46 protein-coding genes (1 of these 46 running past the window's edge) are annotated in these 57,671 nt (G+C 53.7%); 32 read left to right on the top strand and 14 right to left on the bottom strand.

Annotated elements, in window-relative coordinates; translation table 11 throughout:
- The 4 genes in view from rnd to J7J49_RS21400 are tightly spaced (at most 35 nt apart) and all read left to right on the top strand, a layout consistent with a single transcriptional unit that may run on beyond the window.
- Positions 1-437, top strand: partial view of a ribonuclease D gene (rnd, locus tag J7J49_RS21415; protein ID WP_215095547.1) — the 3' portion only. Its footprint begins 700 nt before the window's first position; the window shows 437 of its 1,137 coding nt (coding positions 701-1,137); the start codon falls outside the window, past its left edge; the stop codon is at positions 435-437.
- A complete protein-coding gene (locus tag J7J49_RS21410) occupies positions 434-742 on the top strand; it encodes a YcgL domain-containing protein (RefSeq protein ID WP_215095545.1) in 309 nt (102 codons plus the stop codon). The genes rnd and J7J49_RS21410 overlap by 4 nt, the downstream gene beginning before the upstream one ends.
- A gap of 6 nt (positions 743-748) precedes the next feature.
- Entirely contained in the window at positions 749-1,324 is a 576-nt protein-coding gene (locus tag J7J49_RS21405; RefSeq protein WP_215095543.1) for an acyl carrier protein phosphodiesterase, read from the top strand.
- A gap of 35 nt (positions 1,325-1,359) precedes the next feature.
- Positions 1,360-1,815 (top strand): YcgN family cysteine cluster protein, encoded by a 456-nt coding sequence (locus J7J49_RS21400; RefSeq protein WP_064233658.1) that lies wholly within the window; start codon positions 1,360-1,362, stop codon positions 1,813-1,815.
- Here J7J49_RS21400 and J7J49_RS21395 read toward each other — a convergent pair.
- A complete protein-coding gene (locus J7J49_RS21395; RefSeq protein WP_215095541.1) occupies positions 1,793-5,284 on the bottom strand; it encodes an EAL domain-containing protein in 3,492 nt (1,163 codons plus the stop codon). The two genes, J7J49_RS21400 and J7J49_RS21395, sit on opposite strands and share 23 nt — an antisense overlap.
- Positions 5,285-5,810: 526 nt before the next feature.
- On the opposite strand from J7J49_RS21395, the gene J7J49_RS21390 reads away from it, so the two are divergent.
- Genes J7J49_RS21390 through J7J49_RS21380 form a run of 3 tightly spaced genes read left to right on the top strand, consistent with a single transcriptional unit; the run spans position 5,811 to position 12,439 of the window.
- The gene (locus J7J49_RS21390) at positions 5,811-10,373 is read left to right on the top strand and encodes an EAL domain-containing protein (protein ID WP_215095539.1); all 4,563 of its coding nucleotides are present in this window, start codon (positions 5,811-5,813) and stop codon (positions 10,371-10,373) included.
- 1 nt (position 10,374) lies between these two features.
- Positions 10,375-11,862: a GAF domain-containing protein gene (locus J7J49_RS21385; protein WP_215095537.1), complete on the top strand. Its 1,488-nt coding sequence runs from the start codon at positions 10,375-10,377 to the stop codon at positions 11,860-11,862.
- Positions 11,855-12,439, top strand: a complete 585-nt coding sequence (locus J7J49_RS21380) for a biliverdin-producing heme oxygenase (protein WP_215095536.1) — start codon at positions 11,855-11,857, stop codon at positions 12,437-12,439. Before J7J49_RS21385 ends, J7J49_RS21380 begins: the two co-directional genes overlap by 8 nt.
- Here the strand turns inward: J7J49_RS21380 and J7J49_RS21375 are convergent.
- Positions 12,387-14,489, bottom strand: coding sequence for a S9 family peptidase (locus J7J49_RS21375; protein ID WP_215095534.1), 2,103 nt, complete (start codon positions 14,487-14,489; stop codon positions 12,387-12,389). The genes J7J49_RS21380 and J7J49_RS21375 overlap by 53 nt on opposite strands.
- Before the next feature lie 62 nt (positions 14,490-14,551).
- Here J7J49_RS21375 and J7J49_RS21370 point away from each other — a divergent pair, with 62 nt between their 5' ends.
- The 17 genes from J7J49_RS21370 (at position 14,552) to J7J49_RS21290 (ending at position 36,186) form a co-directional block, all read left to right on the top strand.
- Entirely contained in the window at positions 14,552-14,977 is a 426-nt protein-coding gene (locus tag J7J49_RS21370; RefSeq protein WP_215095532.1) for a hypothetical protein, read from the top strand.
- 69 nt (positions 14,978-15,046) lie between these two features.
- Positions 15,047-15,826: a class II glutamine amidotransferase gene (locus J7J49_RS21365; RefSeq protein ID WP_215095530.1), complete on the top strand. Its 780-nt coding sequence runs from the start codon at positions 15,047-15,049 to the stop codon at positions 15,824-15,826.
- Between the two features lie 212 nt (positions 15,827-16,038).
- Complete coding sequence (locus J7J49_RS21360; RefSeq protein WP_064233665.1) at positions 16,039-17,709, top strand: AMP-binding protein; 1,671 nt, start codon at positions 16,039-16,041, stop codon at positions 17,707-17,709.
- Between the two features lie 160 nt (positions 17,710-17,869).
- Complete coding sequence (gene hrpA, locus J7J49_RS21355; protein WP_215095528.1) at positions 17,870-21,889, top strand: ATP-dependent RNA helicase HrpA; 4,020 nt, start codon at positions 17,870-17,872, stop codon at positions 21,887-21,889.
- A 126-nt stretch (positions 21,890-22,015) separates the two neighbouring features.
- On the top strand, positions 22,016-23,137 hold the full coding sequence (locus J7J49_RS21350) for a beta-ketoacyl-ACP synthase III (RefSeq protein ID WP_215095526.1): 1,122 nt from the start codon (positions 22,016-22,018) through the stop codon (positions 23,135-23,137).
- Positions 23,138-23,176: 39 nt separating this feature from the next.
- Complete coding sequence (locus J7J49_RS21345) at positions 23,177-23,971, top strand: MlaA family lipoprotein (RefSeq protein WP_064233668.1); 795 nt, start codon at positions 23,177-23,179, stop codon at positions 23,969-23,971.
- Between the two features lie 233 nt (positions 23,972-24,204).
- Positions 24,205-25,398, top strand: a complete 1,194-nt coding sequence (locus J7J49_RS21340) for a PP2C family protein-serine/threonine phosphatase (protein WP_064233669.1) — start codon at positions 24,205-24,207, stop codon at positions 25,396-25,398.
- Complete coding sequence (locus tag J7J49_RS21335) at positions 25,388-25,906, top strand: STAS domain-containing protein (RefSeq protein ID WP_215095524.1); 519 nt, start codon at positions 25,388-25,390, stop codon at positions 25,904-25,906. Before J7J49_RS21340 ends, J7J49_RS21335 begins: the two co-directional genes overlap by 11 nt.
- Before the next feature lie 137 nt (positions 25,907-26,043).
- Entirely contained in the window at positions 26,044-27,240 is a 1,197-nt protein-coding gene (locus tag J7J49_RS21330; RefSeq protein WP_064233671.1) for a multidrug effflux MFS transporter, read from the top strand.
- 48 nt (positions 27,241-27,288) lie between these two features.
- Complete coding sequence (locus tag J7J49_RS21325; RefSeq protein ID WP_082906611.1) at positions 27,289-28,020, top strand: sulfite exporter TauE/SafE family protein; 732 nt, start codon at positions 27,289-27,291, stop codon at positions 28,018-28,020.
- Positions 28,021-28,139: 119 nt separating this feature from the next.
- Positions 28,140-29,150 (top strand): substrate-binding domain-containing protein, encoded by a 1,011-nt coding sequence (locus J7J49_RS21320; protein WP_215095522.1) that lies wholly within the window; start codon positions 28,140-28,142, stop codon positions 29,148-29,150.
- A 168-nt stretch (positions 29,151-29,318) separates the two neighbouring features.
- Positions 29,319-30,575 carry a phosphate ABC transporter permease subunit PstC gene (gene pstC, locus J7J49_RS21315; RefSeq protein WP_064233673.1) on the top strand — a complete coding sequence of 419 codons (1,257 nt, stop codon included), beginning with the start codon at positions 29,319-29,321 and terminating at the stop codon, positions 30,573-30,575.
- Positions 30,576-30,590: 15 nt separating this feature from the next.
- Positions 30,591-31,757, top strand: a complete 1,167-nt coding sequence (pstA, locus tag J7J49_RS21310) for a phosphate ABC transporter permease PstA (protein ID WP_064233674.1) — start codon at positions 30,591-30,593, stop codon at positions 31,755-31,757.
- Positions 31,758-31,782: 25 nt separating this feature from the next.
- The gene (gene pstB / locus J7J49_RS21305) at positions 31,783-32,622 is read left to right on the top strand and encodes a phosphate ABC transporter ATP-binding protein PstB (RefSeq protein ID WP_064233675.1); all 840 of its coding nucleotides are present in this window, start codon (positions 31,783-31,785) and stop codon (positions 32,620-32,622) included.
- A gap of 132 nt (positions 32,623-32,754) precedes the next feature.
- The gene (locus J7J49_RS21300) at positions 32,755-33,801 is read left to right on the top strand and encodes an ArsJ-associated glyceraldehyde-3-phosphate dehydrogenase (protein ID WP_215095520.1); all 1,047 of its coding nucleotides are present in this window, start codon (positions 32,755-32,757) and stop codon (positions 33,799-33,801) included.
- Between the two features lie 16 nt (positions 33,802-33,817).
- Positions 33,818-35,029, top strand: a complete 1,212-nt coding sequence (gene arsJ, locus J7J49_RS21295) for an organoarsenical effux MFS transporter ArsJ (RefSeq protein WP_215095647.1) — start codon at positions 33,818-33,820, stop codon at positions 35,027-35,029.
- Positions 35,026-36,186 carry an MFS transporter gene (locus J7J49_RS21290; protein ID WP_215095518.1) on the top strand — a complete coding sequence of 387 codons (1,161 nt, stop codon included), beginning with the start codon at positions 35,026-35,028 and terminating at the stop codon, positions 36,184-36,186. The genes arsJ and J7J49_RS21290 overlap by 4 nt, the downstream gene beginning before the upstream one ends.
- Before the next feature lie 58 nt (positions 36,187-36,244).
- On the opposite strand, the gene J7J49_RS21285 is transcribed toward J7J49_RS21290, so the two are convergent.
- Positions 36,245-36,559, bottom strand: a complete 315-nt coding sequence (locus J7J49_RS21285; RefSeq protein ID WP_064233678.1) for an ArsR/SmtB family transcription factor — start codon at positions 36,557-36,559, stop codon at positions 36,245-36,247.
- Positions 36,560-36,748: 189 nt separating this feature from the next.
- On the opposite strand from J7J49_RS21285, the gene J7J49_RS21280 reads away from it, so the two are divergent.
- Positions 36,749-37,780 (top strand): permease, encoded by a 1,032-nt coding sequence (locus tag J7J49_RS21280; RefSeq protein WP_215095516.1) that lies wholly within the window; start codon positions 36,749-36,751, stop codon positions 37,778-37,780.
- 147 nt (positions 37,781-37,927) lie between these two features.
- Here J7J49_RS21280 and J7J49_RS21275 read toward each other — a convergent pair whose 3' ends face one another.
- The 10 genes from J7J49_RS21275 to arsH form a co-directional block, all read right to left on the bottom strand.
- Positions 37,928-40,405, bottom strand: a complete 2,478-nt coding sequence (locus J7J49_RS21275) for an arsenate reductase (azurin) large subunit (protein WP_215095515.1) — start codon at positions 40,403-40,405, stop codon at positions 37,928-37,930.
- A 15-nt stretch (positions 40,406-40,420) separates the two neighbouring features.
- Entirely contained in the window at positions 40,421-40,942 is a 522-nt protein-coding gene (locus tag J7J49_RS21270; protein ID WP_215095513.1) for an arsenate reductase (azurin) small subunit, read from the bottom strand.
- Between the two features lie 785 nt (positions 40,943-41,727).
- Entirely contained in the window at positions 41,728-42,012 is a 285-nt protein-coding gene (locus tag J7J49_RS21265; RefSeq protein ID WP_064233682.1) for a CC/Se motif family (seleno)protein, read from the bottom strand.
- Positions 42,013-42,091: 79 nt separating this feature from the next.
- Positions 42,092-42,328, bottom strand: coding sequence for a thioredoxin family protein (locus tag J7J49_RS21260; RefSeq protein WP_215095511.1), 237 nt, complete (start codon positions 42,326-42,328; stop codon positions 42,092-42,094).
- Between the two features lie 17 nt (positions 42,329-42,345).
- On the bottom strand, positions 42,346-43,353 hold the full coding sequence (locus J7J49_RS21255) for a permease (RefSeq protein WP_215095509.1): 1,008 nt from the start codon (positions 43,351-43,353) through the stop codon (positions 42,346-42,348).
- A 94-nt stretch (positions 43,354-43,447) separates the two neighbouring features.
- Positions 43,448-44,044 (bottom strand): RNA polymerase sigma factor, encoded by a 597-nt coding sequence (locus tag J7J49_RS21250; RefSeq protein WP_215095507.1) that lies wholly within the window; start codon positions 44,042-44,044, stop codon positions 43,448-43,450.
- A complete protein-coding gene (arsC, locus tag J7J49_RS21245; protein WP_215095505.1) occupies positions 44,041-44,442 on the bottom strand; it encodes an arsenate reductase (glutaredoxin) in 402 nt (133 codons plus the stop codon). The genes J7J49_RS21250 and arsC overlap by 4 nt, the downstream gene beginning before the upstream one ends.
- 18 nt (positions 44,443-44,460) lie before the next feature.
- Positions 44,461-45,129, bottom strand: coding sequence for an NADPH-dependent FMN reductase (locus J7J49_RS21240; RefSeq protein WP_215095504.1), 669 nt, complete (start codon positions 45,127-45,129; stop codon positions 44,461-44,463).
- 12 nt (positions 45,130-45,141) lie between these two features.
- Complete coding sequence (gene arsB / locus J7J49_RS21235) at positions 45,142-46,218, bottom strand: ACR3 family arsenite efflux transporter (protein WP_215095502.1); 1,077 nt, start codon at positions 46,216-46,218, stop codon at positions 45,142-45,144.
- Between the two features lie 13 nt (positions 46,219-46,231).
- On the bottom strand, positions 46,232-46,951 hold the full coding sequence (gene arsH / locus J7J49_RS21230) for an arsenical resistance protein ArsH (protein WP_215095479.1): 720 nt from the start codon (positions 46,949-46,951) through the stop codon (positions 46,232-46,234).
- 150 nt (positions 46,952-47,101) lie between these two features.
- On the opposite strand from arsH, the gene J7J49_RS21225 reads away from it, so the two are divergent.
- The 3 genes from J7J49_RS21225 to J7J49_RS21215 all read left to right on the top strand — a co-directional run bounded on the left by J7J49_RS21225 (position 47,102) and on the right by J7J49_RS21215 (position 50,444).
- Positions 47,102-47,515 (top strand): arsenate reductase ArsC, encoded by a 414-nt coding sequence (locus tag J7J49_RS21225; protein ID WP_215095477.1) that lies wholly within the window; start codon positions 47,102-47,104, stop codon positions 47,513-47,515.
- 24 nt (positions 47,516-47,539) lie between these two features.
- Positions 47,540-49,234 carry a methyl-accepting chemotaxis protein gene (locus J7J49_RS21220; RefSeq protein ID WP_215095475.1) on the top strand — a complete coding sequence of 565 codons (1,695 nt, stop codon included), beginning with the start codon at positions 47,540-47,542 and terminating at the stop codon, positions 49,232-49,234.
- 76 nt (positions 49,235-49,310) lie between these two features.
- Positions 49,311-50,444: an SLC13 family permease gene (locus J7J49_RS21215; RefSeq protein ID WP_215095472.1), complete on the top strand. Its 1,134-nt coding sequence runs from the start codon at positions 49,311-49,313 to the stop codon at positions 50,442-50,444.
- 64 nt (positions 50,445-50,508) lie between these two features.
- Here the strand turns inward: J7J49_RS21215 and J7J49_RS21210 are convergent, their stop codons facing one another.
- Entirely contained in the window at positions 50,509-51,696 is a 1,188-nt protein-coding gene (locus J7J49_RS21210; protein ID WP_215095471.1) for an acetyl-CoA C-acyltransferase, read from the bottom strand.
- A 126-nt stretch (positions 51,697-51,822) separates the two neighbouring features.
- Here J7J49_RS21210 and J7J49_RS21205 point away from each other — a divergent pair, with 126 nt between their 5' ends.
- The 4 genes from J7J49_RS21205 (at position 51,823) to J7J49_RS21190 (ending at position 57,105) form a co-directional block, all read left to right on the top strand.
- Positions 51,823-52,392, top strand: a complete 570-nt coding sequence (locus tag J7J49_RS21205) for a TetR/AcrR family transcriptional regulator (protein ID WP_215095470.1) — start codon at positions 51,823-51,825, stop codon at positions 52,390-52,392.
- 189 nt (positions 52,393-52,581) lie between these two features.
- Entirely contained in the window at positions 52,582-54,252 is a 1,671-nt protein-coding gene (locus J7J49_RS21200; RefSeq protein ID WP_215095468.1) for an AMP-binding protein, read from the top strand.
- A gap of 38 nt (positions 54,253-54,290) precedes the next feature.
- Positions 54,291-55,058: an SDR family NAD(P)-dependent oxidoreductase gene (locus tag J7J49_RS21195; protein WP_215095466.1), complete on the top strand. Its 768-nt coding sequence runs from the start codon at positions 54,291-54,293 to the stop codon at positions 55,056-55,058.
- A 241-nt stretch (positions 55,059-55,299) separates the two neighbouring features.
- Positions 55,300-57,105 carry an acyl-CoA dehydrogenase C-terminal domain-containing protein gene (locus J7J49_RS21190; protein ID WP_215095464.1) on the top strand — a complete coding sequence of 602 codons (1,806 nt, stop codon included), beginning with the start codon at positions 55,300-55,302 and terminating at the stop codon, positions 57,103-57,105.
- Positions 57,106-57,671 lie beyond the last annotated feature (566 nt).

The following is a 57,671-nucleotide window of genomic DNA, read 5'->3' as shown; positions in this document are numbered from 1 at the left end:
AAACTCGCCGTCGCAACTTGCCGCGTAATTGGTTGATTAGTGACAAACTGCTGTTTGCGATCGCCGAAAAGATGCCCAGTAATCGCTTCGAACTCGCAGAGGTGGAAGGCGTTAAACCGATGCTAATCAAAAAAGAGGGCGATGCACTGCTGGCGATGGTTAAACAAGCCCTGCACTGCGATGAAGCGGGACTACCCAAGCGTTGGCCAGACCCCATGCACCCGACATTCAAGTCGCGTTTTAAAGCGCTCAAGAAGGCGGTAACCGACAAAGCCAATGACTTAGGGGTGGCGCCAGAAATGCTCATGCGCCGCCGCGATATTGAAACACTGGTGATGCAGGACTTGGCGGGGGAACCTTACAGCTGGCCGAGCGGTTGGCGGGGCGAGTATTTGAATACCGCGTTAGCCAAGGCTCTTGAGGAGCGAACAGCATGAGCGACAAACTGATTTGCGAGGTTTTTAAAAGCTCGCGTAAAGATGAAATGTATTTATACGTCGATAAGCGTCAAGGGTTGGCCGATGTCCCAGAGCAACTGCTGGAAACCTTCGGCAAGCCGGTGCCGGTGTTTACTATGCTGTTGACCGCTGACAAGAAATTGTCGCGGGTGAATGCAGTAGACGTAGTGGAAGGCATTAAAGATAAAGGGTTCTATTTGCAAATGCCACCGCCTAAAGAGGCCTATTTGCTCGACGTGCATCGCGCCCACGTTGCTTCACGCGCTAATAAAGCGTCACCATAGCCGGCTATGAACTTTCTTGCCCATGCCTGGTTGGTGAGTGCTGGTAGCGATGATTTTCTCTACGGCAATTTAATTGCCGATGGGGTTAAGGGTCGCGATTTAAGCGCCTGGCCTAGCGCCATTGCGCTGGGTATTCGCCATCACCGCCGGGTGGATGCCTGGGTAGATAGCCATCCTAGCGTCATTGATGCACGGCGGCGTGCGCCAGCTGGTCAGCGTCGCTATGCGGGTATAGCGCTGGATATGGTGTGGGATCATTTTCTAGCCCGGGATACTGCAGGGATGGCGGATCAAGAGGCGATTGTTGAGCGTTGTTATCGGCTACTCTCCGCACGGCCCGCGCCGAACCGGCTGGCAGGTATGATGCCGATTCTCGTCGAGCGCGACTGGCTAAGAAGCTATGCGGACTTTTCCTTTACCTGTCGGGCGATCGCAGGAATTGGCCGGCGTTTATCTGGCCCCAATCAGTTGGCTGCTTTAGTGCCTTGGCTGTACGATGATTATCAAGCGTTAGAGAGCGATTTCCGGACACTATGGCCCGCGCTATTAGCCGAGTTAAGCCACCAAGATACATCCCCATAATAAAGAATTTTTCCGTGACAATGAGGCAGGCGAAGATGGAAACCGCGATGCGCGAACGTTTTTGGGAGCGCTTTACCCTTGAAGAGCTAACGCCCCAGGAGTGGGAAGCGCTATGCGACGGCTGTGGGCAGTGCTGCCTGCTGAAGTTGCACGATGAGGATACCCAGGAGTTGGCGGTGTTGAATGTAGCCTGTCGCCTGCTGGATATCCACAGCTGTCAGTGTAGCGATTATGCCAACCGTTTTGACACTGTGCCCGACTGTACTCAGCTGACGCCTGCGTTGGTTAAAGAGTTTACCTGGTTACCACAGAGCTGTGGCTACCGGCGGGTGGCGGAAGGGCGCAAGCTGGCGGGTTGGCATCCGCTGTTAAGCAATGACGCCGAGCGGGTTCACCGCAAAGGGGTCAGTGTGCGCAGCTTTGCGGTGTCCCAGGATGAGGTGCCAGAGCAGCAACTAGAGTCGCATATTATTGCTGTACTGCCGATGTGACTGAGCCCCGCCTTGCCGTTAACCAATTGCATAGCGCCTCGAAGGGCATGGGGCGAGCGAACAGGTAGCCCTGAAAAATATCGCACTTCAAGGCCACCAACTGTTGGTGCTGTTGTGACGTCTCTACTCCCTCGGCTACCACCATCAGTTCTAGATGGTGCGCAAGGGCAACTATGCCTTGCACGATGGCGGCATCCTTGCTGTTGTTGGCAATATTGTTGATAAAGCTGCGGTCAATTTTTACCTTATCAACGGGTAAGTGGCGTAAGTAGCTCAGGCTTGAAAAACCAGTACCGAAATCATCAATCGCAACACTGATCCCCATCTCGCGCAGCGCATGCAGCCTAGCAATCGCAGCGTCGGTATCGTTCATCAATATGCCTTCGGTTAACTCAAGTTCTAGCGACGTTGCGCTGAGCCCAGTGGCTGCAAGCGTGGTGCTGAGCGAGCTTAAAAAACTTGGCCGGTGAAACTGCATCGGCGAAAGGTTGACCGAAATACGGCAGTGGCTGGGAAGCTGCGGCTGAAGAATGAGAAAATCCCGTGCGGCGCGCTCAATCACCCATTGGCTTAAGGCGATAATTTGCCCTGTCTCTTCTGCAATGGGTATAAATAGATCTGGTGAGATCGCGCCTTTGACCGGATGATTCCAACGTACCAGTGCTTCAAAGCCCTGAACGTTTCCATCGATTGCTAACAATGGTTGGTAATGCAGCTCAAACTGTTCATTTAGAATGGCTTCCTGCAAATCGTTTCTTAGCGTCACTCGTTGCGTGAGCTTTTGATTAATATCCTGAGTGAAGGTTTGCAAGGCGTTGCGACCTTGCTGCTTGGCCTTATACATCGCCATATCAGCTTGCTGGAGTAACTCTTCAGGTTGCGTCAGATGTTTGTCATTAAGCGCAATACCAATGCTCGCCGAAAGGTAGAGTTCGTGGCGCTCAATGCGGTAAGGCAGAGCAAGCGCTTCGAGCAGGCGCTCGGCAATTTCTTCTGCTTGCTGGGGGCTTTCAAGATCCGGTAATAGCAATACAAACTCATCGCCCCCGAAACGACACAGGGTATCGGAAGGCCTGATGGCTTGCTCAAGCCGCCTGGCAACGTTGATAAGCACTTGGTCGCCAATGCCATGCCCGAGCGTATCGTTGATCGGTTTGAATTCATCCAGGTCAATAAACAGTACCGCTAGCTGCTGCTTATGACGCCGTGCAAGTTCGACGTCATGGCGCAAATGATCTTCAAACAGAGCGCGATTGCCAAGGCCTGTTAGCACATCGTGGGTAGCATGAAAAGCGAGTGCGTTCTCATGATCCCGGCGCTCAGAGATATCGTTTATGCTGCCGACAAAGTGCGTTACTTGGCCTTCAGGACTTCGCACTGGAGAGAGAAATAAGTTGTTCCAGAATGCTTGACCGTTTTTACGATAGTTGCGGAGGGTCATGGTGATATCGTGTTGCTGCTCAAGGGCATGCTGTATATCAGCAATTTGCTGTGGGTCGGTATCTGGGCCCTGTAAAAAACGCCAGCTGCGACCTTGTGCTTCTTCAAGCGTATAGCCTGTCATGTTCACAAAGGCAGAGTTTACATAAAGAATGGGGTAATCCGTTTGCTGAGCCTCACAAATTAAAATGCCGTTGCTACTGGCTTCCAAACTGCGTTGATAGATACGTAGCTGAGACTCCTTTTGGCGCAGCGCAGTCATCTCTTTGGCAATTCCGTAAACGCCTACGACTTGATCCATTACCACGGTCGGTAAAAACGACACATCTAACTGGTGTGCGTTGCCCTGTTGGTTGATGACCTCTAAGTCAAAGCGCTGGGCAATACCTAATAATGCTTGTTGGAAGGCGGCATCCACGATGGGGTGATGTTCAGGGGCGACAAAGTCTTTCCAATGACGACCAAGAATCTGTGTTTCGTTAGTTTCAAGAAGGGTGAGCATGGATCGATTGACGCTTAAATGATAACCGCTCAAATCTAGCGAAAACACCGCATCAGGGTTTTGTGTAAACAGCGAGCGAAACCGTTGTTCGCTATCCTGCAGGGTCTTTTTTGCTTTCGAAAGTTCACGCGTGCGTTGAGCCCGGGCAGATATCAAGGCAAAGCTGAAAACCAGCTGGTAAGTGAGCAGCAGCCCTGAAAGCCCCACCCCAGCGGCTATAAAGTGAGCTAGTTTTATGGGCGGGTTGGGGAGTTCCGAGAGAGCCAAATTGATGATCGTTCCTCCCGGTAGCACCATTGTATGCTCAGCGAGCATTGGCGGCTGTGGCCCGAGGAAAGAGGCTTGTAATAGGCCATTCCCTTCATGAATGAGGGAGCCGTTGGAATGGGTTATATGCAGCGAATAAGTGCTATTAACCACACTGATTTCCCGCTTGATAAGTAGCGCTAAGTCGATGGCAGCCACGAGCTGATAGGGCTGCTCTGGCTGCTTGACAGAGAGCAGCGCTAGCGTAGGGCGTTCATAGTCGGGAAACGACCACTGGATGACATTTCGCTGCTGATTAAGCCAAGTCAATGTTGCTAATGTGCTCAACTGCTCATCAAGCCAAAGTAGAGCACTGTCATGGCGAGAACGGCGCCATAGATCATTGGCCGTAGGATTAAAGTACGCAATGGCTAATATGCTTGGATAATCTGTCCAGTAGCGCTCAACCTCCCGGTTTCGCGATGTGGGGTCGGCAAAGACCTGGCGCCACCGTTCTGTTAAGCGCTCTAGTACGATTGCCCGCGACGTCAGCATTTGATCAATATTGACCGCAATACCTTCCAGGTTTTGCTGTGCGTTTCGATGCATGTCTTCATGCTGGTTCCAGCTGACTAAAAACCAGCCTCCCATGCTCAGGCTAACCCCAAGGATTCCTGCCAATACAGCGGCACTGCTTAAGGATGTTTTCAAGTGAGGAACATGCAGGCTCACCATCATCATGGCAATGCCAAATAAAAAGCCGATCAGGCCGGGGATCAATGCGCTGGCGCGGGGTAACCAGGCGGGCACGGGCCACCCATGATGGGCCGCTAAAGTAATACAGCCAACCATCCATAAAAATAGCCCACCGAGTTGCCAAATACGGCGCTGCCAACGTCCTTGAGGGCCTACCCAGAGACAAAATGCAGCCATAAGTAATATCGGGGCGGCTTGACTAGGCAGGCGTTGATGACCACTCAGCAAGGAGGCTGCGCGATATGAAGGGTCTAGGGCATTGTGTACCAATGTATAGCAGGCAACCGCGGCGAGTGCGATGGAGGTTGCTTTGCGAAAACGTTCAAAGCCAGCCATCACTGCGCTGAGGCCTAGTCCACACAATAAAATCACCAGCGCGCTATCGGGTAGCAGAGCGAGCGATTGAGGCTGGTGAACGTCAGGAAAAAAGCCCAGCAAAAAGCCACCTGCACCAATCACAATGGTGGACACCAGCAGCATAAGTAAGCCCGCTTGAAGTGCAAGTTCGCGATTATTAACGTCCATTAGCTATTATGTATGCATCCAGTGAAGGGTGTATTGACGGCTGTTTACATAAGGTACCTTTAGAAACCAATAGCTCACCAGGGGATATCATCAACGCAAAGAGGAAATACCCCTTCGTTAGCGCCTATTAATTTATTAAGCCTATGTATTTAATATTTTTTTGTGTTTTGAGATTAAGTTGACAAGCCTTTTCTAGGCATAAAGGAGCATATGGTTTTTTGTAAAATATGCGCTTCAATCGTTATAAACGTCGACTATGCATCGTTCCTTATGGGTGATACGGCAGTTCAACCTTACCCGACACTGCCAGGATGCCATCATCTCATAGGTTAAATGTAGCAAAATTATTAATCAGAACTAGACCATTAGCAGGTTCAGAGGCTTCAGGTAAAGGCAGGTGGTAGCCTATGCCATTGCTGCATTATAAGTCAGGAGTTTATTGACCTATTTCCCTCGCTTGAAAAGTCGCTTTGCCTGGCAAGGCGTGTAGACTGCTAGCGACTATACCGTTTAGTAAAGGACTGCTATGACCGCTGCTACTCCCCCTTTAGCTCCTCCTCTTGTGGTGGGTATCGGCGCTTCTGCTGGCGGATTAGAAGCCATTGCTAAGCTAATTAAACCGCTCGATCCTGATATGTCGCTGGCCTATGTCGTGTTGCAGCACGTATCGCCAACCCATAAAAGCATGCTGGTGGATATCTTAAGTCGTGAGACCCGCCTTCGGGTGCGGCATTTTGAAGATAATCAAATCCCGGAAGCCGGGGTGATTTACGTGGTGCCGGCTAATACCAGCGCCTTGATTGAAGACGGTATTTTTTATGCCACGCCCATTGAGCCGCATGTAGTACCTAAGCCCTGTATCAACGATTTTTTTATCTCTTTGGCGGCGGATGCCCACGAGGCGGCGGTGGGGATCGTGCTATCCGGCACCGGCTATGATGGTACAGCTGGGCTGCGAGCCATTATGGCGGCTGGCGGTATCACCATGGTGCAAACGCCGGCCAGTGCTAAATACAGCGGCATGCCGCAGTCGGCGTTAAACGCCGGTGTGATTGACTATGTATTGGGTGCTGAGGCAATGGCGCCGCGCTTAGCCGAGCTTGTCCAGGTGCATGCAAACCATGAAAGTAGCCAGGCAGCCGTGCCAGAGCGTTTACTGTCACTACTGAGAGAGCATCGCCAACTCGATTTTTCCGGTTACAAAAAAAGCGCGCTGAGTAGGCGAATACGGCGTCGGCTGATAGCCACCAATATGGCTGACATGCAGCAGTATTTAGCGTTAGTGGAGTCAAGTCCGGCTGAGTTAGAGCTGTTGGGCCGTGATATTTTAATTTCGGTAACGGCGTTTGTGCGCGATAAGTCGGCATTTGATGCTCTGGACAGTGCTATTAGCAGCCTGATTGAGGATGCTGAACGTGAGCCGATCCGGATATGGGTAGCAGGCTGCGCGACCGGAGAAGAGGCTTACTCCATTGCCCTGATGATTGCCGAGGCGAAGCGACGCCACGGCGATGCCAGTCGGGTCGTGCAGATATTCGCCACAGATATTGATGACGATGCCTTGGAAGTCGCCCGACGGGGAAACTATATTGGCGCTGCCTTGGAAGCACTGCCCCCTGAGTGGGTCGAACGCTATTTCATTGCGACAGAGCAGACCTTTGAAGTGAGCAAAGAATTGCGCGATATGGTGGTGTTTGCCAAACACAATTTGGTCGATGACCCACCGTTTTTACGTTTGAATCTGGTTTCTTGCCGTAATGTACTTATCTACTTTAATAACGAATTGCAGGCGCGTGTTCTCCAGCGCTTCCATTTTGGGTTAACGGCTAAAGGGTTACTGTTTCTGGGCCGCTCGGAAAGCATCGCCCAAACCGAAAGCCTATTTACCCCGCTTAATCGGCGTGAGCGCCTTTTCAGTAAACAGGGTGAGAGCCGCGAAGTGGCTGTACGAACCACCCAAAGCGCTGGCGAGACGCCTCTGCAGCGTCGACGGGATCGTGATATGCAGCAGCTGTTAGATGCCTTGGTTGCCCATATGGAAGCGACGGTGGCAGTGTGTGATGCGCAAGGGAGCGTGCTGCATGCGGCGGGCGAAGTAGCCAAGTTTCTACCCTTTACTGCTAGTCGCAGCCAGGTGGGTATCGGTGATGTGATTAGCCCTGCTTTCCGTGGCGAGCTGATGGCGATGCTGCGTCAGTTTCAAACACAGCGAGAACCACAATTAGGGCGCCGTCGACGCTTTGAAGATCGCTGGTGGCGGCTCAGTGTGCGGGCGCTCGCAGAGGGCGATGACGACTATCATGTGCTGGTGATGATCACCCCCCAACCGCTTGTTGAGCCTTCGTTTTCTAGCGATGGCTCCTTAGAACGGCTGATGGAGCCACTGCCGCCTGGTCAAGGCAATAGCTTAGAAAATGAGCTGGTGGCTACCCGTGAGCATCTTCAAGCACTGATTGAAGAACTGGCCACGGCTAACGAGGAGATGCAGTCGCTCAATGAAGAGGCCCAAGCATCTAATGAGGAGCTTCAAGCCACTAATGAAGAGATGGAGGCCGCCAACGAAGAGCTTCAGGCGACCAACGAAGAACTTATAAACCTTAATGAAGAGCTGAATATAAAATCCGGCGAGTTGACTAGGCTCAACGCAGAGTACACCTATCTCTATGACGCGCTTGATTTCCCACTGCTGGTGTTTGATACCGACTTCTGTCTAAAGCGCTATAACGCACCCGCGGCGCGCTATTTTAATTTCCGACCGACCGCTCTTCAGCGTCATGTGGCGGGGTTAACGTTACCTACGGCGCTTAGCAACCTTGAAGAGCAGCTAGTCAGTGTCATGGCCAGTGGGATGCCTGAAGAGGACGTGGTCGAGGACAATGGAAGGTTGCTACAGCGCGTATTGACCCCCGGTGTTAGTCGTGAGGGCAATGTAGAGCTGCTGATTGTGACACTGATGGACATTACTGACCTTAGCCACGTGCAGGCCAAGCTACGTCAATCTCAGGCGCAGTTGCATGCGTTGATGGAAAATAGCACGGTGATGATGGCGCTCAAGGATCTCAATGGTCGCTACACCTTTGCCAATCCCCAGTTTTTAAACACCTTCGATCTCTCTCAAGACGCGCTGGTGGGCCGTAACCCGTTTGAGGTATTTCCTGAACCCTACGCTAGCTCCGTATGGGCAAGCGATCTTGAGGCGCTGCGCTATCAGCGTATGGTAAAAGCGGAACACGTGCTCACTAGTTCAGCAGGAGGCGTGCGCATTTTTTCGTCGGTTCATCAGGTACTACGCGATGAACAAGGCCATCCCAATCTGATTCTGACCGAAGCCGAAGATATAACCGCTCGCAAACAGGCTGAGAGGGAAATGCAGGTGGCCGCCAAAGTCTATGAGCAGGCGGGAGAGGCGATTGTTGTCATCAATGCCTTGGGCAATGTGCAGTCGGTTAATGCTGCCTTTACGCGGATTACCGGGTTTACCACCCAGCAGGTGCTCAACACGCCTGCGCTCCCGCTGCTCTATAGTGACCAGGAGAATGGACAGGAATTAGAGCCGCCGGGCACCTGCCATATTGTCTGGGAACTGGTTCAACAGAATGGTTTTTGGCAGGGAGAGGTGTGGAACCATCGTCAAGATGGCACGCTATTTTCCCAGTGGCTAACGCTTAACAGCATCGAGCCGGACAGCCATGAAGAGATGCTCTATGTAGCGGTATTTTCAGATATTACCCACATTAAAGAGTCACAGCAGCACGCAGAGTACCTCGCCACCCATGATGCCTTGACGGGGTTACCCAACCGCACACTGTTTCAAGATCGCCTTCAGGTGGCCATTGCCCACGCGCGGCGCAATAATCAAATCAGTGCGCTGATGTTTTTGGATCTGGATAACTTTAAAAGTATCAATGATACTTTGGGTCACGATGTGGGCGATGAGTTACTGATCCAAGTGGCTGGCAGGCTGCGTGAGCTAGTGAGGGAGTTGGACACCGTGGCTCGCCTTGGGGGCGATGAATTTACCATTATTATATCCGATACCACGATTGAAGGCGCCGAGCAGGTAGCCAAGCGAATTGTAGAGGCGCTGGCAAAGCCCTTTGATGTTCGTCGTCACTCGCTATTTGTGACCTCGAGTGTTGGCTTGGCCTTCTGCCCTGATGATGGCGACGATGTGGCTGGCCTAACCAAAGCAGCGGATACCGCGATGTACCGTGCTAAAGAGAACGGTCGCGATCGGTTTGAGCTGTTCAAACCCGAGCTACAAGAGCGCTTGATGCGCGATGTGGCCATTGAGCACGCGCTGCGCGAAGGGATGGAGCAGGGCCGCTTAAGGCTAATGTATCAGCCTAAATTTACCAGCGCGTCTCCCCATAGCTTAGTCGGCGCCGAGGCGCTGCTGCGTTGGAGTGACCCCGTGCTGGGGGAGGTCAGTCCGGCTGATTTTATCCCCGTTGCCGAAGCCACTGGATTGATTTTAGAGCTTGACCGGCATGTTGCGTTGTTGTTGATTACTCAATTAGCTCAGTGGCTGGCCGATGGGGTCTGCCCACCTCCGGTGGCGATGAATGTATCTGCCCGCAGTTTCCAGGAAGAGCGTTTCATCTCTCATTTGTTCGCTTGTTTGAAACAGTACCGGGTTGCCCATGAGTTGATTCAAGTGGAGATTACCGAAAGCACCCTGGTCGATCGTTCAAGTGCGGCATTGGGCAATATTGAAAAACTGCGTGAAGCGGGGATTAAACTAGCGGTGGATGATTTCGGCACTGGCTACTCATCGCTCGCCTATTTAAAACGGCTGCCGTTGGCCGAGCTTAAGATAGACAAAAGCTTTGTAGACGGGCTTGACAGTGCAGACGAGAGCGACCAGGCGATTGCACTGGCGATTTTAGGAATGGCCAAAGCACTTAATATCCGCACCGTCGGAGAGGGCGTGGAAACCCACTCCCAGTTGAGTTGGTTGACCGCCAACGGCTGTGATTACGTCCAAGGGTATTTGTTATCCCGACCACTACCACTGGCTGAGTTTACCGTGCTAGCCGCGGGCTATGCTCCCCCTTTTAGCAACGATGATACGGGAAGGAACGCCTGACATGACGATGCAAAGCGGGTTTATTGAGCAGTGTGAGCAAGAGCAACTGCATCTTTCCGGTGCTATTCAGCCCCACGGCGTGCTCGTGGTGAGTGACCTTCAAGGCACTATCAGCCATGTGTCTGAAAATATCCTGCATTGGCTCGGTGTGGAGGCAGGGCTTGAATCGCTACTGGATCAACCGCTGCCCGCCTTTCTTGAGGAGGTGCATAGCCGGGCACCAACCCTTTCAGAAGGCGAGCGTTATACAGGCCAGAGCAATATCGGATCCCAAGAGTTCGATGTAGTAATAAGCCATAACGGTGAACAACTGATATTTGAGCTTTACCCGGTTGATGCTCATGCCGACCCCATGCCGAAGCAAGGAGAAGCTTATCCTGTGCCTGAAAATCGCCAGGCGCTTGAAGCACAGTGCCAGCAGCTGTTAGACACGCTATTGGCGTTGAGCGGTTTTGACCGCATCCACTACTACCGCTTTATGCCTGAGGGCGACGGCGAAGTCACCGCGGAGGCGCGCCAGCCTGAGGTAGCGGGCAGCTATTTAGGCTTACGTTTTCCGGCCAGCGATATCCCCCAGATAGCGCGCCAGCTGTATATGAAGAATCCATGGCGCTCTATTCCCAATAGCAGTGCTGAGCCTGTGGCGGTTGTGGGCCGCGAGCGGAACGCCATTCCCAATCTTTCATGGGTTGATTTGCGCAGCGTATCGCCTGTTCATTTGGAATATATGGCCAATATGGGGGTCGGTGCAGCGATTTCTCTCCCCATTACTCAGGCGGGGACGCTTGATGCGCTGATTTCTTGCCACAGTGCGGTACCAAAGCAGTTAACGGTTAGCCAACTACAGGCCATGAGTGCGCTTTCAGAAGCCTTTAATCTACGTCTGCGCGACTATAAAGCGCGTAGACGGTTACAGGTGCTCGATGGCATGCAGCGCCAGTTTGACCAAGCTAAAGACGTGCTAATGCGCCACGGTGAGTTAGCGAGCGCCTGGCCCGAATTAAGCCACTGGTTAATGGATTCCTTTGCAGCGGATGGCGCCATCCTGCAGGTGGGTGGCGACACTTATCATGCTGGAGAGGGGCTGTCGGCGGCTGGAATTGAAGTCGTGGCGGAGGCGGCGCGGTTTGAAACGTCGTCGGTATGGATAAGCGATAGCTTGCGAAGCGACTGCCCCGATATGCCGCTGAGTGAAATCGCCGGCGTTGCAGTGGTAAGTGATTTACCCCTTGATCAGTACCATAGCGTTAATCTTTACCTTTGTCGGCTTGAACACCTCTATGAAGTTACCTGGGGCGGTAACCCTGATAAACCCGTTGATTACCGGGACGGTAGCCGCGGGATCGCACCGCGGCGTTCGTTTGAAGCCTGGGTCGAGCAGCGGATGGGCCACAGCCGCCCCTGGTCAGCGAATACTCGTATGTACCTGCTGAAACTGCGCGCGCTACTGCAACAGGCTAAGTCGTTTGCCCGGAAGATGGATGAGTAATCCCACCCTGAGGGAATGGCTTAAGCGTGAAACGCGCGTGGCTCACCATCAAGTGGATCAGCATCCCGCTCTGAAGCCGCTGCTTAGTCGGGAATTAACGGTTGCAAAGTATGCTACAGCGTTAAGCGCGCTTTATGCGCCCATCGCAAGCCTTGAGCAGGCGCTGAGTAGTGGCTTACAGGCTCACGCTATGGATTACCGATTAATGCAGCGTGAGCCGCTACTGAAGGCAGATATTCAGCGATTGGGTAAAAGGGTGGCGTCGGTGCCCTTCGCGGCTCTGCCGACAAGCCCGGCTAACACGGTTGGTATGCTCTATGTGCTCGAAGGCTCACGTTTGGGCGGGGCGATGATTGCCCGTCACGTCGAGAGCGTGCTGGGGCGGCAGGTGCCTTTGCAGTTCCTCACTGCCCATCCCTTAACAGGCGAACAGTGGGCTGCTTTTTGGCACTTTGCGGAGTACCACTGCCCGCTATCTACGTGGCCTGCAGTGCTTGCCGGGGCGCAACAGGCCTTTGAGCGCTTTACTCTGGATTTGGCTGCGTTTGCGGGGCCAAACCCAGTGCCCATAGAATAAAGGCATCTTGCCGCGCAGTATCGCGCCAGGCCTTGAAGCGGCCCGATGCGCCGCCGTGGCCACTGCTCAGATCGGTACGCATCAGAATTGGCGCTGACCCTTGCTGCTGTTGAGACACTTGGGCATAGAACTTGGCAGGCTCCCAGTAGCTAACCCGGGTGTCAAACCAACTGCCTTCAATCCACAGCGCAGGGTAGGCCTGGGGCTGGATATTGTCGATCGGTGAGTAAGCGCGGATGCGGGCGGCAATCTCTGGCGCTTCCGGGTTTCCCCACTCGCTGTACTCCGCGGTGGTTAGCGGTAGTTCCGGATTCTGCATGGTGCGCAGCACGTCTAAAAAGGGTACATCTAGCAGCGCGGCGCAAAATTTTTCCGGTGCACGGTTAACACAAGTGCCGACCAGCAGCCCACCGGCGCTGGCACCATAGGCAGCGATGCGCTGTGAATCGCTGACACCCTGTTCGACAAGTGCATCACGCGCGGCCAGGAAGTCATTAAAACTGTTTTCCTTGTGCGCCATTTTACCGTTTAAGTACCAGGGCTCGCCGCGTTCGCCGCCACCGCGGACATGGGCAACCGCAAAAGCTGCACCGCGTTCAAGCAGCTCCAACCTAGCGATCGAGAACCAGGGGTCGAGCGCATCACCGTAGGCGCCGTAGCCATACAGCAGTGTGGGTTGGGGTTGGCCCGCCAGGTCGGCGCGCATCACTACCGATATGGGCACCTGCTCGCCATCTTCGCTGGTGGCCCAAAGGCGGCGACTGATTAGCTGTTGCGGTTGTAAATTGCCGTACACAGGCACCCGCTTCAGCAGTGTCCGTTCGCCGCTGGTGAGATCAAGTGCGAACCAGCTGGGCGGCTGGGTAAACGACTCTTCACGCAGGTGCACGATCTGCGTATCGAAGTGCGGCGCATCTTCCAGCATCTGGGAGCAGGGTTGCTCGGGCAGTGCCAGATACTCATCCTGCGTGCATCCGTGCTGGGCATCGAACAGCAAATGCCGCAACCGCACCTGCGCCTGGGCATGATCGCGCTCCGCCAGTATCAGCCCCCAAGCGAACGCATCAACGCCTTCCAGGGTGGCTTCTTCACGGTGGGCGATTAACGTTTGCCAATTCAATTGGGGCTGACCAAGCTGACTTTCGGGCAGGAAGTCGAGCTGGAAGTGAGCACCAGCCTGGTTATGCAGGCGATAAAAACTGCCTGGTCGGTGATCAATGCTGTACTCAACCCCCGCTTGGCGCGACTGAATACACTGGGGGGGTGAATCAGGGGAGTGAGCGGGCAACAGGTGAATTTCACTGGTGTCTTTTGAGCCACTTTCGAGCAGCAGCCATGACCGCGAACGCGTTTTGCCGATGCCGAGCCAAAACTCAGGGTCTTCTTCGCGCAGTACCAGCATGGGCTCTTTTGAGGCCATCAAGTCAGCCAATGTCAGCGAAAAACGCCAAACGCTATCCGGGCGCTGGGTATCGTCAAAGCGGGTAAACAGCAAGGTAGCCGTGGTGGCCGTTTGATCTTCTGCCCAGCACAGCCCCGCGCCAATATCGCTCAATAGTTGCACCGGCTCCCCGCTAGGTAGTGCTTTCAGCCATAGCGTAAAGCGCTCATCGCCTTGGGTATCTTCTGTCCAGGCTAGCCATTGCTCATCAGGGGAGAGCGCCATATCGCCCATATCGTAGAAGTCGTGCTCGTTGGCGCGAGCTCTGACGTCAAAAAAGCATTCGTGCTGTTCCGGCTGAAGATTGGGGTGGCGCCACCAGCAAGGGTAGTCATCTTCGGCGCCGGTCTCGCTCCAGAACGTGAAGTGGTCAAGCGTTGTCTTAAGGCTGGTCACGGCTAATTCGCGGCGTGCCAGGTGACTCTGGTATAACGCTTCCTCCAGCGGGGCAAGCGGGGCAAACCAATCGGCTTGTTGCTGGTTGGCGGCCGTTAAGAAGGCGCTGACTTGCGGGTCGTCGCGCTCCTCTAACCAGTGCCATTGCGGATCATTAGCGCGATAATAGCGTGCAGCGGGTAAGCCTGAATGTATGCCTTGCTGTGCTTTCATAAATTGATAGGTACCATAACGGGAAATCAACGTCGGGTGAGTTCACCCACATGAGGGGTATTATGCTGTTTGCAAATTCAACGCCAATGCTTTGGTTGAGTTATTACGGGCTGTCGCTGTTAGTGATTGTCGCGGTCTATTTTGCGCTCACTTTTCTGCCTCGCTTGCCGCGTCTTGTGCTGACCTGGACGGTTGCCGGGGCGGTATGGATCCCCGCTACTTTCCGGCTACCGCTAATAGAAGAGGATGAATTCTATACCGGTTGGGCACCGTCGGCGATGGTAGCGGCGGTTGGCTTTTTAGAAAATAACGGCTCGGCGCTACGTGGCGGGCTGATGTGGCTGGTGTTAGGCATGGCGCTAGGAGCGCTTATTGGCGTTGCACTTTGGTGGTGGCGCCGCCCTGGCGAGGCTGAGTATGTGACCCAGGAAGAAGAAAGCGATGATGAAGGCGAATCGCCACGCCGTCGCGAACCGGTGATTGGTTGATGTCACGTTTGAACGATGTCTTGGTGTTTGTGTATGAGTACGTATATGTGAACCGTATGTGTGAATCATATGTGTGAACTGTTGGGGATGAGCGCCAATGTGCCCACCGACATCTGCTTCAGCTTTTCGGGCTTTTTGCACCGCGGTGGGGGCACTGGTCCCCATCGTGATGGCTGGGGAATCGCCTTCTATGAAGAGGGCGGCTACCGCGACTTTCGTGATCCTCATCCGTCAGTCGATTCGCCCATCGCGCGGTTGATTTGTGACTACCCGATTAAGTCCAATGTGGTGATTAGCCATATTCGCCAAGCGAATGTAGGGGGCGTAAAGCTTGCCAATACTCATCCATTTACCCGAGAAATGTGGGGGCGGCCCTGGTGCTACGCCCATAATGGCCAGCTAAGTGGCTGGGAGAGCTTAACATTAGGCAACTACACCCCGGTTGGCAGCACCGATAGCGAGCATGCCTACTGCTGGTTAATAGGTGAGTTACGCCGCACCTTTCCTACACCTCCTGCTTCACCTGAACCACTCTGGAAGTGCTTGCATCAGCTGTGTGAGCAGCTAAGAACGCTGGGGGTGTTCAATATGCTGCTCTCCGATGGCTGCTATTTGTATACCTATTGCACCACTAAATTGGCGCATATTACCCGCTGTGCGCCCTTTGGCGATGCGGAACTCTCAGACGCTGAGATGACGGTGAATTTTGCCGAACACACCACGCCTAACGATATTGTTTCAGTGATTGCCACCGAGCCTCTTACTCATAATGAAGCATGGCAGCGCATGGTGCCGGGTGAGCTATTGGTCTGGCGAGATGGAGAAATTCAGGCACGTTACTGTCCATAAACGTAGGTATTGCTAAAGTGAAACAAGAGAAGTAACACTGAATTGAACAAACCTGACTATGGGCTAAAGTTTAAACGTAAGTTTCAATCGATCGTTTTACAGCCTGTTATAGGTCGTATATCGTTGGGCTTCTTAAGCTACTTTTTAGACTAAGACCAGCGACAACAACAAGGTCGGTGACCCTACGCCGACGCCGATAGCGGAGATTGCCCATGAGCGAACACGCCAACGCCGCCGTTTTACGTGGCCCAGCGCTTGAAGGGTTGGATCAATACGATTCAGTCACGGATGTTTTTCATAACGCAGTAGCACGTTTTAAGGACAAACCCGCTTTTTCCTGTATGGGAAAAACGCTCACCTTCGCTGACCTTGACCGCCTCTCAGCGAATTTTGCGGCTTGGCTTCAGCATGAAACCGACCTCGTTCCCGGCGACCGTATTGCTATCCAGTTGCCTAACGTACTGCAGTTCCCGGTAGCGGTATTTGGCGCGCTGCGGGCAGGCTTAGTGGTGGTTAACACCAACCCGCTGTATACCGAGCGGGAAATGGCCCACCAGTTCAAGGACGCCAACGCTAAAGCCATTGTTATTTTGGCTAATATGGCCGACAAACTTGAGAAAGTACTCGATAAAACAGATATCGAGCGCGTTATCGTCACCCAACTAGCCGACTTGCACGATGTGCCCAAACGCTGGTTAATCAATGCCGTAGTTAAGCATGTTAAGAAAATGGTGCCTGCTTATTCGCTGCCCGGTGCGGTTGGTTTTCGCGATGCGCTGAAAAAAGGCGCATCGCTAAGCCATAGCGAGGACAAGAGGAGCCCCGACGATTTAGCCGCGCTTCAATATACGGGCGGCACTACGGGTATGCCAAAGGGGGCCATGCTGACCCATCGCAATCTTATCGCCAATATGCTGCAAGCGCGGCAAGCGATTGGGCCGCATCTCAGCGATGGTGAAGAACTGGTTATCGCACCGCTTCCGGTTTATCACATCTATACCTTTACGGTTAACTGTCTGTTCTTAATGGAAACCGGTAACCACTCATTGCTAATCACCAACCCTCGCGACCTGGATGGGTTTGTCAAAGAGCTCAAGGGGCTGCCTTTTACTGCCTTTATCGGCCTCAACACGCTGTTTAATGCGCTGTGTAATCGCGACGACTTCAAGCAGCTCGATTTTTCCAAGTTGAAGCTGACGATCTCCGGCGGCATGGCGCTGACCAAAGCAGCGGCGCAGCGTTGGGAGCAAACGACCGGTTGTCCAATCGCTGAGGGGTATGGTCTGACCGAGACGTCTCCCATTGTTAGCTTCAACCCCACTGATGCGATCCAACTAGGCACTATCGGCAAGCCCGTGGCAGGCACCGCGGTAAAAGTCGTCGATGCCGACGGCAACGACGTGGCACTGGGCGAGCCGGGAGAGCTGTGCGTGCAAGGCCCGCAGGTGATGAAAGGCTACTGGCAGCGCGACGATGAAACTCGCGTTTCGATTGATGAGGATGGCTGGTTCCACACGGGTGATATCGCCGTGCTGCAGGAGGATGGCTATATTCGCATCGTTGATCGTAAAAAAGACATGATCTTGGTCTCTGGCTTCAACGTTTATCCCAATGAAATCGAGGATGTGGTTGCCGCCCATCCAGATGTCCTTGAGTCGGCAGCGGTGGGTGTGCCGGATGAAAACGCTGGCGAAGTGATTAAGCTGTTCGTGGTGAGCAAAAATAGCCAGCTTGATGAGAAAACGCTACGTGACTGGTGCAAAAAAGAGCTGACCGGTTACAAGGTGCCTAAGATCATCGAGTTTCGTGACGAGTTGCCCAAAACCAACGTGGGCAAAGTGTTGCGCCGACAACTGCGCGATGAAGCACCCGCAAAAACCTAGCTATTAAAAACTAGCTGTTAAAAACTTAGCTGTTAGATAACGCCCCAACGCTGCGTTAGGCGTCGTGGCGCTGAAAGCGTTACAATAGTCGGCCCGCTCACCTGTGCGGGCTGATTTTTTTATAGCTCTTTTTAATGACCCTTGTTCAATCGCCAAGCGAATGGAAGCCGACTCTATCGTGACCACTGACACATCCCTAGCCCCTACCGATAGCCAACGCCTTGCGTCGCTGAAACAGGCAGCAGGCGATGTGATGCTACGCGATGCAGAACGGCTGGAACGACGCCTAGCCGGGTTGAGCCGTCGCTTGCGCGATAACAAGCCTATCAGCCGTGGTTTGGACGAAGTGCAGCGCGAGCTTGATCGCGCCCAGCAGCAGCTTAGCCAGCGTGAAACTCAAAAGGTTGCCCTCAACTACCCGCCGGAACTGCCCGTGGTCGAGCGGCGGGAAGATATTGTTAACGCCATCCGCGACCATCAGGTGGTAGTGGTGGCGGGGGAGACCGGCTCGGGCAAAACCACCCAGTTACCCAAAATGTGTTTGGAGTTGGGGCGCGGCCGCCGTGGTTTGATTGGTCATACTCAGCCGCGCCGCCTGGCTGCTCGCAGCGTCGCTAGTCGCCTGGCGGAAGAGCTGGAAGTCTCTCTGGGCGAGCAGGTGGGCTACCAGGTGCGCTTCACCGACCAAAGCAGCCCAACAACCTTGGTCAAATTAATGACCGACGGGATCTTGCTGGCCGAGACGCAGAATGATCCGCTGCTGCTGCGCTACGACACGATCATTATTGATGAAGCTCACGAACGCAGCCTGAATATCGACTTTCTGCTCGGCTACCTCAAGCGCCTGCTCCCTAAGCGGCCCGATCTAAAAGTCATCATTACCTCGGCGACCATCGACGTGGAGCGCTTTGCCAAGCACTTCGGCACGGCCAAAACGCCTGCACCGGTGGTCGAAGTCACCGGGCGCACCTATCCCGTTGAGGTGCACTACCGGCCGCTCGTACGCGACGAGGACGATGAAGAAGACCGCACGCTGCAAGAGGGCATTTTGCACGCGGTGGAAGAGATTGAAGCGATCGAGCGGGAGAAAGGTTGGCTGCACGGCCCCCGGGACGTGCTGGTGTTTTTACCCGGTGAGCGCGAGATCCGTGAAACTGCCGATACCCTTCGCCGCGCCGAGCTGAAAGGCACCGAAATTCTGCCGCTCTACGCTCGGCTCTCTAACGAAGAGCAGAACCGCGTGTTTGCGCCGCACCGCGGGCGGCGTATTGTGCTCGCCACCAACGTTGCGGAAACCTCGCTAACGGTGCCCGGTATTCGCTACGTGATCGACCCAGGGCTGGTGCGTATCAGCCGCTACAGCTACCGCTCCAAGATCCAGCGACTACCGGTGGAAGCGGTTAGTCAGGCCAGCGCCAACCAGCGCAAAGGCCGCTGCGGGCGGATTGCCGAAGGCGTGTGTATTCGCCTCTACAGCGAAGAGGATTTTCTCTCCCGGCCCGGCTTTACCGACCCCGAAATTCAGCGCACCAACTTAGCGTCGGTCATCCTTTCGATGCTGGGGTTAAAGCTTGGCGATATCGAGGCCTTCCCATTCGTCGATCCGCCGGATAGCCGCTTTGTAAAAGACGGTTTTCGGTTACTGTTCGAGCTGGGCGCGGTGGATGAAAAGCAGCACCTTTCTCCGCTCGGGCGTAAGCTGGCGCGGCTGCCGATTGACCCACGCCTGGCGCGCATGGTGCTGGCCGGTGCCGAATTCGGCAGCCTGCGCGATGTGCTAATCGTCGTCTCGGCGCTGGCCATCCAAGACCCCCGCGACCGACCGGCGGATAAGCGCCAAGCCGCCGACCAAGCCCACCAGCGCTGGCACGACCCAGATTCCGACTTTGTCGCTTTGTTGAACCTCTGGCACGGCATTGAGAATGCCCGCGAAGCGCTGTCAGGTAATCAGCTGCGCCGCTGGTGCCGAGAGCACTACATCAATTACCTGCGCATGCGCGAGTGGCACGACACCTTCCGCCAGCTCCGCCAACTGCTGCGCGATATGGATATCGAAGTGCCCGCGCCGCCGCCCCGCAATGAAGACGAGAGCGAAGAGCAGGCGCGACAAATGCGGCGTAAAACCTCGGGCAAGGTACACCAGGCGCTGCTTTCGGGGCTGCTCTCCAACCTGGGCACGCTGGTGGAGAACCGCGAGTATCTCGGCGCCCGCAATCGTAAATTTATGATTCACCCAGGCTCTGGGTTGGCCAAGAAGTCGCCCAAGTGGATCATGGCGTTTGAGATGGTGGAAACCTCCAAGTTATTTGCTCGCACCGTGGCAAAAATCGACCCTCAGTGGATTGAACCCCAGGCGCAGCACCTGGTTAAGCGCAGCTACAGCGAACCCCATTGGGAAATGAAACGTGCCCAGGTTGTCGCTTTTGAGCAAGTGACGCTGTTTGGTCTGCCGATTGTGGCGCGGCGCAGGGTACATTACGGGCCAATCGCTCCCCAGGAATCCCGGGAGCTGTTTATTCGCCGTGCGCTGGTGGAAGGGGAGTTTCAAACCAAAGGTGCCTTCTTTGCCCACAACCGCGCACTGATCGACGAAGTTGAGGCATTGGAAGATCGCGCTCGGCGGCGGGACATACTGGTCGATGAAGACACCCTGTACGATTTTTACAACCAGCGCATTCCGGCTGAAACCGTCAACGGCAAGGGATTTGAGCACTGGCGCAAACAGGCCGAGCAGCAAACCCCGCAACTACTCCACTTCGATATTGATTCACTCAAAGCGCGGGATGCGGAGGACGTCACCCAGGCACAGTACCCCGATCATTTAATCCTGGCGGGCGTGGCCTATCCCGTCAGTTACCACTTTGACCCTGAAGCCGAAGATGACGGTGTTACGCTGACCGTTCCCGCCGCCATGCTGCCCCAGGTGCCAGTTCACGCGTTGGAGTGGCTGGTGCCGGGGCTGCTGCGCGAAAAGTGTATTGCGCTGTTGAAGTCGCTGCCGAAAAGCATCCGCCGTCAGGTGGTGCCGATTCCCGATTGGGTGGATGCGGCGTTGGAGACTCTGGTGCCCGACCAGCGCCCGTTAACCGAAGTGCTGGGCGAGTTTATTCGTCGTCGGACATCCACGCGGGTGCATCCTGACGACTGGCGCCTGGATTTGCTTGAACCGCATCTGAGCATGAATATTCGCGTAGTCGATCACGCGGGCGAGACCCTAGGACAGGGGCGTGACCTGCGCGCCTTGGAACAGCGCTTTGAAGCCGCCGCCAGCGCAGGCGCTCAGGCGCTGGCCGAGCAGGTTAGCCATGAGCCCGCCGTTGCCGGGTTACCCAAAATGCCGCTGCCTGCTTCGCGTGTTACCACCCAGGCCGGCATCCGCGTAGAGGCGTATCCTGCCTTGGTTGTTGCTGACGTTGCAGCTGACGCCCGAGAGTTCAAGGTAGCGCTGTTTGATCACCCGGCAAAAGCGGAGGCTGCCCACCAGGAGGGCATCGCCCGACTGGCCATTGCCAAGTTACCCGAACAGGTAAAAGCGATTAAACAACTGCCGGGGGTTGAGAAGTGCGCACTACTGTTTGCCAAAGTGGGCAGTAAACAAGCTTTGGTCGATGATCTGTTGCTTGCGGTATTTACCCAAGTGGTCGCCCAGCACCCCCTGCCGCGCTCAGAAGGGGAATTTAGCCAGTGTCTAAACGCTACCCAAAGCCAACTCGTTGATGAAGCGAAAGTGCTCTTGGCGCGGGTAGAGGTCGCGCTAAAAGGCCATCTGGCGGTCAGTAAGGTGCTCAAAGGGAAGCTTAATTTTGCCCTGGCGTTGGTGTACAGCGATGTTAGCGCGCAGATGCAGCGTTTGGTCTACCCAGGCTTTATCCGCGATGCAGGCGCATGGCTAGATGAATACCCGCGCTACACCGAGGCGGCGCTCATTCGGCTTGAAAAAGCAGCCCGTGAACGTGGCCGCGATCAAATGATGATGCAAGATGTCCAGGCATTAGAGGCGCGCTTTGATGCCCGCCGCGAAAGCGAGCGCCGCGGGCGGGTGGAAGACCCAGAACTGGTCGCTTTTGGCTGGTGGTTGCAAGAGCTTAGGGTGTCGCTATTCGCTCAGCAGTTGGGTACTAGCATGGTGGTGTCGGTGAAACGATTGGAAAAGCGCTGGCAAGAGATCACTAGCGTTTAGCAGTGGTTGGAAAAAGTTGCTGGAAAAACCGCTATTTTACGCACACAGTAACGTGATGGGTTCGCCGTAAGTCGCACGCTACATTGATGGCCGGTCACGTCGGCAAGCCGCTTAGAGGAGATTGGCATGACACATGTGGTGATTACCGGTACAGGACTCTATACACCGGAACACGCCATTGATAATGCGGCCCTGGTGGCGGCATTTAATGCTTGGGTAGACAGCGAGAATGAACAGCACGCCGGCGCCATTGCGCGCGGCGAGCGCGAACCACTGGCGCACTCAAGCAGCGAATTTATCGAAAAAGCCTCCGGTATTCAGAGCCGTTACGTGCTCGATGCGTCAGGAATCCTTGACCCACAGCGTATGCGGCCTAAACTGCCGCAGCGGGGCAATGACGAACCTTCGATTCAGTGCGAGATGGCGACAGCCGCTGCACGTCAGGCGTTGGCTGCTGCCAAGGTAGATGCTGCTGACATAGAGCTGGTGATCGTTGCCTGCTCAAACCTAGAGCGCGCCTATCCCGCCGTGGCGGTAGAAGTGCAGCAAGCCCTGGAAACAAGCGGCTATGGGTTCGATATGAACGTGGCCTGTAGCTCAGCGACGTTTGCTTTGGAAACGGCTGCCAATGCCATAGCTTCAGGTAGTGTTAAGCGCGCCTTGGTGGTCAATCCAGAAGTTTGCTCGGCGCACCTCAACTTCCGAGACCGTGACAGCCACTTCATTTTCGGCGATGCTTGCACAGCAGTGGTACTAGAAAGTAGTGCAGTCGCGATTGCCGACGAGCAGTTTGAAATCCTCGGTACGCGGTTAGTTACCAAGTTTTCCAACGCGATCCGCAATAATGCTGGATTTCTAAACCGCGTAACGGACAGCGATCCGCTGGCCTTGGATAAGCTTTTTGTGCAAGAAGGGCGGCGAGTGTTTAAGGAGGTTTGCCCGATGGTGGCTAAACTGATCACTGAGCATCTGGCCTCCTTAGAGTTAGCCGGTAGTGATCTTAAGCGCATGTGGCTTCACCAGGCTAACCGGCATATGAACGATTTGATTGCCCGTAAAGTATTGGGTTATGACCCGAGTGAAGTTCAGGCGCCGATCATTCTAGACCGTTACGCCAATACCAGCTCAGCGGGCTCTATTATCGCCTTCCACCTCCATCGCGAGGGGCTTGAGGAGGGTGACATTGGTGTAATTTGCTCCTTCGGGGCAGGGTATAGCGCAGGCAGTGTGGTCATCCGGCGTTTGTAAGTTTGTAAGTGTGCAGCGGAATTGAAAAAGGAAAATGTCATGTGGCAGTGGTTAAATAACGAGAAGCCTGCGCTTTCTTTGCGTAGCAAAGGGTTGCCTCTACTGCTGGTGACGTTACTTGGAACCGGTGGCTGTGCCAGCACGCAAATGGCGGAAAATGCGGCTCCCGAAGATCCATGGGAAGGCTTTAACCGCAAAGTGTTTACATTTAACGATGTGCTGGATCGCTACGCGCTTAAGCCGGTGGCAAAAGGCTATCGCACCATTACCCCAGATCCAGTGGAAACCGGGGTGGGTAATTTTTTCTCCAATTTAGGCGAAGTGCGTACCGTGCTTAATAGCGTGCTGCAAGGCAAACCGAAGAATGCAGGCCTCGCCACATCGCGCTTTTTGATTAACTCCACGGTAGGCATTGGTGGCTTATTAGATTATGCCACCCTGATGGAAATTACCGCGGATAAAGAAGATTTCGGACAAACGTTGGCCGTGTGGGGTTGGCAAGATTCGCGCTATTTGGTGCTGCCTTTATTTGGTCCCAGCACGTTACGGGATACCACCGGTATGCCGGCTGATATGGCGGCCTATCCTGTTACCTATGTTGACGATGACGCCGTTCGATTAAGCCTTACCGCACTGAATGTGATCGATATTCGAGCGGGTTTGCTTGACCAGGAAGCGTTAATTCGCGGTGATCGCTACCGTTTTATTCGTGACGCTTACTTACAGAGCCGCCAATTTGAGGTGAGCGATGGAGAATTGGGCGATGACCCCTTCGCTAGCGAAACTTTCGAGTTTAATGACAGCGATTTTGAAGACGCTGGTTTTGAAGACTAAGGTTTTGAAGACGCTGGTTTTGAAGACTAAGGTTTTGAAGACTAAGGTTTTGAAGACTAAGGTTTTGAAGACTAAGGTTTTGAAGACTCAGGTTTTGAAGACTCAGTTTTTGAAGACTCAGGTTTCGAAGATAGTAGTTTCGAAAACAGTAGTTTCGAAGATAGCGGCTTTGACAACAGTGACCAGGATGATAGCGACTTTGGTGGCGACGAAGTCACCGATTGAGGCTTATGATGGATCATTCTAAGCAGTTGATCGCGGTGATCGATGAACCCGGTCGTGAACGCGATGCGCTGGCTGAAGCGATTACTTGCGACGGCATGTGGGTGTTTGCCGCTGAAGATATCAATAATCTACCCGCTGGCACGGCGCTAATTGTTGCCCACGCCAGAGCTGTTCCGCGTCAGCAATGGTCGCAGTTAACGCGTCGCTTACCTACGCTGGTGGTCAGCGACTCGCGCCAGGATGCCGACTTGATCAAGGCGATTGATGTAGGTCTGGTGGATTATATCGTCCACCCCCTACGTCACGCTGAGCTGTTGCGACGAATGATCCGTAAGGCCATTGAGCTTAACGATCTGGCACTGGAGCGCGAGCGGGACCATGCACGTCTAGCGGAGTTAAATGAAAGCTTAGAGACTCATCTGGCGCTATTGCGCATGGATCAGCAGAGCGGCGGTCATATCCAGCGGCGTTTACTACCGTTACGCCCCAAAGTAATTAACGGCGTGTATTACGACTACGTATTTGCACCTTCGCTTTATTTGTCCGGTGATTTCCTTGATTATCAACGCTATAACGAGCGTTACAGCGCCTTCTATTTTGCCGATGTATCGGGGCATGGCGCCTCGTCGGCATTCGTCACGGTGCTGCTCAAATATTTATGTAACCGTTGGCTGAGTGAGTGGGATGGTCAGCACCCGGAAAATCTGCCGCCAGATTGGCTAAAGGCGATGAACCGAGAGCTGCAGGGCACCGATATCGGCAAACATGCCACCTTATTTGTCGGTGTTATTGACCATGAGTCGCATACTCTGCACTATTCGCTCGGCGCGCAGCTTCCTATGCCCCTGTTAGCGGCGGGGGGAGAGCTACGTCGTTTAGAAGGCGAGGGAATGCCGGTAGGCCTTTTCCCCGATGTGGAGTATCCTGCGCTTAGCTGTGTTTTGCCGAGTGACTTTCGTTTGTGGCTCTGCTCAGATGGTGTATTGGAATGCTTGCCGGGTAAAACGCTCGACACGCGGCTCAAGGAGCTTGAGCAATTAGTAAGTGAGAGTGTCACGCTTGAGCAGTTGCGCGATCGGCTAGCAGAAACAAACGCTCTTCTTGCTGAAGGAGATGCGGAGTTCGATGCCAATCAAGAGCGCGATGCTTTACCCGATGATATTACAATCATGATGGTGAGCGGATTTGGTCATGCTGATTGAAGAAGGCCGCATTAAAGCGGCGTTCAATTCTGGTGTTTTTGTTTTAAAACTGTGTGGTGATGTGCGCTTGACGCTCTGCGCCACGTTGGACACCCAAGCTCAACGTCTTGCCGAGACGCCGGGGTTGCATGCCGTACTGATTGATCTGCGAGAAGCGACCAACGTGGATTCGACGGCGCTTGGCTTTCTGGCCAAGGTCGCGATGGCGGTCAAAGGGCGGCTGGAGCAATCGCCGACGATTATTGTCGATAACCCTGACGTGCGACAGATGTTGGACGTAATGGGTTTTTCGCGTTTTTTTACGCTGATGGAAGCGCCACTACAGCAGGCGACTACGCTTAATAATGCGCTTGAAGAGCTTCCCCAAGAGCCCGCAGACGAAGAAGGGCTGCGTGATCGGATCCTTGAAGCCCACCGCATTTTAATGCATATGAACGAGCATAACCGCGAGCAGTTTCAGCCCCTGGTCGAGATGCTTGAGTCGCACGACGCCACCACGCATCATTAAACGTCCCTCATCCTGAAAAGCCCCTGGTCATCCAGGGCTATTGATCGATAGCATCCAGTCCCGACAAATGTCTCAAAATCGGCTATGATTAGCGGCCTATCTATTCCAGTGCGTTCATTATCGCCTTAAGGAGACCCATGGATCTTAATCCTCGTCGGGTAGCACTGTTGGTGGCCGCCAACACGGCGCTGGCGCCTTTTGCTATCGATGCCTACTTGCCCGCCATGGGGGTCATTGCGGAGAGCATCGGGGCCAGTATTCACCGCACTGAACTCTCCATTAGCGTGTTTTTGTTCGGCTTTGCGTTGGGCCAGCTATGTTTTGGGCCGCTTTCGGATCGCATGGGCAGGAAGCCAGTGCTCCTGGGCGGTTTGGTGGTGTTTATGCTCGCTAGCCTTGCCATTACCCAGGTGGAGAGTTTGCCCACGCTATTGGCTTGGCGGTTTATCCAGGCGTTGGGGGGCGGGGCCTGTGTCGTCAATTCAGCGGCGATTGTGCGCGACTGCTTTAGTGGACGCGAGGCCGCTAAAGTCATGTCGACCATGGCGATGATTATGATGCTGGCGCCGCTAGTGGCACCTACTGTGGGTAGTTTACTGCTGCACATTGCCGGTTGGTGGCTGATTTTTGTGTTCTTGGCCGTCTATGCAGGCTTTTTACTCTGGCTATTAGGCACGCGCCTGCCTGAAACCCGCGATATGTCGCTGCCCGCCGCTTCTCCGCGTCAGGTCATCCGCAATTACGCCAGTGTACTGAAGCATCGTGAAGGCATGGGGTATATCTGTGCGGTTGCCGCCTCCTTCGCGGGCCTGTTTGCCTTCGTGACCGCTTCGCCGTTTCTATATCTTGATTATTTTGGCCTCTCGCCAGCCACCTATCCGCTGGTGTTTGGGGTCAACGTGGTAGTGATTGCGCTGTCTAATCGGGTCAATATTCATCTGCTGCGTAAGCGTACTCCCCAGCAGAATTTACGCCTGGGTCTTCTTATTCAGCTTATCGCTGCACTTGGGTTGGTCGCAGCCACTGCGCTCAACATGGCGTCGTTAATCATTGTGGTGCCGCTGATTATGCTGTTTACCGGTATGATCGGGCTGATCACGCCCAACGCGATTTCATCGCTGTTGGATCATTTTGGCCATATCAGCGCCACGGCAACGGCGCTGCTGGGCGGTATACAGTTTACTTGTGGGGCGCTGGCCGGTGTGATGGTAGGGCTATTTGAGGTTGAACACCTTTGGCCCATGGTGCTCACCATGCTGGGCGCTGCGTTACTGGGCAATATCGGCGTACGCAAACTAACCAAGGCGCCCAGCGTTGAAGAACAACAGGGATAACTAGTAGGAATGAAACCTAGGAATGAACCGTAGGGATGAACAGCACTAATGGATAGCCTGCTGGTCTGGGTCAATATGCCCATGAGCACTTGGTGGGCTTGCTCCGGTGTACTGCTGCTGGGTGCCTTTGTACAGCGCGCGACCGGTTTTGGCTTGGCCGTCATCGGTGCGCCGCTACTGTTGATGCTCGAGCCACGATTAGTTCCGGTCATTCTGGTGTTGTTTGGTTTTACTGTCTCGCTGATGATGGTGCGCCACTACTGGCACGAGGTGCGCCTGGATTCCATTGGTATGGCGTTAGTAGGGCGATTACCTGGCAATGCGTTGGGTATTTGGCTGTTGCTCGCCGCGCCGATGTTTGTATTGGAAAAGCTGATTGCGGTTATCGTGCTGTTTGCGGTATTGGTCACCTTGTGCCGCTTTCAACTGCCAGTGAACCGCATAACCTTGTTTGGCGCGGGGGTACTTTCAGGCATTTTCGGCACCGTTGCTGCCATTGGCGGCCCGCCCATTGTGCTGTTGATGCATGGCCTACCGGCTGATCGCGTACGTGGTAACTTAGCTGCGTTCTTTATTTTGACCTCCCTGTTGACCTTGATAACCCTCGCCCTGGCGGATCGGATTGAGCTATGGCATTTCCAGGTCGCGCTCACTTTCTTGCCTGCTGTATTAATCGGTAACGCTCTGGCGGATGGCATTGCTCACCGTTTGGACAGAAGGCTGCTGCAAGGGGCCTCCCTTGCGCTGTGTACCTTGGCCGCGCTCGGGCTGCTGTTTTAAGCACTTTCCCCCTTAGCAAAAAAATCTCCTGTGTTGCCCGCTGTCATGAAGTTGTCATGGAGCCGGTGCAAAGTGTGTCCTGCGAAGGCCAGATCCCTACATGAACAGGAGTATTTCGCATGAACCGTATTCTAAAAACCACCGTGCTCGCGGCTGCCGTCATGAGTGTGGCAGGTGTTGCTCAAGCCCGTGATCAAATCAATATCGTAGGCTCCAGTACCGTTTACCCATTCTCCAGCTTTGTAGCGGAAGAGTTTGGTGCAACCACTAACAACCCGACACCTGTTATTGAATCAACTGGTTCAGGCGGTGGCATGCGTCTGTTCTGTAACGGTGTTGGCACCGGTACACCGGATGTTACCAACTCCTCGCGTCGCATGAAGGTGTCTGAGTTCGAGCGCTGTGTAGAAAACGGCGTTACTGATATCACTGAAGTTTATATCGGCAGTGATGGTATTGCCTTTGCTCAGTCCAATGAAAATGAGCCGATGCCGGTTACCCGTGAGCAGATATTCCTTGCGGCTGCCGATATGGTGCCGGTTGATGGTGAGTTGGTGAAAAACCCTTACACCAACTGGAACCAGATCGACGCTTCACTACCTGATCGTGAAATCGTCATCGTAGGTCCGCCGACTACGTCGGGAACCCGTGACTCTTTCGATGAGTTGGTTATGGAAGCCGCTTCTGAAAGCTTCCCAGAATATGGTGAAGCTTACTCGGATATCCGTACCGATGGTGGCTGGGTTGACGGCGGTGAAAACGACAACCTGATCGTTCAGCGTTTGACCCAGGATACGACTGCCTTTGGTGTCTTCGGTTACTCCTTCCTTGAAGAGAACGACAACGTGCTGATCGGTTCTAGCATTGATGGTGTTGATCCGACACCAGAAACGATCGCTAGCGACGAATATCCGGTTGCACGTACTATGTTCTTCTACATTAAGAACCAGCATGCTGACGAAGTACCGGTCATGTATGAATACGCAGAAATGTTCGTGTCTGACATGATGATTGGTGAAGGTGGTCTGCTTAAGGATATCGGTTTGATCCTTCCGACCGCCGATGCGCTTGAGCAAGTTCAGTCTGATTTGGCGGATCGCAAGCAGCTTGCAAAGGAAGACCTGGAGTAAGTTAGCCTTACGACAGTAAAGAAGCCGGCAGCCCACGCTGCCGGCTTCTTGCTTTTCAAAAAGGCCTGGTGCAACGGCTGTTAGTTAGTGGCGTTGTCACAAAGCTGTCATGTTCTTGCCTTAAGGTGACTCGCAAACGGATCCATTGGTTAACCTGAGATATTAACGATGCAGACCAACCAGCTTTTTTTGATTTTTTGCAGCGTACTTCTGCTGCTTGGGCTTGCCGCCTTTTTTGTCGGGCGAAGCAAGGCCACACGTGTACGTGCATCGGGAACGTCGATGTATGCGCAGCCCGACCAGTACGCTTGGTTCGCTGTGGTGGCGACTGCTGGGCCGGCCATACTGGTGAGTGCGCTTGGTGCTTTCGTCATGCTGTTGATAGGCAGCGAGATACCTACTTTTTCCCTGCTTTTGGTGAGTCTCGCTGTGGCGGTGGTGGGGCTTATCGTAGGCATGAAGCTGATTCGCTCCAATTTTCATGCTCGCCGGGCGATCGAGTCGGTCATTCTCTGGGTGCTGGCAGGTGCCGCGACGATTTCGATCCTGACGACGCTGGGTATTTTGATATCGATCGTCGGCGAAGCTCTGAATTTCTTCCAGATGCACAGTTTCTGGGAGTTTATCACCGGCACCACCTGGGCACCCGGTAATAGCTTTCTAATAGCTGCTGGTCGGGGCGAGGGCGCTAGCGGTGGCGCCGAATTTGGTTCGGTACCACTATTTGCCGGTACTTTTATGATTACTGGTATCGCTTTGGCGGTGGCGGTACCTATCGGCCTGCTCTCGGCTATTTATATGGCTGAATTTGCACCCAGCCGAGTACGTTCATTTGCTAAACCCATGTTGGAGATTCTCGCCGGTATCCCGACAGTGGTTTACGGCTTCTTTGCCGCGATTACCGTCGCCCCGTTTATTGTGCAAGTAACGGGTGCCATTGGCTTGAATGCGTCGTTTAACAACGCATTGGCTCCCGGTATCGTGATGGGGATTATGATTATTCCGTTTATTTCCTCGCTTTCCGATGACGTCATTAATGCGGTACCCGACAGCATGCGCCAGGGGTCTTTGGCACTGGGGATGACCAAGGGTGAAACCATTCGTGACGTGGTTATTCCTGCGGCTCTTCCAGGCATTATTTCTGCCTCACTGCTGGGTATGTCTCGGGCGCTGGGCGAGACGATGATTGTGGTGATGGCCGCCGGTATGCGTCCCAATCTTACGATTAACCCGCTGGAAGAGATGACGACCGTCACTGTGCGGATTGTTGCCGCCATGACGGGTGACCTGGAGTTTGATAGTGCAGAAACGCTCTCAGCCTTTGCACTGGGTCTGGTGCTGTTTGTGGTGACACTCGTGTTGAACCTCGTGTCGGTGATTATGATTCGCCGCTTCCGTGACAAATACCGCGTCAACAATCTGTAACGCCAGGATATCCCAATGAGTGATTCATACGATCAGATAAGCCAGCAACTCAAGGGCCGCCATCGTAAATCTACGCGCCTGAAATATATGTCGATGGGCGCCTTGGCGCTGGCCGCTGCCTTCTTGCTGATATTTTTTGCCGATATGTTGAGCAAGGGCTTGCCAGCCTTCCAACAGGCGATGATCAATATAGAAGTCAACTACACCGAGGAGGCGTCCACAAATGGCCGGGCAGCGGTTGATCGAGATTTTTCCACCTTAATAAGCCGCAGTGTCGTTCGGGTTATACCCCTGCAAATGCGCAACGATCCGTCCTTACTGGGCACTACACAAAATCGTTGGGTATTGGCAGATGGCGAGGTGGATCAATATCTCAAGGGGAATCGCGTTCGTCTTGATGATGAAGAAAAGGCCAGGATTGACCGTCTGGTAGAAGAGGGCAAGGTTGAGATGCAGTTCAACTCAGGCTTCTTTTCCCGAGGGGATTCCAAAATGCCGGAACTGGCGGGTATCTTATCGGCCGTCGTCGGTACAGTTATGACTATGATCGTCACCCTGGCCATTGCCTTTCCTATCGGTGTGATGACGGCGGTTTATTTGGAAGAGTTTGCACCCGATAACCGGCTTACCCAGTTGGTTGAAATTAATATTAATAACCTGGCTGCCATCCCCTCGATTCTGTTTGGTCTACTGGGTTTGGCGATCTTTATTAACTTCTTCGGGGTACCACGCTCATCCCCCTTGGTGGGTGGTATGACACTTGCACTGATGACCTTGCCGGTGATTATTATTTCTACGCGTACCGCTCTGCGCAGCGTGCCAGAATCCATCCGCCATGCGGCGTTTGGGGTGGGTTGTTCTCGCTGGCAAGTGGTTAAAGACCACGTATTGCCGCTGGCTATGCCCGGTATTATGACAGGCTCTATCATTGGACTGGCTCAGGCAATGGGGGAGACAGCGCCGCTGATTATCGTGGGCATGGTGGCGTTCATTCCAGACGTGACAGCCTCATTTACCGAAGCGGCAACAGTGATGCCCGCCCAGGTGTTTACCTGGTCCGGTGAGCCTGATCGTGCCTTTGTCGAAAAAACCGCAGGCGGGATTATAGTGCTTTTGGCAGTTCTGATTTCGCTGAACGCTGCCGCTGTCCTGTTACGCAAGAAATTTGAACGTCGCTGGTAAGCCGACCGTTTTCAAGGAAACTATTATGAACAGCCAAGTACCTGAAATGAGTGAGCAGCTAGCCCCGGCGGTTGGGCAGCCTTACACGCGTAATGATCAAGCGTGTCATGATCTGAGCATCCGCGTGCGGGATTTGAACCTCTGGTACGGTAAGGCGCAGGCGCTGAATGGTCTCAATATTGATCTTTTCCAGAAGAATGTGACGGCGTTGATCGGGCCTTCTGGTTGCGGCAAGTCGACGTTTCTTCGCTGCCTGAACCGTATGAACGACCTTATTCCTTCGGTCAGAATTGAAGGGTTGGTCGAGATGGATGGCCGCGATGTTAACGCTGCCAAGATGGACGAAGTGGCACTGCGCCGCCGGGTGGGCATGGTATTTCAGAAGCCAAACCCGTTCCCTAAGTCGATTTTTGAAAATGTGGCCTATGCTCCACGCATGCACGACATCGTCAGCCGTAAAGCCGAGCAGGAAGAGCTGGTAGAGAAAGCACTGCGCGATGCGGGTCTGTGGAACGAGGTAAAAGACAAGCTGCATGAGCCTGGCACCTCGCTTTCCGGTGGTCAGCAGCAGCGGCTGTGTATTGCCCGTGCCATTGCGGTTCAGCCCGATGTGATCTTGATGGATGAGCCAACCTCGGCGCTTGATCCGATCTCAACAGCGACTATCGAAGATTTGATGGACAAGCTGAAAGAGAAGTTCACCATCATTACCGTTACGCACAATATGCAGCAGGCGGCGCGGGTAGCGGACTATACGGCGTTCTTCCACCTGGGGGAAATCATTGAGTACAACGACACCAAAGTAATGTTCTCGACGCCAGCGCAGAAGAAGACAGAAGACTATATTTCTGGTCGCTATGGTTAATTAACGCTGGATAAACAGACCTACTGTCGATCAGTAGGTCTGTTTTTATTAACGTTTTTTTTAAGTATTAATATATGTTTAAACGTATGTTAGCGTTATGCTTTTGCAAAACAGACAGCTTAGGAGGCCCCCGTGGCACTACGTATCGGTATCAACGGTTTTGGCCGTATTGGGCGCTTGGCGCTGCGCAGCTTGTGGGCGCAGGTAGAGTCTGGAGCGGTAGAACTAACGCGCATTAATGACCCGGGCGGTGATGCGGCCACTTTTGCCCACTTGCTGGAGTTTGACTCAGTTCACGGGCACTGGGCGCCTGGGAAAGGAATCTCGGCAACGGATGACGCTATCGTTCTGGATGGGAAAACCGTCGTCTTTAGCGCCAACAAAGCCATTGCCGAGAGCGACTGGTCGAGTTGCGATATTGTCATTGAGTGCTCGGGCGTAATGAAAACCACCGATAAACTCCAGGCGTATCTTGATCAAGGCGTTGCGCGTGTGGTGGTCAGCGCGCCTATGAAAGAGTCGAGCGTGCTGAATGTCGTGGTGGGGGTGAACGACCATCTCTATGACCCGGCTCAGCATAAGATCGTCACCGCTGCCAGTTGCACTACCAACTGTCTGGCACCGGTGGTCAAAGTCATTCAGGAAACGTTTGGTATTCGCCATGGCTCAATGACCACCGTGCATGACATCACCAATACCCAAACGATTCTCGACGCGCCGCATAAAGACCTGCGCCGGGCTCGCGCTTGCGGTATGAGCCTGATTCCTACCACGACCGGTTCGGCCAAGGCGATTACCGCCATTTTCCCTGAGTTGGAAGGCAAGCTTAATGGCCACGCGATCCGTGTGCCGCTGGCTAATGCGTCGCTTACCGATATGGTGTTCGAGCTTGAGCGCGAAGTAAGCGTAGACGAGGTTAATCAGGCGCTGAAAGCCGCTGCCGATGGCTCGCTAGCAGGGATTTTGGGCTATGAAGAGCGCCCGCTGGTGTCGATCGATTACCGCACCGATCCGCGCAGTTCGATTATCGATGCGCTCTCCACCATGGTGATCAACGGCACCCAGCTAAAGCTCTACGCCTGGTATGACAACGAGTGGGGCTATGCCAACCGCACTGCCGAGCTGGCTCTTATGGTCGGGCGTGAGCAGCTAGATTTTGAGCAGGTGAGCCGTGGCTGAATCGCCGTTGTTGAACATGCGTGCACGGGTAAAGGCGCTACCTTTCGAGGTGCGCCAATACATGCTGATTACCGGCAACTACTGGGCGTTTACGATAACCGACGGTGCGTTGCGCATGCTGGTGGTGATGCACTTCCACCAGTTGGGCTACTCGCCGTTGGCCATCGCCATGCTGTTTCTGTTTTATGAAGCCTTTGGCGTAGTGACTAACCTGGTCGGCGGCTGGTTGGGTGCGCGCTTGGGACTCAACCGCACCATGAATGTGGGGCTTGGGCTGCAAATTATTGCCCTCGTTATGCTGATGGTGCCCGCTAGCCTGCTGACCGTTGTCTGGGTAATGGCCGCACAAGCGATTTCGGGGATTGCCAAAGACCTTAACAAAATGAGTGCTAAAAGCGCCGTTAAAGTGTTGGTACCTAAAGAGAGCGCCAACGCCAATAGCTCGCTCTACCGCTGGGTAGCGATGCTGACCGGCTCTAAAAACGCGCTAAAAGGGCTGGGCTTTTTTGTCGGCGGGCTGCTGCTCACCTTGATTGGCTTCCAGGCCGCTGTGTTTGTGATGGCGGTGATGCTGGGCGGCGTTTTGCTACTTTCATTGCTGCGCCTAAAGGCGGATTTAGGTCGGCAAAAAGTAAAGCCCAAGTTCTCCGAAATCTTCTCAAAATCACGCGCGATTAACGTGCTCTCCGCGGCGCGTTTTTGCCTATTTTCGGCGCGGGATGTGTGGTTTGTCGTAGCGCTGCCGGTGTTCTTATACGATCAGCACGGCTGGACTCACTGGACAGTGGGGGGGCTGCTGGCGGTATGGGTGATTGGCTACGGTGGAGTACAAACCCAGGCGCCTAAGTTAACCCGGCTGATCAAAGGCGATGCCCGGGCACTGACCGCTGGCTGGGCGGCGGCACTGGCAGTGCTGGCGATTGTGTTGGCGATGCTGCCCTTGGCGCAAGTAGGCTGGTTAGTCGTCGGCTTGCTCGCCTTTGGGGTGCTGTTTGCGATTAACTCCAGCTGGCACAGCTATTTGATTGTGCATTATGCCCGCGCCGATGGCGTCTCCATGGATGTCGGTTTCTACTATATGGCCAATGCCATGGGGCGTTTAGTGGGCACGCTACTGTCGGGCTGGCTGTATATGGCCTACGGGCTAAGCGCCTGCCTATGGGTATCGGCAGCCTTGGTGGCGGCCAGCGCATTGATGGCGCTAGCGCTGCCTAGACAAGTCGCATGATTCGTTCGCCCAGACTGGGTTTAACGCTCACTTTAGGCAGTGCGCAAACGCTTGCCTGGGCATCAAGCTACTATCTGCCCGCTATTTTAGCGGTACCCGTGGCCCGGGAACTGGGGATGGCACCAAGCTGGGTGTTTGCGGCGTTCTCTGCCGCCTTGCTGCTAACCGCTATGCTTGGCCCCAGCGTTGGTCGTTTGATTGACCAGCAAGGTGGGCGCGGCGTGCTGATGGCCTCCAACGCTGTCTTGGCGGTTGGTCTGGTTAGCATGGGGCTCTCCCAAGGTGTGCTCAGCTTAATGTTCGCCTGGTTGATTACCGGCGTGGGTATGGCGATGGGCTTATACGACGCCGCTTTTGCCACCTTAGGGCGTCTCCACGGGCGTAGTGCGCGCTCTTCAATTACCGGCGTGACGCTACTGGCGGGCTTTGCCAGCACCATCGGCTGGCCGCTAACAGCGTTGATGGAAAATGAGTTCGGGTGGCGGGTAGCCTGTGGTGTCTGGGCCATGCTGCATATTGTGGTGGGGCTGCCGCTGAATGCCTGCTTGCCCAAAGCAGCCGATAGTGCGGCTCAGCAAGATGACGACAAATCGGCGCCGCCGCCGGAGCGTCCTCGCCTGGCGATGATGTTATTAGCCTATGTGTTTGCCGCGGGCTGGTTTGTCTCAACGGCGATGGCGGCGCATCTGCCCAGGCTTCTGCAGGAAACCGGCGTGTCGCTTTCGGTGGCCGTCGCCGCTGCAGCGCTAGTAGGCCCTGCGCAAGTGGCCGCTCGACTGGGTGAGTTTGCACTTTTACGCCATTTGCATCCGCTGGTAGCCGCTCGGGTCGCCACTACGCTTCACCCCTTAGGTGCGGCATTGCTGGCCACAATGGGTATGCCTGCAGCAGGCTTTGCGCTGCTGCACGGTGCGGGCAATGGCATGATGACAATTGCCTCCGGCACACTACCGCTGGCGCTGTTTGGCCCGAAGGGGTTTGGCCAGCGTCAGGGCTTGATTATCGCCCCGGCAAGGGCCGCGCAAGCCTTTGCGCCGCTGCTATTTGGACTACTAATAGAGCAAAACGGCGCTGGTGCGCTATGGCTGACCACAGGATTGATGCTGGCGGCGTGTTTAGCGCTACTGTTTATTCGTGTGCCCCGGTTGCAGGAGTAAGCCTTATATATAAAGGCCTTTTTACGCTCTAAAGCCCTGCTTAAAGCAGGGTAGTCAGTTATAAAGATGCCTCAACAGGCTCCATATTTTCGCCCATACAACATTCCGCTTGTAAGAAGCCAATCAGATTTTGTAGATGATGGTAATCAGGTATACAGACGATAGTGCGGCTGTGCTTCTCCTGCTTAATCAAACCTACTCGAGCCATACGGGATAAGTGGTGCGATAGCGTTGAAGCTGGGATATCCAACGCTTTCTGTATTTCACCGACAGGGGCACCATGATGACCAGCCTTGACTAAAAAGCGGAACACCGCCAGACGGTGGGTGTTACCAAGCTCAGCCAAACTGGCGGCGACCTCTTCATGATCCATATCACTCTCCATGCTGTTTTCTCTGTGCTCTATTTTTCATTGCTCTGCTTTCTCCGTGTTATTTTTTTCTCAGTGCTGTGTCTTCTTTGCCCATATGTTTCTATATATCTAGAAATATAGTTGACGTGAGCGAGGGGTGCAATCTAAGCTTCTATAATTCGATTAATCTAGAAATATAGGAGTTTTATCATGTCCCCTCAATTGCAAGATACGTTAGGCATGTTTGCCTTTCTCGCGGTCGAGCTATCGGCCTTGTTTATTGGCATTAGCTTCCTGGTAGGGGCGCTTCAACGCCATATTCCGCCATCCAAGGTCGAGGCTTTGCTAAGTTCTAACCGATACCGCAGCTACTTTCTCGCTGCGGGACTGGGGGCTATCACACCCTTCTGTAGTTGCTCAACGATTCCAATGCTGAAAGGCCTGATTCGTGCACGTGCCGGGTTCGGGCCTATGATGGTGTTCCTATTTGCCTCTCCGCTGTTAAACCCTATTGTTGTTGGTCTGTTGGCTGCCACCTTTGGTTTTACCCTCACCGCTATCTACGTTCTAGCGGCACTCATTGTCTCTTTGGCCGCCGGCTGGTTACTGCAGGCTTTTGGCTTCGAGCGTTACGTGCGCCGCGCCGCAACTGATACAGCTTCAGGGTGTGAAACCTCGACCAATAGCTGCGGCGTCAAGCCTTTAGCGCCCGATAGTGAAAGCAGTAGTTGCAGTAGTACTCCAGCTGCGGTTGGCTGCGGCAGTGCCGAATCGGCTGGCGCTCAATCAGGTGGCTGTTGTGGTAGTCAAACAACTGAGCCTAAACGAGGGCAAAGCAGGTACAGCGGTTTATGGGGTGAAGCCTGGTCTGACTTCGTGGACGTTTTACCATACCTACTTATTGGTATTGCGATTGGTAGCGTGATCTACGGCTTTATGCCCACTGGCTTGCTGGAACAGTATGCTGGTGCCGATAATCCTTTTGCCATCCCCGTCGCCGCCGTTATCGGTGTCCCTCTGTATATCCGTGCTGAAGCCGTTATACCGTTAGCATCTGCGCTGATGGCAAAAGGCGTGGGGGCCGGAACAGTGCTGGCGTTGATTATTGGGAGTGCTGGAGCCAGCCTGACTGAGCTTATCCTGCTGCGCTCATTGTTCTCGTTTAAGCTGCTGGTGGCCTTTGTCGCGGTCGTTTTTGCGATGGCGATGATTGCGGGCTACGCCACTTTTTTGTTTTTCTAAATAGCAAGCGCATCTCGACCCACGCTTGATCGATTGCTGGGGTGCTTACGAATAGGCTATGCGTAAGAGTTAGTCATCGCTTTCCGTAAAGGATTACCCAAGGCAGGAATCTTTGTTGCACGCCTTGGGTGGTTTAAGAGAATTGGCTTAAGAGAAGCGCCGACGTTTGAAAGAGACATCTCTTAGATAGGCAGGGTTAGCGCCTATCCGTCGTAGATTTGCCCAAGTGCCCTTGTAGTAGGGGATATGGTTACGATCCGTCCACTCACTGATGACATCACCCTGCACCCCATTAGGATAGCCAAACATCATAAAGACCTGACCACGCTTCAGATCAGGTTCCAGGTAGGCCATAGCCGTGGTGGCGCCGTAATCGTTGTAGACTTCAACGATATCGCCGTTGGCGATCCCTATGTCTTGAGCGTCAAGTGGATGGATCTCAATTGGGGCCATCGGGTAGCGGCCCTTGCGAAATGCCAGATGCTGGTCATGGTAGGCCGACTGCCAGATATGGTTGGTTCTCCCGTTGTTTATCCAGAAATCATAGGTCTCTTTCTGCTGCTGAACTACCTCGGGAAAGCCGTTCCAGGGGGAAGGCTGGAAATGAGCCTTGCCATCATCAGTATCAAAATCATAGTCCGTATATAGCATCTCGGTTCCGATGAGTTTGCCGTCTCGATACTCCTTGATGGGAAGTTGGACGCCATTGTTGCCAGCCACTCGAAGCCTTTCATAGGTGGCGAGATGTCCTGTGGGGCCACCTTGGCTGTCGATTTCCTTTTCATGGGCCATGCGGAAGCCGTCGTTGAAGGCATCCTCTTCGGTTGTCCAGTTAAATCCAGCGAAACGCTCGGCCATCGTCACGTCGCCTGCCGACTCGTAGCGCTGCTTAAGAGCATTAGCCATATTGGCCGCTATCAAACAGTCTGGCTTAGCGATGCCGGGAGGATCCATGAAGCGCTCTGAAAGTCGAAGCCGTCGCTCACCGTTCATGGAGGTGAGGTTCATTTCACCGGGATGCGTAGCTGGCAACACTAAGTGTGAATATTCGGCGAACTTCGTGTGATAAAGGTCGATATCGATAATAAACAAACCGCCCTTATTTTTTACAGCGTCATAGATAATGTCGATTAATTCATCGATGCTACCGCCCCTTGCCTCTGCCATTGCCTGATTGACGATAGCGGCACGACGCTTGATTACCTGGCGGTAAGTTTCGGCATTAATAGTGGTTTGAAAAGCATTGCAGGCCCAAACCGTTAGCATCATGCCGTTACCATTAATCAATTCCTGGTCGATATAGGGCGCAGGGCGTCCACCGGGGTAGGGTGGGCGGACATAACCCTCTTGGTGGCCGCCCATACGCACCACGCCGGTGCCACGCTGGCCGACATTGTGGGTGGCCACAGCAAGATTGACGATAGCGGACTGAATCCGATAGTTATCATTGCCCCAGATGACACCCTTTTCGTAGGCATGCATAGTGCGAGGGGCGTGGCCACTGGCCTTGGGTTTATAGGCCCACTCGGCGGTTTTAATGATATCGGCTCGGCTTACACCGGTAATGCGACTACACTCATCCAACTCCATCCGATTGGCAGTGAGCATCTCTTCGAAGCCATTGGTATGCTCCGTGATAAAAGCCTCATCATGCCAGCCCTGATCAACCACATAGGTAAGCAATCCATTAAACAGGGCTGTATCAGTGCCTGGCTGGATCGCCAAGTGTAGAACATTCTCTTTACCAGCAATCGTTTCACAGATAGCGACGGTGGGTGTGCGTCGAGGGTCAACCAGAATGACCTTGCCTTTACCGACCGTCTCGTTAGGAAACCATTCCCGCTTCTTGGCGACGTTAGACCCTCTTAAGTTCGGCTCCCAGTGTGCCAGAAACCAGTTTGACTGAGTCTCGTAGGAGTTTCCGCCGATGGAGAAGATAACATCGGCCACCTCTGCATCCTCATAACTGTTATTGAGTTCACCAATGCCCATGTCTCGACTAGCATGACATTCTGAGTTGTAAGCGGGGCGGTTGTGAATGCGCACCATTTTTGACTGTATGCCATCAAAAATTAGCTTGCCAGTAGCCCATGTATTCTCAAAACCGCCGCCAGCGCCGCCATGATCAAAAAGATTGAAGAACAACTGATCCGGCCCTTCATTATCGAGGATACGTTGGGTCAGGCCGGCATATAGCGCCATGGCGTGTTCCCAATTGGTTTCTGCCCAGTCGTCTCCGCTATACATCATGGGATACTTGAGGCGGCGCTCGCCGATAGGGGTTCCCTCCGAGTACATGACACTGGCCATCTGACCGCCACGCGTTGAAGATAGCCCCTTATTCACTCTGCACTCTTTGTCAGGAACGATCATGACGTTGTATTCGCGTCCATCATGGTCTTGTATTTGATTAACCATGGCGGGAGTCATAGTGAGTTGCATGGGGGGGAGCTGCTGGGTGAAGTCGAGTCCCAGCGCATTCTGGTTAGCATCTCTGCCACCTTCTTGGTTGGCAGGCCATTTATAGACGTGGTACCCACAGCCTACGATGCAGAAGTGACAGGCCATATTGGTTTTCTGGGCATCTACTGGGGGTAAAGGAATACGGTCTTTAAATTGTTTCATTGTTGTTCTCCCGACTTAGATGATATTGGCCTGGCGGCCATAGATCAGGCCATCAATTGACACCGCCACCAGGGCATCTTCGGTATCGTCATACTCTAGAATGACTCGTGGCAGATTCTCGGTGGCTTGGCCAATGACCATCTGGCCCGTGTTATCCGGATCGAAGATGCTGTAGTGGCAAGGGCACTTAAAGGCTTCTGCCTCTTGGTCATAAGTAACCGGGCAGCCCATATGTGTGCACTGGGTGCTATAAGCCACTACATCTTTTTCTGGGCCAACCCCGCCTTTGACCTCTCGCCCTCTGCGAATTACCACGCAGGGTGAACGATCGTCAGGGTAGCTAAAATAAATCGGCTGATTGATGGCCAACTCGCTCAGCTTTGTTACCAGTTCTCGGGGATAAGGCAATGTAGTGCTACCAGGAGGAAGTGGAGGACTACCTTGTTGTGCGTGTGCTATGGGGGCGAGCGAAAGGGTACCCACAGCGGCACTGCTGCCGGTTAGTTTGAGGAAATTACGACGACTCAGTTGTGTCATTGTTTAGCACTCCTTTATTGTTGTTGAGAAGCCTGAGACGGGGAATAGTTATATATGGCTATGCAAATATGATAGTCCGATCTGAGTCTAGTTCTGCTCTGACAGGCGCGCAAGAAACGGATAGCCCCCACTTCTAGATATACTTCAGGCTTAGAGTATCTGTTGACGTTTCATAGCTTTATTGCCTCATTGAGTGCCAGACAAAGCGAAAAATGCAGGGAAGGGGCATACCCTTTGCAAGTTTTGTAACGCTGTATGTCGATTTTTTGTGACGTAGCTTAACCAGCTGGGCCCGTTTTTATCCGCCGCGGTGTTAATCGTTATTTATTTTGAATACCCAAACCTCTCTCCTCATGTCTTGCTCTCTGAGTACGCAGTAAGTCACTCAAAAAAGATGGTTGCTACAAAATAGCATTAATGGCGGGCTTGAAAGATCCAGCTACACATAGGTTTTATGAGGCTGCGGGCTTTTATCCAACCAAACAGGGCTACCAGATAAGATTCTTTGGCCAGAGAAATAAAACTGTCAAAACTGCCAGTGTATGATTTCCGGTTGTCCACTCTTTTTACGCTGATAGCCCTTTGCTGCCGATTTTATCGGGGACGCCTACCTGGTTACTGCTGCAGCCCCCGGTGTTTGGGACGATTTGAACGCGATTGCTATCGACGCGGAGAAAAAGGGTTGGTCACTATAGTTGGTTATAATCGGTGTCGTGCGTACTGCCTCGACGCAACAGCGTCAGGCTCGGTGATTCTATCTGTACCTGTATGTGCGGTAACGGTAGCTACTTCAATACGCTATCCACATACAGATGGCGTAATTTCCAGAATCCTTCAATGTCAACGCGCAGCCCTTGGTAGGCAAGCTCTTGTGCAATAAATAGGGTGATATCTTCATCACGATGGCGCTGGTAAAGCGAAGGGTCTTTGGGAGCACACGCCTCGGCGACAGCAACGTTGGCGAGCCCTCCGCAGCAGCCGTGGCGGGGTGATAAACGCACGGTCACTACGCCACCTTGTTGCTTGATAAACGCTTTGGCCGCGTCAGAAACTGCGATTATTTCCGGCATACAGACGCCTGTTAAACGAGGGCTCCCAGCTTATCAGGAAGTAAGCTGGGAGCCGGAAAGAAATCTAGGCACCGAGCGTTTAGGCGTTGAGGAGTGCTTCGATTTTTTCGCGATCCGGGATGCCTCCGCTGTGGGCAAGTTGGCCGTTGACCGCAACGGCCGGGGTCGACATGACCTGATAACGCATGATGACTTGCGGGTCAGTGACTTTAGTTACCTCAACGTCGGTGCCCAGCTCTTTGGCAATCGCGGTAATTTGCTCCGCGGTGATGGTGCACTTTTTGCAGCCTGTGCCTAATACTTCGATCTTTTTCATGTTGTGTCCTCTTGGGTTTATAAGCTGCTGAATATCCAGGGTGCCAGCAGATTAATTATCCAACCCACCAACATGAAGTTGATGAGTAGAATGATGAAAATGGTGGCCAGTAAGCGCCACAGCATGACCTGTTTGAGCATGATAAATTCAGGAAAGCTCGCCGCGACAGTGCTCATGCAGAAAGCCAATGTTGTACCCACGGGCAGCCCCTTAGTGATCAAGCTTTCCATGATGGGAATGACGCCGGTGGCGTTAGAGTAAAGCGGCAGGCCCGCCAACACGGCCACGGGGACATTCCACCACTGGCCGCTACCCAGGTTGTCACTGAACCAACCATCCGGCACAAAACCGTGCAGCGCGGCACCCAGGCCCACACCGATGATGATCCACTTCCAAATCCGCGCGACAATCTCATAAAGTTCATTACGGGCAAATTGGTGGCGCTGTTTGAAAGTTAGCGAATGGGATACGGGCGCTGGCTGATTGGCTTGCGGGCTGCCAGCGGCGTTCTGATAGGCTTTCGCCGCAAAGTCTTTTAACCAGCGTTCAGCGCCTAAGCTATCCAGCAGCATGCCGCCGCCTATACCCACGGCCATACCGATGGTGATATAGACTAGGGTGAACTCCCAGCCCAGCAGGCTCCATAGCATAATGACGGCGACTTCATTAATGATCGGTGAGGTAAACAGAAATGCCATGGTAATGCCCAGGGGAATGCCTGCACTGGTGAAGCCAAGAAACAGCGGAATGCTTGAGCACGAGCAAAATGGTGTAATCGCCCCAAAACCAGCCCCTAAGCCGTAGCCTGCGAACCGGTTCTTTTGCTGAATGTAATAGCGCACTCGTTCCAGATTGAGCGAGGCGCGTAACAAGGCAATGATATAAATCATCACTACCAGTAACGCAAAAATCTTGCTCGTGTCTTCGACGAAAAAGTGCAGTGAGCTGCCTAACTTGCTGTCAGGGTCAAAACCGCCCAGGTCGTATACCAGCCAACTGGCCAGCCAGGTAAAGATCTCTAACATCGCCGTCTTCCTTTATATGAACTGTTCTATAAAGAAAACGAAGCAATGGGTAAAAGGATGCAGGGGAAAGCCAAATATTTAATTGCTAACGTAGCTACTGGTGAGAGGGCAGTGCCCGGTGGCAGCAAACTTGGCCTTGATCATCAAAGACGATCCCACACTGGACGACCAATCGTGAGCGGAGGCGTTTTCGAGCACGAAGTAGACGCGCTTTGGTCGCGGGTAGGGTCAACCCATGGCGCTGGGCATAGTCGCTCTGCTTCACGCCGTTTATATCGCAGGCCGCCACAATATCAGCGTCTTCGTCAGCGCAGTGCGCCAGCGCCTGGGTGATACAAGCGGCAAGGCTCTCTAAGGGAAGTTGGGGCTCTGTGCTATCAGAAACGTATGTCGTTTCGATCTTGGTATCTAGCGGTGGGGACTCCGGCCTTGGGCGTCGCAACTCATCAATCCACTCATTCTTGGCAACCTTATAAAGCCACGCTTTGGGTTCTGACAGTTGGCAAAACTGGGCGCGATGCGTCAGCGCTTTTACATAGACACGTTGCAAGATGTCATCGGCGGCGTCCCGGTTGTTGCATAGCGCCAAGAGGTAATAGCGCAGTGCCTGATGGTGACTGTTCCAAGCCTCTTCAATGCAGGGTAAGGCTTGAGTAGGAGAGGCTTGGGTCGATATGGCGTTTTTCCTCATGGATAGGTCACTTCGTCACCGTCCTCTTTGGTGAAGTGTGTGATCGGTTGTTCCAGAAGCGCTAATACTTGCTCGGAGGGGCGGCATAAGCGGGTACCCTTATTTGTTACCACAATGGGGCGATTAATCAGAATCGGGTGGGCCATCATGGCGTCGATAAGCTGGTCATTGTTGAGTGATGGATCATCCAGTTCTAACTCGTCATAGGGAGTGCCTTTGCGCCGCAGCAGTTCCCGGGGTGATAGCTGCATCATCGCCAGCAGCTCGACCAGCTTTTCGCGGCTGGGCGGTGTTTCCAAATAATAGATCACCTCCGGCGATTCGCCAGAGGCTTCGATCATCGCCAGCGTATTGCGCGACGTACCGCAGTTGGGGTTGTGGTAAATGGTGACGGGCATGGTGACCTCGAGATCGGTTTAGCTGTTTTCACTGCCGGGCGCGTTGCGCTGCGAGGGCGCAGTTTTAAAAGCGGGCGATACTTTCGTTGGGTCAACTTGGCTTTTATAGCTAGCCGCTGCCTCTGCCCACCACATCAATTGGCCTAAAGTGCGGCCAAAATAACCTTCCCAGCGTTCCTGATCCTGGGCAAAGTGGCCGTCTTCGTTAAGCGCTTCCTGGGCTTTGGGTACGTGTACCATAGCCGATACCGGCAGGCAGCCCAGCTCCGAGAGGAACGCGCGCATGGCTACGGCGGCACGCACGCCACCCCACTGACCCATTGAGTAGGTGACGATGGCGCTGGGTTTAAACGCAAACAGTGAGGCGCCGAAGTGATTAAGCAGGTGGCTTAGCGCCGGGCTCATGGAGTGGTTGTACTCAGGACTGACCATCACGAAACCATCGGCGTTGGTAATTTTGTCAGCAAGCTTTGCTAAATCCTCCGGCGCATCGTTTTTTGGGTAAGCAAAATGCGGCTTAAACGGATCGCTCAAGTTTAGCGCCAGCGGGTCAATAATCTCAGCCGTTGTCTGCGGTAACGATGAAAGCAAACGCTCGCAGGCCTTTGCTACCCGCTCGCCGAGGCGAGCCGGGGAGGGCGGTGTGCTGGTGCGGGTGGAGCCTAGAAATATTAAATAGTGGGCCATAGCGTTGACTCCTTATTGAGCTTCTGCCGGAAAGTGATGGCGGGTTTTATTGGCAATTCTGACCAGCGCAAGCATCAGTGGCACTTCGACCAAAACGCCTACCACCGTCGCCAGTGCTGCGCCTGACTGCAGACCAAAGAGCGCAATCGCCGCTGCGACAGCCAGTTCGAAGAAATTACTGGCCCCTACCATAGCGCCTGGGGCGGCAACGTTGTGCGGCACGCGCCACGCTTTCGCCCAGCCGTAGGCAATAAAAAAGATCAAAAAGGTTTGAATAATCAGCGGTATCGCGATTAACACGATATGCAACGGATTATTCAGAATCACCTCGCCCTGGAAGGCAAACAGCAGCACCAGGGTAATGATCAAACCAATCGGGGTGATCGGGCCGACGCGCTTCATAAAGACGTTGTCATACCACTCGGCGCCGCGTTTTTTGATCAGGATTTGGCGGGTGATATAGCCTGCCGCCAGGGGAATCACAATATACAGCACCACTGATAGGGCGACGGTGTCCCAGGGCACCTGAATATTGGAGACACCCAGCAGGAAGATCACGATGGGGGCAAACGCAAAGAGCATAATCAGATCGTTAAGTGCCACTTGTACCAGCGTGTAGGCAGCGTCGCCGCGGGTTAAGTAGCTCCACACGAATACCATGGCGGTACATGGCGCGGCGCCGAGCAGAATTGCACCCGCTAAGTACTGGCTGGCTAGCTCGGCGGGAATCAACGGCCGAAAGATCACCATCAAGAACAGCCAGGCAATGGCGAACATAGTGAAAGGCTTGATTAGCCAGTTAACCGTGGTGGTAATAATCAGACCCTTTGGCTGACGTCGAACCCCCAGCAGAGAAGTGAAATCGATTTGCGCCATCATGGGGAATATCATCGCCCAGATGAGTATCGCCACCGGAATCGATACCTGCGCCACTTCAAAGCGCGACAGGGTTTCTGGTACCGCCGGGATAAATTGCCCGACCAAGATGCCCACCACAATGGCAAGCGCTACCCAAACCGAGAGGTAGCGCTCAAAGACGCCCATGCCTTCGGCGGTGGAGGGTGATGCGTTATCTTGCAGTGCTGACATGTGATGCTCCTAATTAGATGGCGCGTTGATTAACCCGCTTGGAGAGTTCTTCCGCGCTCTCTTTACGTTCCGAATAACGATCGGTGAGCAACTCGCTGCGGTCACGCACCAGCAGGGTGAATTTCACCAGCTCTTCCATCACATCGACGATGCGGTCATAGAAAGGGGACGCTTTCATGCGGTCGTTATCATCAAACTCCATAAAGGCTTTGGGCACGGACGATTGATTAGGGATCGTCAGCATGCGCATCCATCGGCCCAAAATACGCAGTTGGTTGACGGTGTTGAAGGACTGCGAACCGCCGCATACCTGCATTACCGCTAACGTCTTGCCCTGAGTTGGGCGCACGCCACCCAGGGCAAGTGGGATCCAGTCTATCTGCGCTTTCATGATGCCGGTCATCGCGCCGTGGCGTTCGGGTGAACACCACACCATCCCTTCGGCCCACTGGGCTAACGAGCGCAGCTCGTCAACTTTGGGGTGGCTGGCATCTTCTGCATCCGGCAGCGGCAATCCTCTAGGATCAAAGATGCGTGTCTCGGCGCCCATGGCATTAAGTAAGCGCGCGGCTTCTTCAACCGCCAGACGGCTGAAGGAGCGTTCCCGCAGGGAGCCATATAGCAGCAATATTTTAGGCGCGTGTTCGGTGCGTTGTGGGATACCCAGCCGCTCGCAGCTGGGTGGCTCAAAGAGTTCAGCGTCTATGTTGGGTAAATCTTCGAGTTGGGACATTAGGTTCTGCCTGTTCAAGCAATGGTCGGTTAGTTGTTCCATGATATATGTTTTACCGTATATTTCCAGCGCAGCCTGCCAACTGCAACAATGCCGTCATGATCCCAGCGTAAATTGATAGCCATCAATCAAATAAGAGGCTGTTTATTTATGTCAAAGCGCCGCGTGTTATTTCTCTGCAATGCGAATTCTGCACGGTCGTTGATGGGAGAGGCGCTGCTTCGCCATTTGGCGGGTGATCGTTTTGAAGCATTTAGTGCCGGTTCTGAACCGGATGAACCCCATGCATTGACCCTTGAAGCGTTGCGCAAGCAGGGGCTGCCCACCGAAGGCTTGCGCAGTAAGTCGTTGGATGAGTTTGAAAGCGAAGCCTTCGATTTTGTCATTGTGCTGTGCGACAAGGCCCAGCAAGCCTGCCGCGACTGGCAAGGTAAGTCGGGTGAGGTGTTGTTCTGGGATATTCGTGACCCTCGCCTGATTGGCAAGTCTGATGCTTATGAGCAGGCGTTGTTAGAGATTCGTCGGCGCCTGCAGCTCTGGCTGCCCCTCCACAAGTCTGATTAATTTTATTGAAAGGGGCGGGTCGAGATGAAATGGATCAATAACTTAAGCGTTAAGGCAAGCTGGACGCTTGTGCTAGTTGCGTTCAGTGGTTTGGTGCTCGTTATTGGAGCGCTGGGCCTGTTCGCCAACCATTTTGGTCGTGAGGCATTCACGTCGCTTCATGAAAGGGATATGGCACAAATTAGCAATCTGGATAGCGCCTACTCACAGTTACTGCGTGCGCGAATTCAAATGAACCGTGCTGCGGAGTTAATTCGTACCCCTTCGTTTGATCGCCCCGAACCGCTTATGGAAGAGGCTCAGAGTTTACTTGATGAGGCATCTGAGCATTTCAATCGATTTACCTCTAGTAGTTTTGATCAAGATCAGCAGGCGCTGGTTGATCAGTTAGCCGCTAACTATCGATCTTTCTTTAATAATAATCTCAGTCTACAGATGATGATGCTTGAAGAGCGCGATGTGCCTGGTTTTCTTTCGGGTGAGTCGCGGGTAGATGATAGCAGTGAACGGTTTGTAGAAAGCGCCGAGGCTTTTTTTAGCGCTTCCACCCAGCGGGGTAACAACTTACTTTTGCGCTTTGAGCAAGTCTCATCGCTGCTTTTTTGGGGCGTGATAGCGGCACTGGGCGCTGCGTTGCTGGTAGTGACGGTTGTGGTATGGGGCGTGCGTAAGAACGTGCTTCGACCATTGAAGACGATCACCGGGCACTTCCAGCGCATTGCTAACGGTAACTTGTCAGCGCCGGTAACGGCGCACTCATCAAATGAAATTGGTCAGCTATTTAGTGAGTTGGAAAAGATGCAGCACTCTTTGACGGCCACGGTGAATCGACTTAATGCGAGCAGCCAGCAGGTATACAGTAACAGCCAGGAGATGACCGAGCAGAACCAGATTCTGGCGAGCCAAACCGACACTCAAGTATCAGCCTTGCAGCAAATGGCGGCGAGCTTGGAACAGCTAACCGCCACGGTGAATCAGAATGCTGAAAGTGCAGCGCATGTTAATCAGTCAACGGCTGATGTGTCTCAAAAAGCGCAGCAGGGTGATGAGGTGATTAGCCAGTTTATCGCCACTATGGAAGCGATCAATAATCACTCCGAAGAGATTCAAAGCATCATTCGTATGATTGAAAGCATTGCCTTCCAAACCAATATTTTAGCGCTCAATGCCTCGGTTGAGGCGGCGCGTGCCGGAGAGCACGGGCGTGGATTCGCGGTGGTGGCTAATGAAGTGCGTGCGCTGGCAACCCGCAGTGCCAGTGCCGCCAGTGAGATCCGGACGCGTATCGAAGCATCGAGTGCAAGCGTCCAGCAAGGTAGCGTGTTGTCACAACAGGCCGGTGAACATACTCGGGCAATTATGCAGGCAGCGAGTAATGTGGATACGCTAATGACGCAAATCACCCATGCGTCTGAGGAGCAGCGGCGAGGCATTGAAGAGGTCAACCTAGCGGTTGCCCAGATCGATACCACTACCCAGGACACCATGCGTTTAGTTAATCAGGCAGCCCAGAGCGCAGAGGTGTTGTCCCAGGAAGCCTTGCAGATGCGTGAGTATGCTGGCCAATTCAGCGTGGTCGAAAAAGATCCTAGATCAAATCTAGCTGACGTCAGTGAAGAGCACGCCGAATATCCTGAATGGGAGCAGCTTAGCCACCAAGACGTTGCCTTGGCTGATGCCCAAACTCGTCGTCAAACGAGTTTATTGGCCTCCGCTTAGCGTTCTGGATTAGGGAATTTGCTTTACTCATTGGCTTACAGCGCTATCATGCGATTTTCTCTGAGCATCATGTAGCATGTTGGTAACCAAGAGGGCACTGGCCCCCGTCAGTTTATTTATTCAGCGTTTTCTGAACGACCCTATGCTGCTCGCAATGAGCGTGCTATGGGTCGTTTTGTGTTGGCTGGAACCTCAGTCACTTAGCGAGATGGCTGAACGGGTTCATTGGACGACCCTGGCGGTGTTGACGGGGCTGATGGTGCTCAGTAGAGCGTTAGAGCTAAGTGGCTATCTAGCCTTCTGGGGGCGTCGGCTATTAGCCCACTTGCGTGGCGAGCGTCGTCTGGCAGTTGGGCTGGTCATGTTTTCGGCGCTACTCTCGGCGGTGGTCACCAACGATGTGGCGCTGTTTATTGTGGTACCGCTGACGCTCAGCTTAGCTGCAGTGGCAACGCTACCCACCGCACGCTTGATTGTGTTTGAGGCGCTGGCGGTGAATGCAGGGTCGTCACTTAGTCCCATCGGTAATCCGCAAAACCTCTATTTATGGCAGCTTTCAGGCGTCAGCTTTGGTGAATTTTTAGCCATCATGCTGCCCTTGGGGGTAGGCTTGATGCTGCTGCTTTTACTGTTTATTCCCTTCGCTTTCCCGAAAGCTTCAATACGCTTGGATGCAGTCGCCGCTGGGCAAACGGTGCGGCGAAAAATGCCCCTCTGGACTGCGTTAATTGGTTATCCGCTGTTTTTAATGGCGGTTGAAATGGGCTGGGCGGCTCCGGCAATGGCAGGCGTTCTGCTGGTGATGTTGATCGTGGCGCGCCGTGCCGTGTTCAGTATCGATTGGCTGCTGTTAGTCGTATTTGTCTTAATGTTTGTCAATTTGAGTGTGATCGGTGAGTTGAGCGTCGTTCAGCAGGCGATGAACGCAATGAGTCAATGGCCGGGTGGAGATACCAGTGTTGGCGTGCTGCTCTCACAGATTTTATCCAACGTACCGGCAACCCTGGTTCTTGCCCAGCAGAGTGAGTGGGAGCCGCTCGCCTGGGGTGTCAGCGTGGGTGGTTTTGGATTAGTGATTGGCTCGATGGCTAATTTAATCGCGCTGCGATTAGCTCGCCAGCCGGGGATGCTGATGGAGTTTCATCGCTGGTCGCTTCCAATGCTGGGGCTAGGTTGGTTGTTTGCCGCTGTTTGGCTAAGTCGTAGCTAGACGCCCTGGCGGAGTAATAGTGCCAGGGCGTTTGCCATATAAGAGATGTCATCAAAGATCGCAATCAGTCGATGAGCTCGACGGCCACTGCCGTTGCTTCGCCGCCGCCAATGCATAAGCTAGCAATGCCGCGTTTGCCGCCTTTAGTGCGCAGGGCGTGAATCAGTGTGGCGATAATGCGCGAGCCGGTAGAGCCTATCGGGTGGCCTTGGGCGCAGGCGCCGCCAAACACATTGACCTTGTCATGGGGGAGCCCTAAATCATCCATGGCCATCAGTGTCACAACCGCGAAGGCTTCGTTAATTTCGAATAGATCGACGTCATTCACGCCCCAGCCGAGCTTTTTCATCAGCTTTTCAATCGAACCCACCGGCGCGATGGTGAACTCGCTAGGGTGGCGAGAGTGCGTCGAGTGACCCAGCATGCGCGCAAGTGGCTTAATACCGTGCTGATCGGCTGCTTCTTGGCTAGCCAAAATAAGCGCCGAAGCACCATCAGAAATCGAGCTGGCATTGGCGGCGGTAATCGTTCCGTCTTTGGCGAAAGCGGGGCGCAGCTGGCGAATTTTATCGAGTTTGGCTTGGAAGGGCTGTTCATCATGCTCGACCAGGGTTTCGCCCTGGCGAGAGGTGACCATCACCGGTGCCATCTCTGCGCCTAGGTGGCCCGCGTTGGTGGCAGCCATGGCGCGCTCGAGGGAGGCAATGGCAAAGTCATCCAGACGCTCGCGGGTATAACCGCGAGCCGAGGCGACATCCTGAGCAAACACCCCCATTAGTTTGCCCGTTTCGGCATCTTCCAGCCCATCTAAAAACATATGGTCTTTCAGCTCGCCGTGCCCCAATCGATAGCCGCCGCGTGCCTTAGTCAGCACGTGGGGGGCGTTAGACATGGATTCCATGCCGCCAGCCAGCAGAACAGCGCCGCTGCCTGCCTTGATTAAATCGTGGGCAAGCATCGTCGCTTTCATGCCCGAGCCGCACAGCTTATTGATCGTCGTGGCGCCATTGGCATCGGGAATGCCCGCCTGTCGCATTGCCTGACGTGCTGGGCCCTGTTTAACGCCTGCAGGCAGTACGCAGCCCATAATGCCCTCGCTGATAGCGGCAGGGTCTATGCCTGACGCTTCAATTGCTGCTTTGATGGCGACCGCACCAAGCTCGGGTGCTGTCATGCTCGCCAGACTGCCCATCATGCCGCCCATCGGCGTGCGTTTGGCGGCTACAAATACCACATCGGTGGGGTTACTCATGGCCAATCTCCTTCAGTTTTGTTGTGATTATCTTGCCAAGTAGTCGGTGATACGTTGACCCGTAGACAGTGCTGTGGTTCTCTCCTGAGTAACCAAGCAAGCGCTAGTGTGAGTGACATGAATGTAATGAATGCATCCCCTCGTCGCAAGGAATTGACGCGCCTCGCCGCTCAGCTATTCGTCCAAGAGGGCTTTGACCGCACGACGGTGCGTATGCTGGCGCAGGAAATGGGCATTAAGTCCGGCAGCTTGTTTCACCATTTTAAAGATAAGCAGGAAATCCTCGCCGCGGTTATCGAAGAGGGCACCCAAAATGCCTTGGCGATAGCCCACAAAGCCCTCGCTGAGTGTGCTGACGAGCCTGAGATGCGGTTGCGTGCCATGGCCCGTGCTCATCTCGAAACGCTATTTACCGACCGCAATGCCCATGTGGTGGCGCTTTTCGAATGGCGTCGCCTTGATCCTGCGGCGAGTGCTCATTTGAGCCATCTACGCGATGCTTATGAGGCGCTTTGGGTCGCTGTTATTGATGATGCGTTGGAAGCCGGGTTGATCCATGGTGACCGCTTTCTTGTCTCGCGATTTGTCCTGGGGGCGCTCAACTGGACGGTTCGCTGGTATGATCCCAACGGCCCACGTTCGCCTGATGACCTCGCTGATGAGCTTGTTGCCATGATTATGCCTACCTCTGCTTGATGCCTTGATAACAGAGACTTCGACTAACGTCTAGCGCGACAATTTATAACAGTGCTTGCTCTCTGCGCCGATTGCTTTTAGCGTTGCTATTATCTTTAAGCTTACGTTAACGTCAACGGATAAATATAACAATACTGCTTGTGCCTATTCTTACTACGAGCTCATTTCCAATAACACAAGAGAGCCATCATGACAGCGACATTACAATCACTGACCGACTATCACCACTACCTCAATGATTTTTCCGTAGATAGCGTAATTGCTCGTCTGGATGATCACCAGGACGGCTTGCTGAATGCCTATGAAGCCTGCTGTGGGCGCCATGTGCGCGAGGGGCGCGGCGAGGTGCTGGCGCTGGTGCAGGAAGACATCGAAGGCAACATGCATACCCTGACCTACGCCGAGCTGGATGAGCAGAGTGCGAAGTTAGCGGGATGGTTTGTATCCCAAGGGTTGGGTAAAGGCGACCGCATTGCCTGCATGCTGCCGCGGTCACCACAATTATTGATTGCAGTGCTCGCCACATGGCGTATTGGCGCGGTTTATCAGCCGCTGTTTACTGCTTTTGGGCCTGATGCAGTGGACTATCGATTGGGGCGAGCGGATACCAAGCTAGTGATTACCGATCACGCTAATCGCTATAAGTTTGATGGCCTCAGCCAGTGCCCGCCGGTTCTGGCCGTAGGTGGCGCGACAAGCGAGCATGCTGAAGATCATGATTGGCAAGCAGCGTTGACGTACACGTCAATGAGTGACAAGCCACCAAGGCTTCCCCCTGAAGCGCCGTTTTTGCAAATGTTCACCTCCGGTACCGTGGGCAAGCCTAAAGGCGTCGCCGTACCGTTGGCGGGTATGACCGCCTTTGCGATCTATATGGAGCTGGCCATTGATCTGCGTGATGACGACCGTTTCTGGAATATGGCCGATCCAGGCTGGGCATATGGCCTCTATTATGCGATTACCGGGCCGCTACTACTCGGCGTGACCACGCATTTCTGTGAGGCGGGCTTTAGTGCCGAAGGCGCGCTGGCGTTTATGAAGCGCCATCGCATTACTAATTTTGCCGCGGCGCCGACGGCTTACCGATTGATGAAGGCATCAGGCCTGTTTGATAACGCCCATGAAACGCTTGAGCTGCGTGCGGCTAGTTCGGCGGGTGAGCCTTTAAACACGGAGGTAGTGACTTGGGTTGAGAAGTCGCTGGGCTGTCCGGTTATGGATCATTACGGTCAAACTGAAACCGGAATGACGTGCAATAATCACCATTCCCTTGATCACCTCAAGCATGTGGGCGCGATGGGCGTTCCGATGCCGGGTTATCGGCTGGCGATTTTGGATGCGGAGTATAAAGAGCTGCCTGCTGGAGAGCCGGGTGTTCTTGCTGTGGATATCAAAAATTCACCAGCGCACTTCTTCCAGGGCTATACCTGGCAAGAGAAAAACCCCTTTGTAGAGGGTTATTACCTGACCGGCGATGTGGTGATTCGTAACGAAGACGGCACCTTTCAATTTGCCGGGCGTGACGACGATATTATTACCACGGCGGGTTATCGCGTCGGGCCAACGGATGTCGAGAACAGTGTGATGACACACCCTGCAGTGGCTGAATCGGCAGCCGTGGGGCAGCCGGACGAGATTCGCGGCGAGGTGATCAAATCGTATATCGTGCTGCGCGAAGGCTATGAGGCGAGTGACGAGCTGGCTGATGAGATTAAGCAGCGGGTGCGCGAGCGGCTATCAACCCATGCTTTCCCGCGCATTATTGAGTTTGTCGATGAGCTGCCTAAAACCCCCAGCGGTAAGATTCAGCGCTTTAAATTGCGCGCCCAGGCGGTAGAAGATGCCAAGACAAGCGACTAATTCAACGTCTAGTGACAGCGATTAAAGGGAATACGGTTATGCAGGTTAAGGATAGTACGTTTTTAATTACCGGTGCCGCTTCGGGGCTAGGGGCTGCAACCGCTGAGCGATTAGTTGCCGCAGGTGCTCGCGTGGTTTTATGCGACCTAAACGATAGTGTCAAAACCCATGCTGAGCAGTTGGGAGAACAAGCTCAAGCGTGTCTGGCGGACATCACCTCAGCTGAACAAATGCAGCAGGCTGTCGATAAAGCGGTAGCGATGGGTGGCGAGCGTGGGCTTTCGGGGGTGGTCCACTGTGCTGGCGTAGTTAGCGTGGCCAAGCTGGTGGATCGAGAGGGGAATCCGGCAGATTTAGATAGCTACGCTAAAACGATCAATATCAACCTGATCGGCACTTTTAACGTTATGCGTCTCGCGGCTTCCGCGATGGCTAGAAATGCGCCTAATGAGAGTGGTGAGCGTGGGGTGATTATTAATACCGCTTCTATCGCCGCTTTTGATGGTCAGGTAGGGCAGTGTGCTTACAGTGCTTCTAAAGCGGGCGTTGTAGGGATGAGCCTTCCTGCCGCCCGTGAGTTATCGCGCCATGCTATTCGCGTCATGGCCATTGCCCCGGGTGTATTTGAAACGCCAATGATGAGTGAAATTCCCGACGAGGCTGCCCAGGCGCTAGCGGCCGCCGTGCCTTTTCCTAAGCGCTTGGGTAAGCCGGATGAATTTGCACAATTAGCCGAGCAGATTATTACCAACCCGATGCTGAACGGCGAGTTGATCCGTTTAGACGGCGGCATTCGCATGCAGTAAGTGATGGGTAAGTAGAAAGTGGGAAATATGATGACTCGCTGGCTTTTGGCTGGCGAGTTTTTTATTAATAGTGTTAGGGGATTATCGGTTGGGCGACCAAAGTTCTAGAGTGTTTTAAGGCTAAATTCAAACGCTCGCTTGACTCTGCGTGGTGCTCGCGCTAGTTTTCAAACATGTGTTTGAAAGTCTGCTGTCAAAATACTCTGATTGGCTTTCAACCCCTTATTTCAGGAGAGATGCGATGCCCAGCTATCAGGCCCCTATTCGTGATATGCGTTTCGTTATGGACGAAATGCTTGATTACCCCGCCCACTACGCGCGTCTACCCAGTGGTGACGATGCATCGCCGGATGTGGTGAGTGCAATTCTAGAAGAGGGCGCACGCTTCGCTCGTGACGTACTGCTGCCGATCAATCAGAGTGGTGATGAAGAAGGCTGCCTGTTAGAGGGGGGCGAAGTTAAAGCTCCTAACGGTTTTAAAGAGGCCTACCAGCAGTACGTAGAAGGCGGCTGGCCGAGCCTGGCAGCTGATCCTGCTCATGGTGGCCAGGGATTGCCGCCTTCATTGGCGATGCTGCTGTCGGAAATGATCTGTGCGACTAACCTGGCGTGGGGTATGTATCCAGGGCTTTCTCATGGCGCGGCCGATGCGCTGAAGCACCATGGCACCGACGAGCAAAAAGCCACGTACCTCACCAAGCTCGTTGAGGGGGTATGGACAGGCACCATGTGCCTAACTGAGTCGCACTGCGGTACTGACCTCGGTTTGATCAAAACGCGAGCGGTGCCTGCCGATGGCGACGCTTATGCAATTACCGGCACCAAAATCTTTATCTCTGCTGGTGAGCATAATCTGGCTGAAAATATCGTTCATTTGGTGTTGGCGAAGCTGCCGGATGCGCCGGAAGGCTCAAAAGGTATATCGCTGTTTGTAGTGCCTAAGTTCTTACCCGATGCCCAGGGTGATGTGGGAGAGCGCAACGGCGTCACCTGTGGATCGCTTGAGCACAAGATGGGTATTCACGGTAATGCCACCTGTGTGATGAACTTCGATGGCGCAACCGGTTATTTGGTAGGGCCGCCCAATAAAGGGCTGGCGTGCATGTTCACCATGATGAACGCAGCGCGTCTCGGCGTGGGCATTCAAGGGCTGGGTTTGATTGAAGCGAGTTTTCAGAATTCATTGAGTTATGCGCGTGACCGCCTACAGATGCGCGGCTTGTCGGGCAAGCAGGCGCCTGAAAAGCCCGCTGATCCGATTATCGTTCACCCCGATGTTCGTCGCATGCTGCTGACCCAGAAAGCCTTCGCCGAAGGCGGGCGTATGTTGGTGCTTTATGCCGCGCAAATGCTTGACGTGGTGGAGTATGGTGAGTCGGGTGAAGAGCGCGATCACGCTGAAACCCTGCTTGGCTTGCTAACGCCTATTGTTAAAGCTTTCCTGACCGAAGTGGGTTTTGAAAGTACCAACGAGGGCGTACAGATTTACGGCGGTCATGGCTTTATTAAAGAGTGGGGCATGGAGCAATTGGTACGCGATGCTCGCATTACTCGGCTTTATGAAGGTACTACCGGTATCCAGGCGCTTGATCTGCTGGGCCGTAAAGTACTCATGAGTCAGGGTGAATCGCTGAAGGTCTTCACCAAAGAGATCCATAAGTTCTGTAAAGCTGAAGCCGACAACCCTGCACTTAAAGAGTTTGTCGAGCCGCTGGCTAAGCTCAATGCAGAGTGGGGCGAGCTGACTATGGGTGTAGGCATGAAGGCAATGCAAGATCGCGAAGAAGTAGGCGCGGCGAGTGTTGATTACCTTATGTATTCGGGCTACGTCACGCTAGCATACTTATTTGCCCGCGCGGCCAAGCAGGCGTCTGCTTCGTTAGAAGGTGACGATAAGGCCTTCTATGCCGCTAAATTGAATACGGCTCGCTTCTATTACCAGCGATTATTACCGCGCACCAAGGCCCATGCCCAGATGATTCAATCAGGCGCTTCCAGTTTAATGGCTATCTCTAGTGAAGATTTTGGCCTGGGCTTTGAAATTTAATTAACGGCTAAGGTGTTAAAAGAGCACTCTCTGGTCAGGCGTTCTGATCGGTGGTTTGCGGCAGAAGGGCAACCTTCTGCCGCTTTTTTATACGCAATAACTTCTTTTACTTGCTATCTTGATAGTGAGGCCTTAAAGTACGCATCCGCTGCCGGGGACGCCAAGCGTTACCAGCGGTGCATGAGGTGTAAAAGCCTTGGTTTGTCAAGAGGTTAGAGCAGGCTGTATCGCTCGCCTCACTCGCTAAAAACAGCGATTGACAAACACCAGGAAATGCGTAGAATACGCCTTCCTCGCTGAGGCAAGCCAGTTCAACGGTTTGTAAGGTGGCTCAAGCAGTCATCGCAGCGAAACAGCTCTTTAACAATTTGATCAGGTAATTCATGTGGGCGCTTGCTGACGTTGGTGACAAATCACCAAATATCAAGGCAAGCGGTCATGACAATGTAAATTGAAATGAATTCGTTTGAACCTTGAGCCAAGTTTGATCCGCTTTTGCTGTTTTCGGCTAGTCCGTCGATAGCGAGTAAGGATCACAATGATATTAAACTGAAGAGTTTGATCAT

It is taken from the genome of Halomonas sp. ISL-56 (assembly GCF_018612805.1).
GTDB lineage: Bacteria > Pseudomonadota > Gammaproteobacteria > Pseudomonadales > Halomonadaceae > Vreelandella.
Note: the sequence above shows the minus strand (reverse complement) of the source record. Positions and strands in the feature narration are given on the sequence as shown.

What these genes read in the sequence shown, in the direction of transcription:
- J7J49_RS21395 (WP_215095541.1), bottom strand. Translation starts at nt 5,284, where the DNA reads ATGGACGTTAATAATCGCGAACTTGCACTTCAAGCGGGCTTACTTATG.
- J7J49_RS21330 (WP_064233671.1), top strand. Translation starts at nt 26,044, where the DNA reads ATGGATCTTAATCCTCGTCGGGTAGCACTGTTGGTGGCCGCCAACACG.
- J7J49_RS21375 (WP_215095534.1), bottom strand. Translation starts at nt 14,489, where the DNA reads ATGAAAGCACAGCAAGGCATACATTCAGGCTTACCCGCTGCACGCTAT.
- J7J49_RS21265 (WP_064233682.1), bottom strand. Translation starts at nt 42,012, where the DNA reads ATGCCGGAAATAATCGCAGTTTCTGACGCGGCCAAAGCGTTTATCAAG.
- J7J49_RS21220 (WP_215095475.1), top strand. Translation starts at nt 47,540, where the DNA reads ATGAAATGGATCAATAACTTAAGCGTTAAGGCAAGCTGGACGCTTGTG.
- J7J49_RS21340 (WP_064233669.1), top strand. Translation starts at nt 24,205, where the DNA reads ATGGATCATTCTAAGCAGTTGATCGCGGTGATCGATGAACCCGGTCGT.
- hrpA (WP_215095528.1), top strand. Translation starts at nt 17,870, where the DNA reads ATGGAAGCCGACTCTATCGTGACCACTGACACATCCCTAGCCCCTACC.
- J7J49_RS21405 (WP_215095543.1), top strand. Translation starts at nt 749, where the DNA reads ATGAACTTTCTTGCCCATGCCTGGTTGGTGAGTGCTGGTAGCGATGAT.
- J7J49_RS21255 (WP_215095509.1), bottom strand. Translation starts at nt 43,353, where the DNA reads ATGTTAGAGATCTTTACCTGGCTGGCCAGTTGGCTGGTATACGACCTG.
- J7J49_RS21385 (WP_215095537.1), top strand. Translation starts at nt 10,375, where the DNA reads ATGACGATGCAAAGCGGGTTTATTGAGCAGTGTGAGCAAGAGCAACTG.
- J7J49_RS21320 (WP_215095522.1), top strand. Translation starts at nt 28,140, where the DNA reads ATGAACCGTATTCTAAAAACCACCGTGCTCGCGGCTGCCGTCATGAGT.
- J7J49_RS21400 (WP_064233658.1), top strand. Translation starts at nt 1,360, where the DNA reads ATGGAAACCGCGATGCGCGAACGTTTTTGGGAGCGCTTTACCCTTGAA.
- J7J49_RS21280 (WP_215095516.1), top strand. Translation starts at nt 36,749, where the DNA reads ATGTCCCCTCAATTGCAAGATACGTTAGGCATGTTTGCCTTTCTCGCG.
- arsB (WP_215095502.1), bottom strand. Translation starts at nt 46,218, where the DNA reads ATGTCAGCACTGCAAGATAACGCATCACCCTCCACCGCCGAAGGCATG.
- J7J49_RS21365 (WP_215095530.1), top strand. Translation starts at nt 15,047, where the DNA reads ATGTGTGAACTGTTGGGGATGAGCGCCAATGTGCCCACCGACATCTGC.
- J7J49_RS21225 (WP_215095477.1), top strand. Translation starts at nt 47,102, where the DNA reads ATGTCAAAGCGCCGCGTGTTATTTCTCTGCAATGCGAATTCTGCACGG.
- J7J49_RS21200 (WP_215095468.1), top strand. Translation starts at nt 52,582, where the DNA reads ATGACAGCGACATTACAATCACTGACCGACTATCACCACTACCTCAAT.
- pstB (WP_064233675.1), top strand. Translation starts at nt 31,783, where the DNA reads ATGAACAGCCAAGTACCTGAAATGAGTGAGCAGCTAGCCCCGGCGGTT.
- J7J49_RS21285 (WP_064233678.1), bottom strand. Translation starts at nt 36,559, where the DNA reads ATGGATCATGAAGAGGTCGCCGCCAGTTTGGCTGAGCTTGGTAACACC.
- J7J49_RS21360 (WP_064233665.1), top strand. Translation starts at nt 16,039, where the DNA reads ATGAGCGAACACGCCAACGCCGCCGTTTTACGTGGCCCAGCGCTTGAA.
- J7J49_RS21240 (WP_215095504.1), bottom strand. Translation starts at nt 45,129, where the DNA reads ATGGCCCACTATTTAATATTTCTAGGCTCCACCCGCACCAGCACACCG.
- pstA (WP_064233674.1), top strand. Translation starts at nt 30,591, where the DNA reads ATGAGTGATTCATACGATCAGATAAGCCAGCAACTCAAGGGCCGCCAT.
- J7J49_RS21380 (WP_215095536.1), top strand. Translation starts at nt 11,855, where the DNA reads ATGAGTAATCCCACCCTGAGGGAATGGCTTAAGCGTGAAACGCGCGTG.
- J7J49_RS21290 (WP_215095518.1), top strand. Translation starts at nt 35,026, where the DNA reads ATGATTCGTTCGCCCAGACTGGGTTTAACGCTCACTTTAGGCAGTGCG.
- J7J49_RS21410 (WP_215095545.1), top strand. Translation starts at nt 434, where the DNA reads ATGAGCGACAAACTGATTTGCGAGGTTTTTAAAAGCTCGCGTAAAGAT.
- J7J49_RS21215 (WP_215095472.1), top strand. Translation starts at nt 49,311, where the DNA reads ATGTTGGTAACCAAGAGGGCACTGGCCCCCGTCAGTTTATTTATTCAG.
- pstC (WP_064233673.1), top strand. Translation starts at nt 29,319, where the DNA reads ATGCAGACCAACCAGCTTTTTTTGATTTTTTGCAGCGTACTTCTGCTG.
- arsC (WP_215095505.1), bottom strand. Translation starts at nt 44,442, where the DNA reads ATGCCCGTCACCATTTACCACAACCCCAACTGCGGTACGTCGCGCAAT.
- J7J49_RS21205 (WP_215095470.1), top strand. Translation starts at nt 51,823, where the DNA reads ATGAATGCATCCCCTCGTCGCAAGGAATTGACGCGCCTCGCCGCTCAG.
- arsH (WP_215095479.1), bottom strand. Translation starts at nt 46,951, where the DNA reads ATGTCCCAACTCGAAGATTTACCCAACATAGACGCTGAACTCTTTGAG.
- J7J49_RS21260 (WP_215095511.1), bottom strand. Translation starts at nt 42,328, where the DNA reads ATGAAAAAGATCGAAGTATTAGGCACAGGCTGCAAAAAGTGCACCATC.
- J7J49_RS21195 (WP_215095466.1), top strand. Translation starts at nt 54,291, where the DNA reads ATGCAGGTTAAGGATAGTACGTTTTTAATTACCGGTGCCGCTTCGGGG.
- J7J49_RS21210 (WP_215095471.1), bottom strand. Translation starts at nt 51,696, where the DNA reads ATGAGTAACCCCACCGATGTGGTATTTGTAGCCGCCAAACGCACGCCG.
- J7J49_RS21190 (WP_215095464.1), top strand. Translation starts at nt 55,300, where the DNA reads ATGCCCAGCTATCAGGCCCCTATTCGTGATATGCGTTTCGTTATGGAC.
- J7J49_RS21335 (WP_215095524.1), top strand. Translation starts at nt 25,388, where the DNA reads ATGCTGATTGAAGAAGGCCGCATTAAAGCGGCGTTCAATTCTGGTGTT.
- J7J49_RS21350 (WP_215095526.1), top strand. Translation starts at nt 22,016, where the DNA reads ATGACACATGTGGTGATTACCGGTACAGGACTCTATACACCGGAACAC.
- J7J49_RS21270 (WP_215095513.1), bottom strand. Translation starts at nt 40,942, where the DNA reads ATGACACAACTGAGTCGTCGTAATTTCCTCAAACTAACCGGCAGCAGT.
- J7J49_RS21390 (WP_215095539.1), top strand. Translation starts at nt 5,811, where the DNA reads ATGACCGCTGCTACTCCCCCTTTAGCTCCTCCTCTTGTGGTGGGTATC.
- arsJ (WP_215095647.1), top strand. Translation starts at nt 33,818, where the DNA reads ATGCGTGCACGGGTAAAGGCGCTACCTTTCGAGGTGCGCCAATACATG.
- J7J49_RS21370 (WP_215095532.1), top strand. Translation starts at nt 14,552, where the DNA reads ATGCTGTTTGCAAATTCAACGCCAATGCTTTGGTTGAGTTATTACGGG.
- J7J49_RS21345 (WP_064233668.1), top strand. Translation starts at nt 23,177, where the DNA reads ATGTGGCAGTGGTTAAATAACGAGAAGCCTGCGCTTTCTTTGCGTAGC.
- J7J49_RS21250 (WP_215095507.1), bottom strand. Translation starts at nt 44,044, where the DNA reads ATGAGGAAAAACGCCATATCGACCCAAGCCTCTCCTACTCAAGCCTTA.
- J7J49_RS21275 (WP_215095515.1), bottom strand. Translation starts at nt 40,405, where the DNA reads ATGAAACAATTTAAAGACCGTATTCCTTTACCCCCAGTAGATGCCCAG.
- J7J49_RS21325 (WP_082906611.1), top strand. Translation starts at nt 27,289, where the DNA reads ATGGATAGCCTGCTGGTCTGGGTCAATATGCCCATGAGCACTTGGTGG.